The 54764-nt window shown below is 74.5% G+C and carries 55 protein-coding genes and 1 pseudogene (1 of these 56 only partly in view); 20 read left to right on the forward strand and 36 right to left on the reverse strand.

Annotated features, from left to right (window positions below):
• Positions 1 to 126: 126 nt before the first annotated feature.
• Genes adhE through AB0J72_RS42320 form a run of 3 tightly spaced genes read right to left on the reverse strand, consistent with a single transcriptional unit; the run spans position 127 to position 4386 of the window.
• The gene (gene adhE, locus AB0J72_RS42310; RefSeq protein ID WP_363410107.1) at positions 127 to 2826 is read right to left on the reverse strand and encodes a bifunctional acetaldehyde-CoA/alcohol dehydrogenase; all 2700 of its coding nucleotides are present in this window, start codon (positions 2824 to 2826) and stop codon (positions 127 to 129) included.
• A 10-nt stretch (positions 2827 to 2836) separates the two neighbouring features.
• Positions 2837 to 3694, reverse strand: coding sequence for a universal stress protein (locus AB0J72_RS42315; RefSeq protein ID WP_363410110.1), 858 nt, complete (start codon positions 3692 to 3694; stop codon positions 2837 to 2839).
• 5 nt (positions 3695 to 3699) lie between these two features.
• Positions 3700 to 4386, reverse strand: a complete 687-nt coding sequence (locus AB0J72_RS42320) for a CBS domain-containing protein (RefSeq protein ID WP_363410113.1) — start codon at positions 4384 to 4386, stop codon at positions 3700 to 3702.
• A 218-nt stretch (positions 4387 to 4604) separates the two neighbouring features.
• Here AB0J72_RS42320 and AB0J72_RS42325 point away from each other — a divergent pair, with 218 nt between their 5' ends.
• Positions 4605 to 5816: an HDOD domain-containing protein gene (locus AB0J72_RS42325; RefSeq protein ID WP_363410116.1), complete on the forward strand. Its 1212-nt coding sequence runs from the start codon at positions 4605 to 4607 to the stop codon at positions 5814 to 5816.
• 42 nt (positions 5817 to 5858) lie between these two features.
• Positions 5859 to 6359, forward strand: coding sequence for a hemerythrin domain-containing protein (locus AB0J72_RS42330; protein WP_363410119.1), 501 nt, complete (start codon positions 5859 to 5861; stop codon positions 6357 to 6359).
• Here the strand turns inward: AB0J72_RS42330 and AB0J72_RS42335 are convergent.
• The 10 genes from AB0J72_RS42335 to epsC form a co-directional block, all read right to left on the reverse strand.
• On the reverse strand, positions 6322 to 7470 hold the full coding sequence (locus AB0J72_RS42335; protein ID WP_363410122.1) for a hypothetical protein: 1149 nt from the start codon (positions 7468 to 7470) through the stop codon (positions 6322 to 6324). The two genes, AB0J72_RS42330 and AB0J72_RS42335, sit on opposite strands and share 38 nt — an antisense overlap.
• The gene (locus AB0J72_RS42340; RefSeq protein WP_363410125.1) at positions 7457 to 8008 is read right to left on the reverse strand and encodes a SigE family RNA polymerase sigma factor; all 552 of its coding nucleotides are present in this window, start codon (positions 8006 to 8008) and stop codon (positions 7457 to 7459) included. Before AB0J72_RS42340 ends, AB0J72_RS42335 begins: the two co-directional genes overlap by 14 nt.
• A gap of 58 nt (positions 8009 to 8066) precedes the next feature.
• On the reverse strand, positions 8067 to 8399 hold the full coding sequence (locus tag AB0J72_RS42345; RefSeq protein WP_363410128.1) for a LuxR family transcriptional regulator: 333 nt from the start codon (positions 8397 to 8399) through the stop codon (positions 8067 to 8069).
• Positions 8400 to 8411: 12 nt separating this feature from the next.
• On the reverse strand, positions 8412 to 9656 hold the full coding sequence (locus tag AB0J72_RS42350) for an MFS transporter (RefSeq protein ID WP_363410131.1): 1245 nt from the start codon (positions 9654 to 9656) through the stop codon (positions 8412 to 8414).
• A gap of 76 nt (positions 9657 to 9732) precedes the next feature.
• Complete coding sequence (narI, locus tag AB0J72_RS42355) at positions 9733 to 10491, reverse strand: respiratory nitrate reductase subunit gamma (protein ID WP_363410134.1); 759 nt, start codon at positions 10489 to 10491, stop codon at positions 9733 to 9735.
• Positions 10488 to 11099, reverse strand: coding sequence for a nitrate reductase molybdenum cofactor assembly chaperone (gene narJ / locus AB0J72_RS42360; RefSeq protein WP_363410137.1), 612 nt, complete (start codon positions 11097 to 11099; stop codon positions 10488 to 10490). Before narJ ends, narI begins: the two co-directional genes overlap by 4 nt.
• An 82-nt stretch (positions 11100 to 11181) precedes the next feature.
• Positions 11182 to 12828: a nitrate reductase subunit beta gene (gene narH / locus AB0J72_RS42365; RefSeq protein ID WP_363410139.1), complete on the reverse strand. Its 1647-nt coding sequence runs from the start codon at positions 12826 to 12828 to the stop codon at positions 11182 to 11184.
• Positions 12828 to 16490 carry a nitrate reductase subunit alpha gene (locus AB0J72_RS42370; protein WP_363410142.1) on the reverse strand — a complete coding sequence of 1221 codons (3663 nt, stop codon included), beginning with the start codon at positions 16488 to 16490 and terminating at the stop codon, positions 12828 to 12830. Before AB0J72_RS42370 ends, narH begins: the two co-directional genes overlap by 1 nt.
• Positions 16491 to 16724: 234 nt before the next feature.
• Positions 16725 to 17681, reverse strand: coding sequence for a cysteine synthase A (gene cysK, locus AB0J72_RS42375; RefSeq protein WP_363410145.1), 957 nt, complete (start codon positions 17679 to 17681; stop codon positions 16725 to 16727).
• Positions 17678 to 18199, reverse strand: a complete 522-nt coding sequence (gene epsC / locus AB0J72_RS42380; protein WP_363410148.1) for a serine O-acetyltransferase EpsC — start codon at positions 18197 to 18199, stop codon at positions 17678 to 17680. The genes cysK and epsC overlap by 4 nt, the downstream gene beginning before the upstream one ends.
• 355 nt (positions 18200 to 18554) lie before the next feature.
• Between epsC and AB0J72_RS42385 the strand changes: the two genes are divergently transcribed.
• Positions 18555 to 18929: a group 1 truncated hemoglobin gene (locus AB0J72_RS42385; protein ID WP_363410151.1), complete on the forward strand. Its 375-nt coding sequence runs from the start codon at positions 18555 to 18557 to the stop codon at positions 18927 to 18929.
• Between the two features lie 75 nt (positions 18930 to 19004).
• On the opposite strand, the gene AB0J72_RS42390 is transcribed toward AB0J72_RS42385, so the two are convergent.
• Positions 19005 to 19775: a DUF2249 domain-containing protein gene (locus tag AB0J72_RS42390; protein WP_363410154.1), complete on the reverse strand. Its 771-nt coding sequence runs from the start codon at positions 19773 to 19775 to the stop codon at positions 19005 to 19007.
• 50 nt (positions 19776 to 19825) lie between these two features.
• Here AB0J72_RS42390 and AB0J72_RS42395 point away from each other — a divergent pair, with 50 nt between their 5' ends.
• Genes AB0J72_RS42395 through AB0J72_RS42415 form a run of 5 tightly spaced genes read left to right on the forward strand, consistent with a single transcriptional unit; the run spans position 19826 to position 24741 of the window.
• Entirely contained in the window at positions 19826 to 20503 is a 678-nt protein-coding gene (locus AB0J72_RS42395; RefSeq protein WP_363410157.1) for a helix-turn-helix domain-containing protein, read from the forward strand.
• A complete protein-coding gene (locus AB0J72_RS42400; protein WP_363410160.1) occupies positions 20500 to 21588 on the forward strand; it encodes a hypothetical protein in 1089 nt (362 codons plus the stop codon). Before AB0J72_RS42395 ends, AB0J72_RS42400 begins: the two co-directional genes overlap by 4 nt.
• A complete protein-coding gene (locus tag AB0J72_RS42405; protein WP_363410163.1) occupies positions 21585 to 22805 on the forward strand; it encodes a hypothetical protein in 1221 nt (406 codons plus the stop codon). Before AB0J72_RS42400 ends, AB0J72_RS42405 begins: the two co-directional genes overlap by 4 nt.
• A gap of 2 nt (positions 22806 to 22807) precedes the next feature.
• Complete coding sequence (locus AB0J72_RS42410) at positions 22808 to 24055, forward strand: multicopper oxidase domain-containing protein (RefSeq protein WP_363410166.1); 1248 nt, start codon at positions 22808 to 22810, stop codon at positions 24053 to 24055.
• Complete coding sequence (locus tag AB0J72_RS42415; protein ID WP_363410169.1) at positions 24052 to 24741, forward strand: YwiC-like family protein; 690 nt, start codon at positions 24052 to 24054, stop codon at positions 24739 to 24741. The genes AB0J72_RS42410 and AB0J72_RS42415 overlap by 4 nt, the downstream gene beginning before the upstream one ends.
• Before the next feature lie 12 nt (positions 24742 to 24753).
• Here the strand turns inward: AB0J72_RS42415 and AB0J72_RS42420 are convergent, their stop codons facing one another.
• Positions 24754 to 25179, reverse strand: coding sequence for a pyridoxamine 5'-phosphate oxidase family protein (locus tag AB0J72_RS42420; RefSeq protein ID WP_363410172.1), 426 nt, complete (start codon positions 25177 to 25179; stop codon positions 24754 to 24756).
• A 193-nt stretch (positions 25180 to 25372) separates the two neighbouring features.
• On the opposite strand from AB0J72_RS42420, the gene AB0J72_RS42425 reads away from it, so the two are divergent.
• The 3 genes from AB0J72_RS42425 (at position 25373) to AB0J72_RS42435 (ending at position 27334) form a co-directional block, all read left to right on the forward strand.
• Positions 25373 to 26605, forward strand: coding sequence for an acetyl-CoA hydrolase/transferase C-terminal domain-containing protein (locus AB0J72_RS42425; protein ID WP_363410175.1), 1233 nt, complete (start codon positions 25373 to 25375; stop codon positions 26603 to 26605).
• Positions 26606 to 26682: 77 nt separating this feature from the next.
• Entirely contained in the window at positions 26683 to 27012 is a 330-nt protein-coding gene (locus AB0J72_RS42430; RefSeq protein WP_363410178.1) for a universal stress protein, read from the forward strand.
• Between the two features lie 34 nt (positions 27013 to 27046).
• Positions 27047 to 27334, forward strand: coding sequence for a hypothetical protein (locus tag AB0J72_RS42435; protein WP_363410181.1), 288 nt, complete (start codon positions 27047 to 27049; stop codon positions 27332 to 27334).
• 39 nt (positions 27335 to 27373) lie between these two features.
• Here the strand turns inward: AB0J72_RS42435 and AB0J72_RS42440 are convergent, their stop codons facing one another.
• A complete protein-coding gene (locus AB0J72_RS42440; protein WP_363410184.1) occupies positions 27374 to 27823 on the reverse strand; it encodes a hypothetical protein in 450 nt (149 codons plus the stop codon).
• Positions 27824 to 28007: 184 nt separating this feature from the next.
• On the opposite strand from AB0J72_RS42440, the gene AB0J72_RS42445 reads away from it, so the two are divergent.
• The gene (locus tag AB0J72_RS42445) at positions 28008 to 28505 is read left to right on the forward strand and encodes a hypothetical protein (RefSeq protein ID WP_363410187.1); all 498 of its coding nucleotides are present in this window, start codon (positions 28008 to 28010) and stop codon (positions 28503 to 28505) included.
• 35 nt (positions 28506 to 28540) lie between these two features.
• Here the strand turns inward: AB0J72_RS42445 and AB0J72_RS42450 are convergent, their stop codons facing one another.
• The 14 genes from AB0J72_RS42450 to AB0J72_RS42515 all read right to left on the reverse strand — a co-directional run bounded on the left by AB0J72_RS42450 (position 28541) and on the right by AB0J72_RS42515 (position 41840).
• On the reverse strand, positions 28541 to 29446 hold the full coding sequence (locus tag AB0J72_RS42450; RefSeq protein WP_363410190.1) for a hypothetical protein: 906 nt from the start codon (positions 29444 to 29446) through the stop codon (positions 28541 to 28543).
• Positions 29443 to 30228 (reverse strand): caspase family protein, encoded by a 786-nt coding sequence (locus AB0J72_RS42455; RefSeq protein WP_363410192.1) that lies wholly within the window; start codon positions 30226 to 30228, stop codon positions 29443 to 29445. Before AB0J72_RS42455 ends, AB0J72_RS42450 begins: the two co-directional genes overlap by 4 nt.
• Positions 30203 to 30343, reverse strand: a complete 141-nt coding sequence (locus AB0J72_RS42460) for a DUF4419 domain-containing protein (RefSeq protein WP_363410195.1) — start codon at positions 30341 to 30343, stop codon at positions 30203 to 30205. Before AB0J72_RS42460 ends, AB0J72_RS42455 begins: the two co-directional genes overlap by 26 nt.
• Positions 30344 to 30512: 169 nt before the next feature.
• Positions 30513 to 32261 carry a thiol reductant ABC exporter subunit CydC gene (cydC, locus tag AB0J72_RS42465; RefSeq protein ID WP_363410345.1) on the reverse strand — a complete coding sequence of 583 codons (1749 nt, stop codon included), beginning with the start codon at positions 32259 to 32261 and terminating at the stop codon, positions 30513 to 30515.
• A gap of 319 nt (positions 32262 to 32580) precedes the next feature.
• The gene (gene cydD / locus AB0J72_RS42470) at positions 32581 to 34218 is read right to left on the reverse strand and encodes a thiol reductant ABC exporter subunit CydD (RefSeq protein ID WP_363410198.1); all 1638 of its coding nucleotides are present in this window, start codon (positions 34216 to 34218) and stop codon (positions 32581 to 32583) included.
• Complete coding sequence (gene cydB, locus AB0J72_RS42475) at positions 34215 to 35219, reverse strand: cytochrome d ubiquinol oxidase subunit II (RefSeq protein WP_363410201.1); 1005 nt, start codon at positions 35217 to 35219, stop codon at positions 34215 to 34217. The genes cydD and cydB overlap by 4 nt, the downstream gene beginning before the upstream one ends.
• Before the next feature lie 11 nt (positions 35220 to 35230).
• Entirely contained in the window at positions 35231 to 36625 is a 1395-nt protein-coding gene (locus tag AB0J72_RS42480) for a cytochrome ubiquinol oxidase subunit I (RefSeq protein WP_363410204.1), read from the reverse strand.
• Between the two features lie 88 nt (positions 36626 to 36713).
• Positions 36714 to 37976, reverse strand: a complete 1263-nt coding sequence (locus tag AB0J72_RS42485; RefSeq protein ID WP_363410207.1) for a helix-turn-helix domain-containing protein — start codon at positions 37974 to 37976, stop codon at positions 36714 to 36716.
• Positions 37977 to 37984: 8 nt separating this feature from the next.
• On the reverse strand, positions 37985 to 38392 hold the full coding sequence (locus AB0J72_RS42490) for a hypothetical protein (protein ID WP_363410210.1): 408 nt from the start codon (positions 38390 to 38392) through the stop codon (positions 37985 to 37987).
• Positions 38393 to 38465: 73 nt separating this feature from the next.
• Positions 38466 to 38771 (reverse strand): TraR/DksA family transcriptional regulator, encoded by a 306-nt coding sequence (locus tag AB0J72_RS42495; protein WP_363410213.1) that lies wholly within the window; start codon positions 38769 to 38771, stop codon positions 38466 to 38468.
• A 53-nt stretch (positions 38772 to 38824) separates the two neighbouring features.
• On the reverse strand, positions 38825 to 39673 hold the full coding sequence (locus AB0J72_RS42500; RefSeq protein WP_363410216.1) for a rod shape-determining protein: 849 nt from the start codon (positions 39671 to 39673) through the stop codon (positions 38825 to 38827).
• Between the two features lie 527 nt (positions 39674 to 40200).
• Positions 40201 to 40632, reverse strand: coding sequence for a methyl-accepting chemotaxis protein (locus AB0J72_RS42505; protein WP_363410348.1), 432 nt, complete (start codon positions 40630 to 40632; stop codon positions 40201 to 40203).
• A 9-nt stretch (positions 40633 to 40641) separates the two neighbouring features.
• A complete protein-coding gene (locus tag AB0J72_RS42510) occupies positions 40642 to 41424 on the reverse strand; it encodes a sigma 54 modulation/S30EA ribosomal C-terminal domain-containing protein (protein WP_363410219.1) in 783 nt (260 codons plus the stop codon).
• Between the two features lie 98 nt (positions 41425 to 41522).
• Positions 41523 to 41840, reverse strand: coding sequence for an HPF/RaiA family ribosome-associated protein (locus tag AB0J72_RS42515; protein WP_363410222.1), 318 nt, complete (start codon positions 41838 to 41840; stop codon positions 41523 to 41525).
• A 295-nt stretch (positions 41841 to 42135) separates the two neighbouring features.
• On the opposite strand from AB0J72_RS42515, the gene AB0J72_RS42520 reads away from it, so the two are divergent.
• The gene (locus tag AB0J72_RS42520) at positions 42136 to 43137 is read left to right on the forward strand and encodes a nitroreductase (protein ID WP_363410225.1); all 1002 of its coding nucleotides are present in this window, start codon (positions 42136 to 42138) and stop codon (positions 43135 to 43137) included.
• Between the two features lie 95 nt (positions 43138 to 43232).
• On the opposite strand, the gene AB0J72_RS42525 is transcribed toward AB0J72_RS42520, so the two are convergent.
• The 3 genes and pseudogenes from AB0J72_RS42525 to AB0J72_RS42535 form a co-directional block, all read right to left on the reverse strand.
• Positions 43233 to 44306, reverse strand: a complete 1074-nt coding sequence (locus AB0J72_RS42525; protein WP_363410228.1) for a nitroreductase — start codon at positions 44304 to 44306, stop codon at positions 43233 to 43235.
• Between the two features lie 146 nt (positions 44307 to 44452).
• A pseudogene (locus tag AB0J72_RS42530) lies at positions 44453 to 44818 on the reverse strand (CoA-binding protein); the annotation flags it as partial.
• 133 nt (positions 44819 to 44951) lie between these two features.
• Positions 44952 to 45881: a universal stress protein gene (locus tag AB0J72_RS42535; RefSeq protein ID WP_363410231.1), complete on the reverse strand. Its 930-nt coding sequence runs from the start codon at positions 45879 to 45881 to the stop codon at positions 44952 to 44954.
• Positions 45882 to 46365: 484 nt separating this feature from the next.
• Between AB0J72_RS42535 and AB0J72_RS42540 the strand changes: the two genes are divergently transcribed.
• Positions 46366 to 47346: a nitroreductase family protein gene (locus tag AB0J72_RS42540; protein WP_363410234.1), complete on the forward strand. Its 981-nt coding sequence runs from the start codon at positions 46366 to 46368 to the stop codon at positions 47344 to 47346.
• Between the two features lie 64 nt (positions 47347 to 47410).
• Positions 47411 to 47707 carry a PLDc N-terminal domain-containing protein gene (locus AB0J72_RS42545; RefSeq protein WP_363410237.1) on the forward strand — a complete coding sequence of 99 codons (297 nt, stop codon included), beginning with the start codon at positions 47411 to 47413 and terminating at the stop codon, positions 47705 to 47707.
• An 81-nt stretch (positions 47708 to 47788) separates the two neighbouring features.
• Here the strand turns inward: AB0J72_RS42545 and AB0J72_RS42550 are convergent, their stop codons facing one another.
• On the reverse strand, positions 47789 to 48010 hold the full coding sequence (locus AB0J72_RS42550) for a DUF1918 domain-containing protein (RefSeq protein ID WP_363410240.1): 222 nt from the start codon (positions 48008 to 48010) through the stop codon (positions 47789 to 47791).
• Between the two features lie 305 nt (positions 48011 to 48315).
• On the opposite strand from AB0J72_RS42550, the gene AB0J72_RS42555 reads away from it, so the two are divergent.
• Together AB0J72_RS42555 and AB0J72_RS42560 are read left to right on the forward strand one after the other, a co-directional pair.
• Positions 48316 to 49248: a universal stress protein gene (locus AB0J72_RS42555; RefSeq protein WP_363410243.1), complete on the forward strand. Its 933-nt coding sequence runs from the start codon at positions 48316 to 48318 to the stop codon at positions 49246 to 49248.
• 195 nt (positions 49249 to 49443) lie between these two features.
• A complete protein-coding gene (locus tag AB0J72_RS42560) occupies positions 49444 to 50322 on the forward strand; it encodes a universal stress protein (RefSeq protein WP_363410246.1) in 879 nt (292 codons plus the stop codon).
• Positions 50323 to 50349: 27 nt separating this feature from the next.
• Here AB0J72_RS42560 and AB0J72_RS42565 read toward each other — a convergent pair whose 3' ends face one another.
• Positions 50350 to 51354 (reverse strand): zinc-dependent alcohol dehydrogenase family protein, encoded by a 1005-nt coding sequence (locus tag AB0J72_RS42565; RefSeq protein WP_363410248.1) that lies wholly within the window; start codon positions 51352 to 51354, stop codon positions 50350 to 50352.
• A 199-nt stretch (positions 51355 to 51553) separates the two neighbouring features.
• On the opposite strand from AB0J72_RS42565, the gene AB0J72_RS42570 reads away from it, so the two are divergent.
• The 3 genes from AB0J72_RS42570 to AB0J72_RS42580 all read left to right on the forward strand — a co-directional run bounded on the left by AB0J72_RS42570 (position 51554) and on the right by AB0J72_RS42580 (position 54435).
• On the forward strand, positions 51554 to 52450 hold the full coding sequence (locus AB0J72_RS42570) for a universal stress protein (protein ID WP_363410251.1): 897 nt from the start codon (positions 51554 to 51556) through the stop codon (positions 52448 to 52450).
• Between the two features lie 183 nt (positions 52451 to 52633).
• A complete protein-coding gene (locus AB0J72_RS42575; RefSeq protein ID WP_363410254.1) occupies positions 52634 to 53467 on the forward strand; it encodes a universal stress protein in 834 nt (277 codons plus the stop codon).
• 113 nt (positions 53468 to 53580) lie between these two features.
• Positions 53581 to 54435 (forward strand): universal stress protein, encoded by an 855-nt coding sequence (locus tag AB0J72_RS42580; protein ID WP_363410256.1) that lies wholly within the window; start codon positions 53581 to 53583, stop codon positions 54433 to 54435.
• A gap of 48 nt (positions 54436 to 54483) precedes the next feature.
• On the opposite strand, the gene AB0J72_RS42585 is transcribed toward AB0J72_RS42580, so the two are convergent.
• On the reverse strand, positions 54484 to 54764 hold the 3' end of the coding sequence (locus AB0J72_RS42585; protein ID WP_363410259.1) for an EAL domain-containing protein. The gene runs 2137 nt beyond the window's last position; 281 of the gene's 2418 nt are visible here — the last part of the coding sequence; its start codon lies beyond the right edge, outside the window; its stop codon occupies positions 54484 to 54486.

Genomic DNA, 54764 nt, shown 5'->3' on the forward strand with positions numbered 1-54764 from the left:
CTTTTCCGTCTCGCTGCCCTCCAGCATCTCGCCCAGTCCCAGCCTCTCGCGGCGCGCCGCCTCCCCGTCGTCTCCACCCCGGCGCCCCCGCCCCCCCCCCCCCCCCACGGCCGCGGCCCTGACCCGTCACCGTGGTGCGGTGCCGTAGTAGGCGGTCCGCATGATGTCGCGGAGGTCGTCCAGCATCGGCATCCGCGGGTTCGCCGGGGCGCACTGGTCCAGGTAGGCGTTCATCGCCTGCTGCGGCAGCGCGTCCAGGAACGTCTGCTCGTCGACGCCGGCGGCCTGGAACGACGGCTCGATGCCGACCTCGGCGCGGAGGCGCTCCACGGCGGCGGCGTAGGACTCCACGCCCTCCTCGGGGGTGCCGGCCGGCAGCCCGAGCGCCTGGGCGATCTGCTGGAAGCGCTCCGGGGCCACGTACCGCTCGTACTTCGGCCAGGCGGTCAGCTTCGCCGGCACCGTGCCGTTGTGGCGGATGACGTGCGGCAGCAGGATCGCGTTGGTGCGCCCGTGGGCGATGTGGAACGTGGCGCCCAGGGTGTGGGCCAGGGCGTGCACCATGCCGAGGAACGCGTTGCCGAAGGCCATGCCGGCGATCGTCCCGGCGTTGTGCATCTTCTCCCGCGCGGTCGCGTCGGTGCGGCCCTGGTGCACCGCCGCCGGCAGGTACTGGAACACCAGCTTGATCGCGTGCAGGGCGAGGCCGTCGGTGTAGTCGTTGGCGTACACGGACACGAACGCCTCGGTGGCGTGGGTGAGGCAGTCGAAGCCGCTGTCGGCGGTGACGTTCGCCGGCAGGTCGGCCGTCAGCACCGGGTCGATGATCGCGACGCTCGGGGTGAGCGCGTAGTCGGCCAGGGGGTACTTCATGCCGGTCTTCGTGTCGGTGATGACGGCGAACGGGGTGATCTCCGCGCCGGTGCCGGACGTGGTCGGCACGCAGACGAGCCGGGCCAGCCGGCCCAGGGTCGGGAACGTGAACGCCCGCTTGCGGATGTCGAAGAACTTCTCCCGCATGTCGGTGAACTCGGTGCCGGGGTTCTCGTACAGCAGCCACATCACCTTCGCCGCGTCCATCGGCGAGCCGCCGCCGAGCGCGATGATCGTGTCGGGGCGGAACGAGCGCATCAGCTCGGCGCCCCTCTCGACGGTCGCCATCGTCGGCTCCGGCTCGACGTCGTCCAGGATCTGCACGGTGACCGGGTTGGACCTGCCTTGCAGGACGCCGCGGATGCGGTCGACGTAGCCGAGCCGGGTCATCGTCGGGTCGGTGACGATCGTGACCCGGTGGACGTCGGGCAGGTCCGACAGGTACCGGATGGCGTTGGGCTCGAAGTAGATCTTCGGTGGGACCTTGAACCACTGCAGGTTGTTGGTGCGCCGGCCGATCCGCTTGATGTTGAGCAGGTTCACCGCCGAGACGTTGCCGGACACCGAGTTGCGGCCGTAGCTGCCGCAGCCGAGCGTCAGCGACGGCAGGAAGGCGTTGTAGACGTCGCCGATGCCGCCCTGCGACGACGGCGAGTTCCAGATGATCCTGACCGCCTTGACCCGCCGGCCGTAGGCCTCCGCGGTGGCGGCGCCGGCGGTGTGGATGACCGCGCTGTGCCCGAGCCCGTCGAGCTCGACCATCTGCTCGGCGAGGCGGAAGCCCTCCTCCGTCGAGCCGGCGCGCAGCACGGCGAGCACGGGGCACAGCTTCTCCCGGGTCAGCGGCTCGTCGGGGCCGACACCGCCGACCGGCACGAGGATGACCGAGGTGTCCGCCGGCACGTCGAAGCCGGCCCCGGCCGCGATCCACGCCGCGGAGCGGCCCACCACGTCGGGGTTGAGCCTGGCCCCGGCGCAGTTGCCGCCGGCGGCGGCACCGAAGATGAACCGCTCCAGCAGCTCCTTCTCCTGCGGCGTCGCGACGTGCGCGTGCAGCCGCTCGAACTGGGCGAGGGCCTGCTCGGCGATGGCGTCGTCGAGGATGACGGCCTGCTCGGAGGCGCAGATCATGCCGTTGTCGAAGGTCTTGGAGACCACGACGTCGTGCACGGCCCGCACCACGTCGGCGCTGCGTTCGATGTACGCGGGGACGTTGCCGGGCCCGACGCCGAGCGCGGGCTTGCCGGCCGAGTACGCCGCGCGGACCATGGCGCCGCCGCCGGTGGCGAGGATGACGGCCACCCCGGGGTGCTGCATGAGGGTCTGGGTCGCCTCGATGGACGGCGCCTCGATCCACTGGATGCAGTCGCGGGGCGCGCCGGCCGCGACGGCGGCGTCGCGGACCACCCTGGCGGCCTCGGCGCTGCACCGCTGGGCGGCGGGGTGGAACGCGAACACGACGGGGTTGCGGGTCTTCAGCGCGATCAGCGCCTTGAACACCGTCGTCGACGTGGGGTTGGTGACGGGCGTGACGGCGCAGACGACCCCGACCGGCTCGGCGATCTCGACGATGCCGTTGATCTCGTCCCGGGCCACGATCCCGACGCTGCGCAGGCCGGCGAGGCTGTGCGCGATGTGCTCGGAGGCGAAGACGTTCTTGACCGCCTTGTCCTCGAACACGCCGCGCCCGGTCTCCTCGATCGCGAGCTCGGCGAGGCGGCCGTGCTGGCTCAGCGCCGCGACGGAGGCCTTCTTGACGATGTGGTCGATCTGCTCCTGCCCCAGCGCCGCGTACGCGTCGAGCGCCCGCAGCGCCCTGGTCACCAGGCGGTCGACGGCCGGTGCTGTCCCTTCGACGGCCAGGACGGGCACGTCGAGCGGGGCGAGGGTCCCGGTCACCGTCATCACTTCCTTCCCGAGGGCGGCGCGGACCGGCGCGGCCCGCACCTCCATCCTTCGGCGGTCAGGGCGTCGCACCCAGTGCCCGACGTCCCGCGCGGGGATGACCAAGGTCCCGCCCGCGGACGACGGCGACGGGGCACGACGCGTTGCGCAGGAGCGCGCCGGTCCCCTCGCCGGCGCCCACGACGACGAGCGACGCGGCCCTCGCGGCGTCGAGCAGGCGGGCGGCGGGGTCGACGCCGTGCAGGGCGTCCAGCGCGACGGCGACGTCGGGATGCGCGGCACGCCGGTCGGCGATGGCCCGGCTGAGCAGCAGCCGGGTGCCGGCGTCGTCGCGCGGGTCGTCAGGTTCGCTGACGGCGCACACCCTGACCCCTGTGCCGCGGCGCTGCGCCGTCTCGAACGCGTGGTGGATCGCCGCCGCCGACGGCGCGGCCGCGTCGAGCCCCAGCAGGACCGGGCCGCACCCGGTGTCGCCGGCGCTCACGACCACGACGGGGCACGAGGCGTACGCCATCACGTGCGCGGTGACGGCACCGACGTGGATCCGTCCGGCCCCGCCGCGCGCCGGGGGCCGTCCGTGCCCGCGCCGGCCGAGCACGACGATGTCGGCCGAGCGGGCCACCCGTACCAGCGCGGCGGCCGGCGCCCGTTGCACGACCGCCGCCTCGACGTGCACGCCGGGGTGGGCCGCCACCAGCTCGTCGCGGACCGTGTCGAGCAGCCGCCACGCCTCCGTGTGGGCGTCGGCGGTGAGGTCGGGCGGCAGCAGGCCGGCGTACGCGACCCGGTCCAGCTGCGAGTGCACGAGCCGCACGACGCCCCGCCCGGCGGCGGCCTCGGCGGCGGCGTGGCGGGCCGCCGCCCAGCCGTCCGCGGAACCGTCGAACCCGGCGACGACCCTGATCCGTGTCGGCATGGCGGTCACACGTCGAACGTGTGGCCGAGACGGGCCGTCGTGTCGTCGAAGCCCCACTCGAGCTCGTCGTCGGTGACGCCGACGACGCCGTCGAGGCGGCGGATCAGGCGGACGGCGATCTGGGCGCTGCTGCGCCGGTCGATCTTCCCGGCGAGGGTCACGTGGCCGTCCGCGACGACGACGTCGACCTCGACCGGGTCGATCCACATGATGCCGCGCAGCACCGACTCGATGACGTCGGTGCGGATGGCGGCGTCCTCCCGCAGGTACCGCCGCAGCAGGTCCCGGCGGGAGACGATGCCGACCAGGTTTCCGGCGTCGTCGACGACGGGGAGCCGCTTGACGTTGCGGAGCTCCATGAGCCGGGCGGCGTCGGTGAGGGTCGCGGTCGCGGTGACGGTGACCGCGGGTGCCGTCATCAGCGCCTCGGCGTGCTCGCCGGAGGCCTTCTCCTTCGCCAGGCGCTGCCGGCGGCGTTCGAAGAGGCCGGCGTGTGCGCCGGCGCCCCACTCCACCTTGTGCAGCAGGTCCGCCTCCGACACCACACCCAGCACCCGGCGGTTGCCGTCGACGACCGGCACGGCGCTGACCCCGAACTCGACGAGGAGGTCGACGATCTGCTTGTACCCGAGGTCGGGTGCGACGGTGACCACGCCGGTGCTCATCACATCACGTACCAGCAGCGCAGACATCGACCTGCTCCCTTCCGGACGACGGTGGTCTCCCCTCCACCCTCTGCCGGGTCCGGTCCCGGCACATGGGCCGAAAGTCCCCCGGTCACGGGCCCACGGCCCCGACCGGTGGACGCCGGTCGGCGGCGCTGGTGGACGTTCGGCGGTCGCCGTCCGGTAGCAGTACAGGTCACTATCGGTGACGCAGGGTGTTCTGCCGCACACGGATCGGGAATCGCATGTCCAACGTCATACCTGAGGTCGCGGACGTCCACGTGGGCCGCCAGGCCATCTACGACCGGCAGGGCGACGTCGCGGCGTACGAGCTGCTGTTCCGCGACGGGCCCCGGGCCGGCGCCGCGACGGACGGCGGGTCGTTCGCGACGAGCCAGGTCATGGTCGCCGCGTTCACCACCGTCGGCGTCGAGGAGCTGGCCGGCGGGCGGCCCTGCTTCATCAACCTCACCGCCGACTTCCTGCTCGGCGACCTGCCGGTGCCGTTCGCCCCCGGGCACGCCGTCCTGGAGGTGCTCGAGACCGTCGACGTCGACGACCGGCTCGTCGAGGGCGTCGCCGCGCTGGTCGGCCGCGGGTACGTCATCGCCCTCGACGACTTCGTCCCCGGGTCGGGGCACGAGCGGCTCTTCGCCCTCGCGTCCTACGTGAAGGTCGAATTCCTGGGCACGATGGACGCGCAGCGCCGGGCGATCCTCGCCGCCCGGGCCGCGCACCCGCACCTGCGGTTCGTCGCGGAGCGGCTGGAGACCGCCGAGGACGTGGCGGAGGCGAAGGCGCTCGGGTTCGAGCTGTTCCAGGGGTACGCGCTGAGCCGGCCCGCGGTCGTGTCGGCCCGGACGCTGAGCGCCTCCCGGCTGCGCTGCGTGCACCTGCTCGGCCTGCTGATGGCGCCCGACGTGGGGCTGGACCGGGTCGTGTCGATCGTGTCGGGCGACCCGGCGCTGAGCTACCGGATGCTGAAGGCGGTCAACGCCGCCGCGGCCGGCGCCGCGCACCGGGTGTCGTCGGTGCACGAGGCGGTCGTCATGCTCGGCACCGCGCAGATCCGCGACTGGGTGACGCTGATGCTCGTCGGCGACCTCACCGAGGCCGGCGAGGAGCAGACCGCCGACATCCTCGTCCACGCGCAGCTGTGCCGGCTGATCGCGGAGAGCACCGGCGTCGCCGGCGACGAGGCGTTCACGGCGGGCCTGCTCGACGCCGTCGCGAGCCTGCTGGGCCTGCCGATCGAGTCCCTCGCCGGTTCGCTGCCCCTGGCCCCGGCGGTCCGCGACGCGCTGCTGCACGGCGCGGGCCCGCTCGGGGACGTGCTCGCCGCGGTCGGCGCCCACGAGCGGGGCGCCCCCACCCGCGCCGGCGGCAACCTCCTCATCAAGCACCTGGCGGCGCTCGCGTGGGCGACGAGGACGACGCAGGCCGTCCGCTCCACCTGATCCGGGACCAAGGTCCCTGTTCAGGAGGGTGACAGCGGGCGGATGCTCGGAAGCGTGTGCGAATACTGCGGCTGCCAGACCCTGGCGGCGATCGACGAGCTGACCCGCGAGCACGACACGGTGGTGAACCTGATCGGCGAGGTCCGCGCGGCCCGCGCCGCCGCCGACACCGGCGGGATGGCGGACCTGGCCCGGCGGATCGCCGCGGTGCTCGGCCCGCACACCGAGGTCGAGGAGAAGGGGTTGTTCCCGCTGCTGGCGGGCGAGTTCCCGGACCAGGTCGCCGCCCTGGAGGCGGAGCACGACGCGATCGAGGCGGTGCTCGGGCAGGCCGCCACCGGCACGCCCACCGACCCTGCGTGGCCCGACCGGTTCGTGCGGATCCTCGACGTGCTGCGCGACCACATCCTCAAGGAGCAGGACGGCGTGTTCCCGGCCGCGCTGATCAGCCTCAGCGGCGCCGACTGGGACGTCGTCGACGCGGTCCGCGCCCGCGTCGGCTCCCCTACGGGCTCCCCAGCAGGCGGTCCAGCACGGCGTTGAGGGCCGGCGACGGCGGGGCGCCCTCGAAGTCGAAGGTCACCGCCGGGCAGGCGTCGCGGGTGACGCGCACCTCGCGGGTCTCGCCGAGCACGTCGCGCAGCACGAGGACGTCGACCGTCCCCGGCGGCGCCGAGCAGTCCAGGTACGGGATCTCGCCGGCGGTCGTGCCCGCCGCCGCGTTCACGGCCGCGGCCGCGTCGCCGGCGGCGCCCCGGTCGGTGACCTGGCGGGTGCGGTCCCACGCGTCCCCGGCGCCGCGCACGTACCGGCAGGCGGTGACGGCGGCGAGCGGCGCCGGCAGGTAGCGGCGGTCGTCGCCGTAGGTGACGGTCCAGAAGTCGGCGACGGGGTCCGGGCTGAACCTGCCGTCGGCGGGCCCGGTCGTGAGCCGCTGCGCGCAGCCCGCGGCGGGCACGTCACCCGGCCGCGCCGCCGCGAGCTCCTGCGCCACGAACCGGCGGTCGAACGCCTCGACCGCCCGGTCGCCCTGATACCGGGTGACCGCCCCGCGCCGCACGAACCCGCACGCGCCCGCGAACTCGACCGTCGCGCGGCTGCCGTCGCCGTACTCCAGGGTGAGGTACCCGCCGCCAAGGCCGACGGTGAAGCACGGGTCGATGTCCGTGGTCGGGAGGGCGTTCAGCGCGGTGACCAGGCCGCCGACGTCGCGGGTCAGCACGAGCCGCCGCGGCGGGCCGGGCCGCCGCACGTGCAGCTCCGGGACCTCGATGTATCGGCAGAACACGGCACGGACCGCGCCGGCCCGGGCGAGGTCGCCGGCCGCGCTGGACGGCAGGTCCCCGTTGCCCCCGCCGAACCGTGCCGGCGGCGCCGCCGGGCAGTCCCCGGCGCCGGGCCGGCCAGGCAGACCCGTCGCTCGCGTGTCCGGGCCGGCCGGCACGGTGGGACCGGGCCTGGCGGTGGCGACGGCGGCCGCCCCGCCGATCAGCACGGCGGCCACGGCCACCGCGGCCAGCACACCGGTGAGCCGCCGCCGGCGCCGCACCTTCCGGCCGACCGCCGCGAGCCGGCCCGGCGGCGTCGCGAGCTCCGGCACGAGACCGTCGAGGAGCCGGCCGATGGCCCGGCCGTCGCCGTCAGGACGCGTCATGGTGGCCCACTCCCCCGTCGATTCCCTCGTCGATGAGCAGCGCCCGCACCGCATCGTCCTCGCGCAGGGCCCGCAGCGCCCGGAAGGCCAGGGTCTTCACCGTGCCCTCGGTGCAGCCCAGCAGCTCCGCCGTCTCCGCGACGGTGCGGTCCTCCACGTAGCGCAGCACGACCACGGCCCGCTGCCGGCCGGTGAGCCGGGCGAGCGCGCGCCGCACCCCGTCCCGCCCGGCCGACTCGGCGGCGACGTCCTCGCCGCTGGCCCGCTCCGGCGGCGCCGCGCTCGGCAGCTCGCCGCGCCAGCGCCGCTGCCACCAGCTGGAGTAGGTGGTGTAGAGGACCCGCCGCACGTACGCCTCGGGGCTGCCGCCGACCGCGATCCTGTCCCAGTGCTGCCAGCTGCGCGCGAGCGCCGTCTGCAGGAGGTCCTCGGCCCGCCCGGCGTCGCCGGTCAGCAGCCACGCCGCCCGCAGCAGCACGTGCGACCGCGTCGCCACGAACTCGGCGAAGCCTTCCGGTGGTGCGGGTGTTCGCGTCATCCGGCCCTCCCGCCGAGTAAACCGGATGGCCGGCGCCGGCGGTTGACAGCCGGGTGGCTCAGTGCGGCTTGGCGACGGTGAGCAGGACGGCGGCGTCGTCGAGGGCCTCGAGGGTGTGCCGGGCGTCCGGGATGGCGAGCAGGTCGCCGGCGGCGGCGTCGGTGGCGTCGGTGGCGGTGGCGAGCCGGACCCGGCCGTGCAGCACGTGCAGGGTCGCCTCGCCGGGGTTCTCGTGCTCGTCGAGCTTGCGGCCGGCGGCCAGGGCGATGAGCGTCTGGTGCAGCGTGCTGTCGTGACCGCCGTACAGGGTCTGGGCGCTGCGGCCGCTGGAGGCGGTGCGGGCGGTCGCCAGGTGCTGTTCGGCGAGCCCGGGGAGCGATGACGGGGACATGCGGATTCCCTTTCAGGTGGTACGGCGGGCCAGGGTGCTCATCTTGACGGCGGTGTAGACGGCGGCGGCGAGGGCGACGTCCGACAGCAGCATCAGGCCGATGGCGTAGGAGCCTTCCACCCCGTACACCCAGCCCATGACCAGCGGCGGGACGAACCCGCCGAGGCCGCCGGCCGCGCCGACCACGCCGGTGACGGCGCCGACCTTGTCAGCGGGCGCCACCTTGCCGACGAGGGCGAAGACGGCGCCGCTGGCCGCGCCGAGCAGGGCGGCCATGCCGAGGAACGCGATCGTGGCGACCGGCACCAGCGACGGCTGGAAGGCCTGGACGACGGCGAAGAACGCGGTGCCGGTGAAGCACCAGACGAGGACCGGGACGGGGTGGAACCGGTCGGACAGCCACCCGCCGGTGGGCCTGGCGACGACGGCGAGGACGACGAACCCGGCGGTGCGCAGGGCCGCGTCGTTGGCGGTGAGCCCGTAGGCGGTCTTCAGGTAGGCGGGTAGGTACACGCTGAAGGCGACGAACCCGCCGAACCCGACGGCGTACAGGAAGCACAGCTGCCACGTGACGCCGAGCCGGCTCACGTCGAGGACGCGGGAGACCGCCGACCCGGCCGGTCGCTGCCGGCCGGGGGCGTCGCGGATGAGCAGGAACGCGAGCACCGCGTAGACGGCGAGGGCGGCGGCGACGATGAGGAACGGGGTGTCCTCGCCGTAGGCGTCGGCGAGCTTGACGGTGCTGAAGTTGGAGATGGCGGTGCCGCCCATGCCGATGCCGAACACGCCGAGCGCGAAGCCCTTGCGGGCCGGCGGGTACCAGCCGGAGACGAGCGGGACGCCGACGGCGAAGGTGGTGCCGCCGAGGCCGAGGAAGAACCCGGTGACGATGAGCGCCGGGTAGGACGACACGACGGTCAGGGTCAGCACGGGCACGATGGTGGCGAGGCTGACGAGCGGGAACATGACGCGCGCGCCGTACCGGTCGGTGAGGGCGCCGACCGGGATGCGGCCGAGCGAGCCGACGACGACGGGCACGGCGACGAGCAGCGACTGGGCGGCGAAGCTCAGCCCGAGGCGCTCCTTGACGCCGGGCCCGAGCGGGCCGAGCAGTGCCCAGGCCCAGAAGTTCACGGTGAACCCGATCGTCGCCAGGATCAGGTTCCGCCCGGCGCCCGGCCCGGTCACCGCCGGCGCCGCGGGTGCCGGCGCCGGTGGGGCGGCCTTCCTGGTGACGGGTCTGCCGGTTCTCGGCATCTCACACCTCGGCTGTGGTCGGGCCGGCGTTGCCGCCGGCGGCGGGAGCGTCGTTGGTGGCGGGCGGGGCCGGGCGTTACCGCCGGCGGGCGGAAGCGTCGTCGGTGGTGGGCAGCTTCGGCGGGCCTTCCCAGCCGGGGCGGGCGGGGCGCAGCCCGGGCCTGGCGTCGCGGCTGCGGTACACCACGTAGGGGCGGGTGAGGTAGCCGACGGGGGCGCTGAACGCGTGCACCAGCCGGGTGAAGGGCCAGAACGCGAACAGCGCGAACGCCATGATGATGTGGACCTGGAACGACGTCGGCACGCCCGCCATGAGGTCCGGGTCGGGCTGGAAGACGAACAGCGACCGGAACCAGGGGGAGATCGTCTCGCGGTAGTCGTAGCCGTCGCCGGCGATGTTCGCCTTCACGGTCGCGAGCAGGCCGAGGACGATGACGGCGGCGAGCACCAGGTACATGCCCTTGTCGTTCTTCGTGGTGGCGGCGAAGACCGGCCCGGTGAGCCGGCGGCGGGCGATGAGGATCGCCATGCCGATCAGGGTGCAGAGGCCGGCGACGGTACCGATGAACACGGCCGACAGGTGGTAGGCGTGCTCGGTGATCCCGACCGCCTCCGTCCACGCCTTCGGCACCACCAGACCGCCGACGTGCCCGACGAGGACCATCAGGACGCCGAAGTGGAACAGCGGGCTGCCCCAGCGCAGGACTGCGGTCTCGTACAGCTGCGACGAGCGGGTCGTCCAGCCGAACTTGTCGTAGCGGTAGCGCCAGATCAGGCCGCCGACGAGGATCGCGACGGCGACGTATGGGTACACGACCCAGAGCAGGACGTTCATCGGCGGCCTCCGGTGGTGTCGACGAGTCCGAACGGTTCGAGGCCGACCTGCTCGACGGGCGGGCCGGTGCGGGCGAGCCGGACGGCGGCGGCGAGGTCACCGGGCTGGGCCGGTGGCAGCATCGCGCGGACCGCCTCGATCGCGTGCCTGTACACGGAGCCGTCGAGGGCCCCGCTCAGCAGGTCGAGGCCGATCCGGTTCTCCCGCAGCAGCCGCCAGCCGTGGTCGTCGGACGCGGCGGCGAGGTCGAGGACTGCGGGCAGGTAGTCGGGCAGCTCCCCGTCGACCAGCTCCAGGCCGGCGGCCTTGTAGCCGCCTGCGAACAGGACCAGGGCCTCGCCGCGCCGACGGGTGTCGCCGCAGGTGTAGTACGTCAGGTGCAGGCAGCAGCGGCGCCGGAAGTCGAACAGCTCCACGTACTCGGCGGCGAGCCGGCCCGGATCGGTCGAGGCCCGGTGGTCGGCGACGCGTCGCAGTGGCGCGGCGACCGCGGGTGGGAGTCCGTCCAGAGCGGCGGCGATCGTCGGTACCGCCGCCAACACGGATACGTCGGGGTAGCGCAGCAGCAGCGACGCCGCGCGGGCCGCGACGGGACGCCATGCGGTCATGCCGCCACCTCCGCTGCGCTCCGGCGTCGGCCTGAGCCGAACCTGTCACATGATGAGCGGCCCGAGCCGCTTCGCTGGCCGCTCATGCGGCACCGCCGTCGTTCTTCGGCGGGAACAGGCCGTCCGGGGTGCCTTTGCCGTCCCAGTTGAGCAGGTTCACCCGGGTCTCCTTGTCCGAGGGCGCGGCGGCGGTGTCGGCGGTCTGCCGGTTGCGCAGCATGTGGAAGTTCTCGATCGCGATCGGTGCCGGCGTGCCGGACGACTCGCCGAACGGCCCGTCCTCCAGGCTGCATTCGGTGCCGAGCCGTTCGAGCCGGTGCGCGTCGTCGATCAGCTCGGGGTGGGCGGCCGGGATGACGTACCGCTCCTCGTACTTGGCGATCGCCAGCAGGCGGTACATGTCGTCCATCTGCGTGCCGGTCATGCCGACGGTGGCCGCGATCGACTCGTCGCGCTCCTCGCCGAGGTTGATCCGCCGCTGGTAGGCGCGCATCGCGGCGAGCCGGCGCAGCACGGCGGTGACCGGTGCGGGGTCGCCGGCGGTGAACAGCCCGGCGAGGTAGTCGACGGGGATGCGCAGCGCGTCGACGGCGCCGAACAGGTTCCCGACCTCCTCGCCGTCGTGGCCGGTCCCGGTGAGCGCGTCGACGACCGGCGACAGCGGCGGGATGTACCAGACCATCGGCATGGTGCGGTACTCCGGGTGCAGCGGCAGCGCCACCTCGTACTTCATGATGAGGTCCCAGATCGGGGAGCGTTGCGCCGCGGCGATCCAGTCCTCGGGGATGCCGGCGGCGCGGGCCGCGGCGGCGACCTGCGGGTCGTTCGGGTCCAGGAACACCGACCGTTGCGCGGCGTAGAGCTCGCGCTCGTCCTTGACGGCGGCGGCCTTGCCGACCCGGTCCGCGTCGTACAGCATCAGGCCGATGTAGCGCAGCCGCCCGACGCACGTCTCGGAGCAGATGGTCGGCTGGCCGATCTCGATCCGCGGGAAGCAGAACGTGCACTTCTCGGCCTTGCCGGTGCGGTGGTTGAAGTAGACCTTCTTGTACGGGCAGCCGGTGACGCACATCCGCCAGCCGCGGCACCGGTCCTGGTCGACGAGCACGATGCCGTCCTCGGCCCGCTTGTAGATCGCGCCGGACGGGCACGACGCGGCGCACGACGGGTTGAGGCAGTGCTCGCAGATGCGCGGCAGGAAGAACAGGAACGCCTTCTCGTACTCCTGGCGGACCTGGTCGGACAGCTGCGCGAGGATCGGGTCGCCGGCGGCGATCTCGTTGCCGCCGGCGAGGGAGTCGTCCCAGTTCGCCGACCAGGTGACCTTCGTGTCCCGGCCGGTGAGCAGCGACTTGGGGCGGGCGACGGGGGTGTCGTCGCCGGCGGGCGCGGTGAGCAGGTGCTCGTAGTCGTAGGTCCACGGCTCGTAGTAGTCCTGCATGGACGGCAGCTTCGGGTTGGCGAAGATGCTGAGCAGCTTCTTCACCCGGCCGCCGGCGCGCGGCTTGAGCCGCCCGGTCCTGGTGCGGGTCCAGCCGCCTTCCCAGCGCTGCTGGTTCTCGTACGTGCGCGGGTACCCCTGGCCGGGGCGGGACTCGACGTTGTTGAACCACACGTACTCGACGCCGGACCGGTTGGTCCACGCCTGCTTGCAGGTGACGGAGCAGGTGTGGCAGCCGATGCACTTGTCGAGGTTCATCACCATCGCCATCTGGGCCATGATGCGCATCAGTACTCGACCTCCTGGGACCGGCGGCGGATGACGGTGACCTCGTCGCGCTGGTTCCCGGTGGGGCCGAGGTAGTTGAACGCGAACGACAGCTGCGCGTAGCCGCCGATGATGTGGCTCGGTTTGATCAGCAGCCGGGTGAGCGAGTTGTGGATGCCGCCGCGGCGGCCGTTCGTCTCGGCCTTCGGCACGTCGATGACGCGTTCCTGGGCGTGGTACATGTACACGGTGCCCTCGGGCATCTTGTGCGTGACGACGGCACGGCAGACGACGACGCCGTTGCGGTTGACCGCTTCGATCCACTCGTTGTCGGTGACGCCGATCTTCGCGGCGTCGGCCTCCGACATCCACATCGTGGGCCCGCCGCGCGACAGCGTGAGCATGATGAGGTTGTCCTGGTACTCGGAGTGGATCGACCACTTCGAGTGCGGGGTCAGGTAGCGCACGGTCAGCTCCAGCTCCCCGTTGCGCCCGAGCCGCGGCTCGCCGAAGAGCTTGTGCATGTCCAGCGGCGGGCGGAAGACCGGCAGTTCCTCGCCGAGCTCCTGCATCCAGTCGTGGTCGAGGTAGAAGTGCTGCCGGCCGGTGAGCGTGTGCCAGGGTTTGCGGCGTTCGACGTTGATGGTGAAGGGCGAGTAGCGCCGCCCGCCGTGCTCGCTGCCGGACCATTCGGGGCTGGTGATCACCGGTACCGGCCGGGACTGCGCGTCGGCGAACCGGATCTGCTTGCCCTCGTGCTCGCGGGCGAGGTCCGCGAGGCGTTGCCCGGTGCGCCGCTCGAGGAACTCGAACCCTTCGGTGGCGACGCGGCCGTTGGTGGTGCCGGACAGGGCGAGGATCGCCTCGCACGCGCGGATGTCGGTGTCGAGGCGCGGGCGGCCGTCGGCGACGCCGCCACGGACGGTGCCGTTGATCTTCTTCAGGAACTCGATCTCGGGTTTCACGTCGACGGTGACGGCCTTGGTGGTGGTGCCGAGCCGGTCCAGCAGCGGTCCGAGCGAGGCCATCTTGTCGGCGACCGCGCCGTAGTCACGTTCGACGACGATGAACTTCGGCATCGTGCGGCCCGGCACGGCGGCGGTCTCGCCGGCCTTCCAGTCCCGCACGATCCCGCCGGGGGTGGCGAGCGCGTCGGGCGTGTCGTGCTGCAGGGGCGCGGCGACGATGTCCTTGCGGACGCCGAGGTGCGGGCCGGCGAGGTCGGAGAACGCCTTCGCGATGCCGTGGAACGCGGTGAAGTCCGTCCTGGTCTGCCACGGCGGGTTGATCGCCGGCGTGAACGCGTGGATGAACGGGTGCATGTCGGTGGTGTTGAGGTCGTGCTTCTCGTACCAGGTGGCGGCGGGCAGCACGACGTCGGAGAACAGGGTGGTCGACGTCATCCGGAAGTCCAGCGACAGCAGCAGGTCGAGCTTGCCTTCGGGCGCCTCGTCGTGCCAGACGACGTCCCGTGGCCGCTTCTCCGGCGGCGCCTCGGCGGCCCGCAGCGACGCGTCGGTGCCGAGGAGGTGCCGCAGGAAGTACTCGTTGCCCTTCGCCGACGAGCCGAGGAGGTTGGCCCGCCAGACGGTGAGGACGCGGGGCCAGTTCTGCGGCGCGTCGGGGTCGGCACCGGCGAACCCGAGCCGGCCGTCGACGAGCTCCTGGGCGACGTGCGCGGCCGGGTTCTCCGGGTTCGCGGCGAGGGCCTCGTCGGCCACGTCGAGGGGGTTGCGGTCGAAGTTCGGCATCGACGGCATCCAGCCGAGCCGCGCGGACTGGGCGAGGAGGTCGGCGGTGTGCCGGCCGGCGAACGCGCCCTTCGCGAGGGGTGAGGTGAGCACGTCGGCGGTGTACTGGTCGTAGCGCCACTGGTCGGTGTGCAGGTACCAGAACGCGGTGCCGATCATCTGCCGCGGCGGCCGGGACCAGTCCAGGCCGAACGCCAGGTGCGCCCAGCCGGTGACGGGCCGGCACTTCTCCTGCCCGACGTAGTGCGCCCAGCCCCCGCCGTTCACCCCCTGGCAGCCGGTGAGCGTCGTCAGCGTCAGCATCGCCCGGTACGTGGCGTCGGAGTGGAACCAGTGGTTGGTGCCGGCGCCCATGAGGATCATCGACCGGCCGCCGGAGCGTTCGGCGTTGTCGGCGAACTCCCGCGCGATCCTCGCGACCTGCGCGGCCGGCACGCCGGTGATCGGCTCCTGCCACGCCGGGGTGTACGGCTCGGACGGGTCGTCGTAGCCGGCCGGCCACTGCCCGGGCAGTCCGGGGCGGGCCACGCCGTACTGGGCGAGCATCAGGTCGTACACGGTGGTGACGAGCCGGCCGCCGACGGTCGCGGTCGGCACGCCGCGGCGCAGCAGCTCGGGTGTGTCGTTGTCGAAGCGGGGCAGCACGACCTCGACGGCGTCGCCGCCCTCGCAGCTCAGCCTGGGCGTGATCGCGCCGAGGTCGAGGTTCCACCGGCCGACGCCGGCGTCGCTGAACCGGTGGCCGAGCGATCCGTTCGGCACGGCCGGCGCGCCGGTCGTGGTGTCCCACAGCGCCGGGCGGAACGCGGCCTCGGGGTCGGTCTCCCCGAGGTCGGCGGCGGTGACGAACTTCCCGGGCCGGTAACCCTGCTCGCACGGCTCCAGGGCGACCAGGTACGGCAGGTCGGTGTACCGGCTGACGTAGTCGGCGAACCGGGGGACGGTCCGGTCGACGAAGCACTCCTTGAGCACGACGTGCCCCATCGCCATGGCGAGGGCGCCGTCGGTGCCGGGCTGGGCGGGCATCCACTCGTCGGCGAACTTCACGTTGTCCGCGTAGTCCGGGGACACGACGACGACCTTCTGCCCGCGGTAGCGGGCCTCGGCCATCCAGTGCGCGTCGGGGGTGCGGGTGACCGGGACGTTGGAGCCCCACATCATCAGGTAGGACGCGTCCCACCAGTCGCCGGACTCGGGCACGTCGGTCTGGTCGCCGAACATCTGCGGCGACGCGACGGGCAGGTCGGCGTACCAGTCGTAGAACGACAGCATCGTGCCGCCGATCAGCGACAGGAACCGCGCCCCGACCGCGTGCGACACCATCGACATCGCGGGGATCGGGGAGAACCCGGCGACGCGGTCCGGCCCGTACTGCTTGATGGCGTGCACGTGCGCGGCGGCGACGAGCTCCTGCGCCTCGTCCCACGAGACCCGCACGAGCCCGCCCTTGCCGCGCGCCCGCTGGTAGGCGCGGCGGCGCTGCGGGTCGGCCTGGATGTCGGCCCACGCCGCGACCGGGTCGCCGAGGCGGGCCTTCGCCTCCCGGTACATCTCGACCAGGATCCCGCGGGCGTACGGGTAGCGGACCCGGGTCGGCGAGTACGTGTACCAGGAGAACGCGGCGCCGCGCGGGCAGCCGCGGGGCTCGTACTCCGGCCGGTCCGCGCCGACGCTCGGGTAGTCGGTCTGCTGCTGCTCCCAGGTGATGATGCCGTCCTTGACGTACACCTTCCAGGAGCACGAGCCGGTGCAGTTGACGCCGTGCGTGGAGCGGACGACCTTGTCGTAGGACCACCGGTCCCGGTAGAAGCTGTCCGCCTCCCGCCCGCCGATCTGGTGCAGCGTCCGCCCGTCGGTGGAGACCTCCGCCCGGCGCACCAGCCCGCCGACGCCCAGCAGCGCCCTGCCCGCTTTTTCGGTCGCGCTCGTCATCGCACCGTTCCTCCGTATATGACCTTGAGAATCAGATTCGTCCTATTCATGCCGTGAGGCAAGCCGAACGCGTGATCCCGTGCCATCTGATCGCACCGCAATCCCGGGCAACCGTGCCGAAGGTCCCGAGTTGATCGGGACCATCAGACCGAAGCGGGCGCGGGACCGCCGCCCCGGCGGACGGGGCGCTGCCTCCTGCTACCCGGCCGGGTCCGGGCCACACCCGGCGAACGGTCACCGGCCAGGCGCAGCAGCGGCCTGCGCGGGGGCGGCGGCGGCCTCGAACAGCGGCGTGCTCAGGTACCGCTCGCCGGTGTCGGGCAGGATGACCACGACCGTGCCGCCGGCGAGCTCCGGGCGCCGGGCCACCGTGTGCGCCGCGTGCAGCGCGGCGCCGCCGGACACCCCGACCAGCACGCCCTCGGTCCGGGCGAGCCGGCGGGCGGCGGCGCGGGCCCGCTCGACGTCGACCCGCAGCACCTCGTCGTAGACGTCCGGGTCGAGCACGCCGGGCACGAAGCCGGCGCCGATGCCCTGGATCCCGTGCGGCCCCGCGGTCCCGCCGGACAGCACCGGGGACTCGGCCGGCTCCACGGCGACCACCCGCAGCCCGGGGCGCCTGCCCTTGAGCACCTGACCGACGCCGGTGATCGTCCCGCCGGTGCCGACACCGGCGACGACGGCGTCGAGGTCGCCGCCGGTGTCGTCCCAGATCTCCAGCGCGGTGGTGCGGCGGTGCGCCTCGGCGTTCGCGGGGTTGTCGAACTGCCCGGGCAGGAACGCCCGCTGCTCGGCGGCGAGCCGCTCGGCCCGCCGGACGGCGCCGGGCATGCCCTCCGCGGCCGGGGTCAGCACCAGCCGCGCGCCGTAGGCGGCGAGGAGCGTGCGCCGCTCGACGCTCATGCTCTCCGGCATGCACAGCGTCAGCCGGTAGCCCCTGGCGGCGGCGACCACGGCGAGCCCGATCCCCGTGTTTCCGCTGGTCGCTTCGACGATCGACGCGCCGGGTGCCAGTACACCGGCCGCCTCCGCAGCCTCGATCATCGCCACGGCGATGCGGTCCTTGACGCTGCCGCCAGGGTTGGCGGACTCCAGCTTGGCGACCAGCCGGGTCGGCAGTCCTGCGCCGAAACGGGCGAGGTGGACCATCGGCGTGCGGCCGACCAGCGCGGTGACGTCCGGGTAGATCATGGGCTCTCCCGCAGGGGCTCGGAGGTGGGTGATCGCAGCCGGGTGCCCGCGGGCACGTCGCTGACGACCAGGCAGTGGGCGCCGACGCTGACGTCGTCGCCGATACGGACCGGGCCGAGGACGGTGGCGCCGACGCCGAGCACGACCCGGTCGCCGACGCTCGGATGGCGGGCGCTGCCCTTGTCGTCGGCCCACCAGCCGCGGCCGCCGAGCGTGACCCGGTGGAACATCGTCACGTCGTCGCCGACGCGGGCGGTCTCCCCGATGACCACGCCGGCGCCGTGGTCGATGAACAGGCGCCGGCCGATCCGCGCGCCCGGGTGGATCTCCACGCCGGTCAGCAGCCTGGCGAGCTGGGAGATCGCGCGGGGCAGCAGCGGCAGCCCACGGCGGTGCAGCCAGTGGCTCAGCCGGTGCGTCCACACCGCCCACAACCCGGGGTAGAGCAGCACCTCCAGGACCCGGACGCCGTACAGCGCGGGGTCGCGGCGGATCGCCGCACGGATGTCGTCGAGCACGTCGGTCTTCCTTCGCGAACGGCCGGCCAGGGACACCTCAGGCCGGGCGACACCACCCGCGCCACCCGCTCGATCCGCTCATGCCCTGGACGGTACGGCGGAGAATCCGCGCCGTTCAGGGCCGAACGTCCCGGCTGCACCCGGACGCCCGGCCCGGCGCCACGAACGTTCGCCGAGTCCTGACCGCGCTCGGCGCGTGGAAACTCTATCTATGTGATTTGCGGTTTACTTGTGTAGTGTCTGAGCAGCCATTCATAGGTTTCACTACCGTGACTATCCGGTCGCGGGCCGCCATACGGCCGGCCGCGCGATCACCGGCGCCGCCCCGCGCGGCGCCCGGAAGGCTGGAGGCGACATGAGCATCTACGACACCATCGGCGGAGCGGCGGCGGTCCAGGCCGCCGTCGAGCAGTTCTACTCCCGGGTCCTCGCGGATCCCCGCCTCCAGGGCTTCTTCACCGACGTCGACGTCCAGCGGCTCAAGACGCACCAGCGGGCGTTCATCACCGCGGCGCTCGGCGGCCCGCAGATCTTCGCCGGCCGCGACATGGCCGCCGCGCACGCCGGGCTGGGCATCACCGACGCCGACTTCGACGCGGTCGTGGCCCACCTGGCCGGCACGCTGACCGACCTCGGCGTGGCCGACGACCAGGTGGGCCAGATCGGCGCCACGCTGGCCCCGCTGCGTGGGCAGATCGTCACGACGACGGACTCGGCCGTCGCTTCCTAGCGGATCCCGCCGCTCAACCCCCGGGCCGGGTGCCGTGTCGGTGGCAGTCCGGCCCTGATCATGTGCCGAGACCCGTCAGGCGGGGACCGGCGTGCGATGCAGCCGGATCTGCCAGGTGTCCGGACCGGACTGCAGCCACTCGGTGGCGAACCGCCCGGCGTAGCGCTGGTCGATCTCGGCCAGCAGGGGCCGCGGGGCGTGCGGGGCGATCAGGACGAGGGCGCCGTCCTCGGGCAGCGCGTCCAGCGCGTCGAGGACCCGGCCGTGGCGCTCGCCGTGCGGCAGGTCGCGGACGTCGAGGCGCGAGTCGATGGACAGCAGCGGCGCGTCACCGGCGCTGCCGGCGGCATCCCCGCCGCAGCCGCAGCTGCCGCCGCACCCCTGCCCCGCGGTGCCGCCGATCAGGTCGTGCATGCCGTCGAGCAGCCCGGCGAGGTCCACGTCCGGGGCGTTGACCAGCAGCGGCAGGACGAGCTCGTTCTCCTTGGCGAGGTGGCCGGTGAAGACCGCCAGGAGGGCTCGGGCCGCACCGGCCGCGGCGACCGGGGATGCGGCCTCCTCCAGCTCGGCGACCAGGGCCGCGATCGCGCGGTGCTCGCCGAGCATCCCCTCGACCAGCAGGCCGCCGCCGGGCAGTCCGGCGGCCACCGGGTACAGCGACGCCTCCTCGGCGTACGCGTGCGGCAGCAGCTCCGCGTGCAGCCACGCCGCGAGGTCCTCGCGGTGCCGCCCCACCCTGCCGGCCTCGGCCGCCTCCAGCACCTTCGCGACGAGGCCGGTCAGGGTCGCCGCGAGCTCGCCGTGGTGGCTGACGACCGCACGTGCGGCGGCGACGTTCTGTGACATGGAACCCTCCACTGGTTTTGAGGTCGTTTGACGTTATAACGTTAAGCACCATGGAAACCCCTTCGGTAGGGCCTTCCGGCGAGACGATCGACACGCCGCAGCACCGGGCGCTCGGCTCGGCCAGCCGGGTGTCGATCCTGCAGCTGGTCCGCGCCGCCGGCGGCGGCCTCACCGCCGCGGACGTCGTCGCCGAGACCGGCCTGCACCTGTCCACGGTCCGGGCCCACCTCGACCGGCTCGCCGAGACCGGGCTGCTGGTCAAGGCCCGCGCCAGCGGCGGGCAGCCGGGCCGGCCCGCCTGGCGCTACCGGGCCGCGACCGCCGACCCCGCGCCCGCCCCGGCCGCCTACCGGGTCCTCGCCGCCGCGCTGCTGGACCACCTGTCCAAGGCCGGCGGCGACACGCGGGAGGCCGCGGCCCAGGCGGGCGAGGGCTGGGGGCGGCAGCTGGCCGCCGCGGCCCGCGAGCACGCCGACCCGGTCGACACGGTCGTGGAGGTGTTCGACGGCCTCGGGTTCGGGCCGCAACGGGTGCCGGCCGAGCCGGGCACGATCCACCTGCACACCTGCCCGTTCCTGGAGCTCGTCGGGCAGAACCCCGACGCGATGTGCGGCCTGCACCTCGGGGTCGTCCGCGGCATCCTGGAGCAGCGGGGCGGGGCCGGCGGCGGCACGGTGCTGGAGCCGTTCGGCGCGCCCGCGGCCTGCGTCGTGCGCGTGCCGTCGTGAACCCGCGGGTGCCGCTGCTCGCCGCCGGAGGTGGTGCGCTGCTGGCCGGCCTGTACGGCGGGCTGCTCCTGCTCGGCACGCCCGTCCCGGCGTCGGCGCTGCCCCTCGAGGCGGTGCACGGGCCGCTGATGGTCCTCGGCTTCGCCGGCACGCTCATCGCCCTGGAGCGGGCGGTCGCGCTGGGCGCCCGGTGGGCGCTGCTGGCGCCGGCCTGCTCCGGGCTCGGCGGCCTCACGCTGCTCGTGACCGGTCCGGGCCTGGCCGGCAAGGTCCTGCTGATGACCGCCTCGGTGGTCCTGCTCGGCGTGTACCGCGCGCTGTGGCGCCGCCAGCCGGAGCCCGCGCTGCTCGCCCAGGCGGCGGGGGCGTTCGCCTGGTACGCGGCGACCCTGCTGTGGCTGGCCGGCTTCACCGTCGCCGAGATCGTGCCGTGGCTGACCGTGTTCGTCGTCGCGACCATCGCCGGCGAGCGCCTGGAGCTGGCCCGCGTCGCCCTCTTCGAGAACCACGCCGAGCGCTGGTTCCTCGCCGCGCTGGCCGCCCTGTTCGCCGGTGCCACCGCCGCCACGGTCCGGCCCGCCGGCGGCACGCAGCTGTTCGGCGCGGCGCTGCTGGGCGTCGTGGCGTGGCTGCTCGGGTACGACGTGGCCCGCCGCACCGTCCGCGCCACCGGGCTGCCCCGGTTCATCGCCGTGGGGCTGCTCGCCGGCTACGCCTGGCTGGCCGTCGCCGGGGTGCTGTGGGCCGGCGCGGGCGCCACCGGCGGCGGCGCCCGCTACGACGCCACCGTGCACGCCGTGTTCCTCGGCTTCGTCATGTCGATGATCTTCGTGCACGCCCCGGTGATCCTGCCGGCCGTCCTGCGCGTGCCACTGCCGTTCCACCCGCTGCTGTACGCGCCCCTGGCCCTGCTGCACGCCTCGCTGCTGGTCCGCGTCGTCCTCGGCGACGCCTTCGGCGCGGCGGCGGTGTGGCGCTGGTCCGGCGTCGCCAACGTCGCGGCGGTGCTCGGCTTCGCCGCGTGCGCGGCCCTCTCCCGCCGCGCCCACCGCCGGCCGCCGGTCGCCCGAGCGGCACTCACATGACCGCCGTCGCCGTGGGCGCGGACGCCGCACCGACCGGGCGGGCGGCGTGGCACCGCCGGGTGGCGGCGCTGCCGCTGCTCTACCTGGCCGGGATCGCCGTGGTCGGGGTGGTGCACCCGTTCCTGCCGGGCTGGCGCTGGCTGGTCATCCACCTGCTGCTGCTCGGCGCGGTCACCAACGCCGTCGTGGTGTGGAGCGCCCACTTCACCGCCGCGGTCCTGCGCATCCCCGCCCCGCCGCGCCGCCGCGCCGAGGCGGTCCGGCTCGCCGTGCTCAACGCGGGCGTCGTCGCGGTGCTCGCCGGTGGCGTCGCGGACCTGCCGTGGGTCGGCGTCGCCGGGGCCGGGGCCGTCTTCGCCGCGGTCGCCGCGCACCTCGCCTGGCTCGCGCGGCAGGTGCGGACCGCGCTGCCGGCCCGGTTCGCCGTCACCGCCCACTACTACCTCGCCGCGTCCGTCGCCCTGCTCACCGGCATCCCCGCCGGCGCCTGGATGCTGGTGGTCGACGACGGCGCGCGGCCGCGGCTGCTGCTGTTCCACGCGCACGTGAACCTGCTCGGCTGGGTCACGCTGACCGTCCTGGGCACGCTGCTCACGCTGTGGCCGACGGTGCTGCGCACCCGCATGGCCGACGGCGCCGCCCGGGCCGCCCGCACCGCGCTGCCCACGGCGGCGACCGGCCTGGCGCTGCTCGCGGCCGGGGTGCTCGCCTGGTGGCCGGTCCTCGCGGCCGGCGGGCTCGCCGTCTTCGCCGCCGCCGTCCTGATCACCGCCGCCCCCGCGGTACACACCGCCGGGCAGCGCCCACCGGCGTCGTTCGCCACCTGGTCGATCGCCGCCGCGGGCGGATGGCTGCTCGTCGCGCTCGGCGTCGACGCGTGGACCCTGCTGTCGTCCGCCACCCCGGCCGCCGCGGCGGACCGCTTCGGCGCCGTCCTCGTCCCGCTGCTCGCCGGCTTCGCCGCGCAGGTCCTCATCGGCGCGCTGACCTACCTGCTGCCGGTCGTCCTCGGTGGCGGCCCGGCGCTCGTACGGCAGCGGACGGCGCGGCTCGAACGGCACTGGCCGCAGCGGGTCGCCATGGGCAACGCGGCGCTCGCCGTGTTCCTGCTGCCGGTCGGCGCGTACGTCCACATCACCACGTCACTGCTGGTCCTCGTCGCGCTGCTGCAGTTCCTCGGACCGGCGGCACGTGTCCTGCTCACCGCCCGGAGGTAACGATGCCCGCAGAGCACGCCCGCCCGCTCGGTGGCGTCGCCGCCGGCCTGGCGCTGGTCGTCCTCGCCACCCTCGTCGGCGTCGCGGCGCAGCGGGTCGCGGGCGCCGGCACCACGCCCGCGGCGGCCGGCGACGTGACGCCGACCGGGCACACCACCACCGTCACCGTGACCACCGAGGACATGCGCTTCCACCCCGACCACATCTCGGTCCCCGCCGGCGACCGGCTCGTCGTCGAGCTCGCCAACCACGACCGCCGCCGCCACGACCTCGTCCTGGACACCGGCGCGAAGACCGGCACCGTCGCCGCCGGCGGCACCGCCCGCCTCGACGCCGGCGTCATCGGGGGCACCGTCGAGGGATGGTGCTCGCTCCCGGGCCACCGGCAGGCGGGCATGACCCTCACGATCACCGTCGCCGGCACCCACGACCACCCGACCGCCCCCGCGGAGTTCACGGCACGGGATGCCACGGCGCCGCCCGTACCCCCGGAACGCGTCCACAAGGTGGAGCTGCGGGTGCGGGAGGACGCGCGGCAGCACCTGTGGACGTTCAACGGCACCGCCCCGGGACCGACGCTGCGCGGCCGGGTCGGCGACACGTTCGAGATCACGCTCATCAACGACGGCACCATCGACCACGGTGTCGACTTCCACGCCGGCGCGCTCGCCCCGGACGAGCCGATGCGCCCCATCGACCCCGGCGAACGGCTCACCTACACGTTCACCGCGACCCGTGCCGGCATCTGGATGTACCACTGCTCGACGATGCCGATGCTGCTGCACATCGGCAACGGCATGTACGGCGCCGTCATCATCGACCCGCCCGACCTGGCACCGGTCGACCACGAGTTCGTCCTCGTGCAGTCCGAGCTGTACCTCGGCGGCGACCTGGCGAAGATGCAGGCGGACCAGCCGGACGCGGTCGTGTTCAACGGCCACGCCGACCAGTACACCCACCGGCCGCTGCAAACCCGTGCGGGCCAACGGATCCGGGTCTGGGTCCTCGACGCCGGCCCGAGCCGCGGCAGCGCGTTCCACATCGTCGGCGCCCAGTTCGACACCGTCTACCGCGAAGGGCAGTGGCTGCTGCGGCCCGGCGACCCCGGCGGCGCGCAGGTCCTGGACCTGTCCCCGGCGGCCGGCGGCTTCGTCGAGACCACCCTCGCCGCGGCCGGCCACTACCCGTTCGTCACGCACGCCATGGTCGACGCCGAACGCGGCGCCCGCGGCATCATCGAGGTCTCGTGAGCAGGAACCGGTTCGTGCCGCCGCAGCACGGCGCGTGGGCGATGCTCCTGCTCCCCTGGCTCGCCGGTGTGCTCACGGCAGGCTTCCGCTGGCCGCACCTGCCGCTGCTGGTGGCGTGGCTGGCCGCCTACCTGTTCAGCTACTACTTCCTGCAGGCGGTCAAGACCCGCCGCCTCGCCCGGGTCCGCGCGCAGCTGCTTCTCTACGGCCCGGTCGCGGCCGGGTCCGGTGCGCTCGTGCTGCTCGTGCGGCCGCAGCTGCTCTGGTACGGGCCGGCGTTCGCCGCCCTGTTCGCGGTCAACGTCGCCTACGCCCGCCGCCGTGACGAACGCGCGCTCGTCAACGACCTCGCGTCGGTCGTGCAGAGCTGCCTGATGGTCTTCGTCTGCGCCACCGTCGCCGGCCGTCCCCTGGCGGATGCCGTGCCGGTGTTCGCGGCCGTGACCGCCTACTTCACCGGCACGGTGCTCTACGTCAAGACGATGATCCGCGAACGCGACAGCGTCGGCTACTACCGCGCGTCGGTGCTGTTCCACGTCGCCGCGCTCGGGGCGGCCTGGTGGGTCGGCGTGCCGGTGCTGGTCGTGTTCGCCCTTCTGCTGGCCCGCCTGACCCCGAAGCAGGTCGGCCTGATCGAGATCGCCGCCACCGTCCTGCTGCTGGTCGTCGTGCCGGTCGCGGGGTGAACCGCTCGCGGCTCAGGCTCCCGCGCCGGCCGGCACCTCGTCGTGGAGCTCGTAGCCGGTGACGAGGTCGCAGTCGATGGCGATGACGCAGTTCATCTCCTCGTCCACCCAGGGGTGCAGGAGCCGCTCGTAGCGGGCCTGGCGGGCCGGGTCGAGGACGAGCCTGGCGGTGCCGGTGACGACCACCGTCCAGCCGGTGTGGGTGTCCGGGTCGAGGACGTCCGCCTCGTACGCCACGACGACCCCACCGCCCTGGGTGGCCGCGGAGGCCAGGGCACCGCCCAGGTTGCTGCGGATCAGGACGGAGTCGCCGTCGACGAGGTGGTTGACCGGCCGGATCGCCGGGAGCGCACGCATGCTGAAGACCACCCGGCCGACCGGCACCGACGCCAGCAGCTCCAGGCAGCGGTCACGGCCCAGGGCCCGCATCGACACCATCCCTGAACTGTTCCCCTGCCGTCCCGCCCCGGCCAGGGCCGTTGGACCCGTGCCCGGCGGGACCTTCTCCCCTGTGCGTCACCGCCCGCCGGCCCTGCTGCACACCCCCGGCCCGCGCCTAGCGTGATCCGCGGAGCCCACGTGACCCGCTCTCAGTTCACGTGCTCCGCGGAGCGACACAGAGGAGCACGGCATGCGAACAGTGACCGAACCGGAGCTCGCACGGATCCTGGGCGCGCTGCCGGGCATCCCGCGGATCGTCGCCAGCGGCAACTACGCCGCCCCGCGCCGCCTGCTGTCCGTCGCCGACGCGGCCCTCGCGGAGTTCCGGCTGTTCATGCTCAACGCCCAGCCCGGCCTGCCGGACCGCGACGGCGTCGTCTACGAGTCCGCGTTCGTCGGGCCGGGGATGCGCGCCCACCCCCGGCTGCACTACTTCCCGTGCCGGCTGTCGCTGGTGCCGCACCTGTTCCGGCAGCGGCTCGCGCCCGACGTGGTGCTGCTGCACACCTCACTGCCGGTCGGCGGTGCGGTCAGCCTCGGCGTCGAGGTCAACGTCCTGCCGGCCGCGATCGAGTCCGCCCGCGCCCGCGGCGGCATCGTCGTCGCGCAGGCGAACCCCGCGATGCCCTTCACCCACGGCGACGCGCTCGTGCCCCTCGACGCGGTGGACTACCTCCTCGAGGTCGACGAGCCGCTCGCCACGCACGCGGTCGTGGCGCCCGACGCGGTGTCGGCGGCCATCGGGGAGCGGGTGGCCGCGCTCGTGCCGGCGGACGCGACGCTGCAGCTCGGCATCGGCGCCATCCCGGACGCGACGCTCGACGCCCTGCTCGGCCGGCGCGGGCTGCGGATCTGGTCGGAGATGTTCAGCGACGGCGCCCTCGCCCTGGAGAAGGCGGGCTGCCTCGACCGGGACACGCCGATCACCGCCTCCTTCTGCTTCGGTTCGGCCGAGTTGTACGACTGGGTCGACGCCAACCCACGTATCCGCATGCTGCGCACCGAGAAGACGAACAACCCGGGCACGATCGCCGCGCACCCCAACCTCATGAGCGTCAACAGCGCGCTGCAGGTCGACCTGTTCGCGCAGGCCAACGCCACCCGGGTCGGCAACCGTACGCACTCCGGCTTCGGCGGCCAGACCGACTTCATCGTCGGCGCCATGCACTCCCCCGGCGGCCACGCCGTCATCGCGCTGCGCTCCTGGCACCCGAAGGCCGACGTGTCCTCGGTGGTGCCGCTGGTGTCCGGCCCGGTCACCTCGTTCCAGCACAGCTACATCGTCACCGAGCAGGGCACCGCCACGATCTGGGGGCGCGACTCGGTCGAGCAGGCCCAGGAGATCGTCGACCGGGCCGCGCACCCGTCCATCCGCGACGAGCTCCGCGCCGCCGGCCGGACGTTCGGGCTACCCCTTCGCTGACGAACGGGACCAACGGCCCGCACCCGCCGACCCACATGCCTCTGCCACGTCCACACGCCCCGGTCGACGCTGATCTCATGGACACCACACTCACGGGCACCGCGAGCATCGTGGTCGGCCACGACGGTTCGCAGGCGTCACGGCAGGCGGTGGACTGGGCCGCCGACGAGGCGGAGCGCACCGGCGCGTCGCTGCGGATCGTCCACGCCTACCAGCTCGGCTGGCCGGCGGGCACCTCCTACCGCCCGACGGCCCAGGAGGCGGACGAGGCCCGGGGCCGCGCCGAGGAGCTCGTGGTCGGCAGCCGCGGCCACGGCGGCTTCACGGGCCTCCTGCTGGGCTCCGTCGGCCAGCAGCTCATGCACCACGCCGGGTGCCCGGTCCTCATCGCCCACCGGCCCGCCTGAACCGACGTACACCTGAATGGAAGGGATGAGTCCGGTGGTGGCAGTCATGCTCGTGGCCACGTTCATCGCCGCCGTCTACATCGCGCTGATCGCCCTGCACGTCCAGGCCATCCACGGCGACCCGCCGGGCACCGACCGGCGCCGGCCACGGATCGCGACCTGGCTCGCCACCCGTGAGGAACGCCGCCGCGGCCGCGCCGAGAGCGACGCGGCCCAGGGCCTGATGTCCGGCTCGCTGGACCGGGCTTCGTACCGGGCGGCCATGGCAGCCATGGCGGCCCAGGACGCGGCCGAGCACCCCGTCGAGATACCGAACCCCTGACGCGACGGCCGCCCGCTCAACGACCGGATCCGTCCCGGATCACGGCCCCGGCGACGGCGGTGGCGCCGATGGCGCCGGGCCGGGTTCCATGGACGACCGGACCGCACGGAGGTTCGTGCAGATTACGACGCTGAGCATGAACACGCCGCACACGGCCTGCTCGACACGCAGCCAGGTCGGGAACGCGTTCGGCCAGGCGACGACGCCGGCGATGGCCGCCAGCACCACGATTGAGATGATGCGCAGCCGGCGGAACGAGCCCCGATCGCCGGCGGCCGCGCGGCGGGCCAGGAAGAGCAGCACCGCCGCGCTCGCCGCGACCAGCGGCGTACGGATCCAGACGGCCGAGGTGACGAGCGCCGGGTTGTGTCGCATCACCACCGCGGCGACGACGGTGGACAGGCTGATCGTCAGGAAGGCGGCCAGCGCGGCCACCGCCGATCCCGGATTCGGGCTGGCCGGGAAGCGGCTGATCGTGGTGCTGGCCACCGCCGTGTTCGTGACCGGGGTGTGCCGTGCCGTGCGACTTCGCGGTGTCCGGGGAGCCGCACTCGCTGAAACCGGAGGCCCGGCTGGCCCTCTATCGGGTGGCGCAGGAGGCGCTGACCAACGTGACCAGGCCGTCACCTACGCCCTCCACCACGCCTGAGCGAGTCGTGATCGGATTGGTCTTATGAACGAGATCGAGACGGCGTTCGTGAAGCCCTTCTACCGGAGGATGGCGGGCTTCGGCGCATTGCGCTGGGCCGATGAGATGTGGGCAGACCTGACCGCTGCCGGCCGCCACGTGACGCAAGCTGACGTCAGCTGGATGCTCCGGACCGGACACTGGCGACCCGAAGTGATGGGAGCATGGTTCAGTCTCGCGGTGCCCGCCGAGTCGATCACCGCCGACCTCCTGCCGGCCATGGCCGGGTCGCGGGGCTCGCTGACAGCCGGCCCCCTGGCCGTCGCGGCGGCGCTGGTGGCCGGGCCCGACGCGGTGACCGCGATGACGGACTACCTGACCTTCATCCTCAATCGGCCCGACGGGTCGCAATTCGTTGTTGCCGCCGCCGTCGAGCACCTGGGTTCGGATCCCGTGATCGATCCGACCGCTGCCGGCCGCCGCCAGTTCCAAAATCTCCACGAGTTCGCCGTACGGCTGCGCGAAGCGTTCCAGCCAACGTGAACGGCGCGCGCAGCCGGGACGGGCGCCGCCGCATGTCACGCCTCCGTCGGACTGCTCGCGTCGATCCTGCCGAACTGTTCGTCGTCGCTCACGGACTCCACCTGGTAGACGCCCGGCCGCAGCTGACGGGACCGTTCCCGGACCGGTGCGGCGAGCGCAGGCGGCCAGGTCGTCTCGTCGTTCCAGATCACCCCGACGAGCACCGCCAGGTTGTCCGGGTCGACGTCGCCCAGGTCCGACAGGTCGAGCCCAGAGGCGTCCAAGTGGACCGCGGCGAGTTCCGTGCGGACCTTGTCGACGTGCGTCTGCGCGAGTGCCCGCGCCGTGGCCAGGGCGAGATTGCGCAGGCTCGGGCTGGTGAGCACGTCGGCCAGGTCCGCCGCCCGCCCGCTGGCCCGCCGCAGTGCCGCGTCCCGGCCAGCGTCGAGCCGATCGGCCGTGGCCAGCGTCAGCGCCAGCTCACCGGCGATGCCGCGAGCGCGGTCCAGGGTCCGGTCACGGTCGCGGATGAAGCCGTCGGCGACACCCTGCGCGCCCCGGCCCGCCACGGCGCGCGTCGAGTCCACGACCCCGTCCCGGACCTTGTGGAACGCCCTTGCGAGGCGCCCGTCCTTGTCCCGTTCCCGGGCCAGCTCCCGGCCGAGGCTCTCTGCCTGGGCGCGCGCCGCAGCAGCAGCCACCGCGCTGCTCACCGCGTGCAGCAGTGCGCTGATCAACGCGATCAACAGCCGCCGCGCGGAGACGACGGCGGCGACAGCCTGCGGGTCGGTGCCCTTGACCGCGAGCGCCGCATTGCGCGTGAACGGATGGTAGGGCGCCATGTCCGTGCCGCGTTGGTCCGGTCGCGGCAGACCGAGCCGGGCGAGCCGGTCCGAGAGCACAGGATAGATGTCGCCGAGGGTGAGCCAGGCGGGCCGGTTCGCAATGCCCTCCCGGATCACGTCGCAAATACGCCGGTGAAGGAGGTCGGGACGGTGTCGTCCGCGCCCACGGGGGTGCGCGCCGGACTGTTACGCGTCGTCGCGGTCAGCGTGTAGGCACCCTGGACGTGGGTCAGATCGGCGATGTCCGCCCCGCCGGCGAGCGTCTCCGTCGCCCGCCCTGCGTAGCAGCAGTCGAGGATCACAACGCGGATCGCGGCCGGGCAGTTGCGTACCACGTCGGCGAGCATGGGCCACGGCAAGGCCGTGAACGGGAGGCGGGTGGGCCGGCTCTGCTTCGTCGTGAGGAACAGCTCGCCGCGCTCCCCGAGCATGCCGTGCCCGGCGAAGTACAGCAGCAACTCGCCGCTGGTCTCCTCAGCAAGGTCGGCAACACGCGCGCCGAGGTCGGCGGCCGACACCGGATCGGCGATGACCGTGACGCGGTCGGCCGGCCAGCCGCACAACGCCGGGTCGGTGAGCATGCGCTCCATGGCACGCAGGCTGGCACGGACCGCCGGAAGCTGGGTCAGGTCGGCGTGGTCGTATGCGGCCACCCCGATCAGGATCGCCCGGGACGCCGCGAATGAGTCCTTCTCCCCCATCACCGTCGACCCGGCCTCCTCCTGCCCCGCTCCAGGCTGGCACGAACCGGGCCGCACGAAGGCGGCCCGGTTCTCATCCGGTGAATGTACTCCGCGACCTGGCGATGGGCGACGGCCTCCGCGAGACGTGCCGTGTTGCCGCGACGCAACGACTTTCCGGCACCCGTCTATGTCATGTTGCTCGATACGAACGGGCATTGTGGTTCGCCGCCCGACACGGTGAACTCGGGCGCAACTGCTCGGCGTGCAGCCGGACGTGCTGGGCGACACCGTGCGCGATGCTCAGCCACACCGCGTCGGGCGACAGCACCATCTGCCGCAGACAACGCGCGCCGGGTTCATGTGCCGCCGACGTGGATGGACCGCCCGTGTCCGGGAGTAGCCGCACCGTACGGCCTCACCGGACCGTCGAACGGGTCAGCCGGGCCGTGCCCCGGGTTGCCGTGGAGCTCGACCTTCCTTCCCGCCGCTGGCTGGTGTGCTCAGCCTCGCTTGCTGCCCGGCTGAAGCGGACGGTGGGGCTCAACGCCCTTGCTGCCTGGCAGTTGGGCATCGGCGCGGTGGGGCTGGACCAGGTTGATGACCTCGTCGACCTCGGTGAGGAGGTCCGTGCGGTGGGTGATGAGCAGGACCGCCCGGTCGCCCGTGGCGGTCAGCAGGTCGTGGGTCAGGGCGGCGGCGGTGGCCTCGTCGAGGTGTTCGGTGGGCTCGTCGAGGATCAGGACGGGGAAGTCGGCCAGCAGCGCGCGGGCGAGGGCGAGCCGGCGACGCTGGCCGCCGGACAGCGTGACGCCGTGCTCGCCGACGGGGGTGTCGAGGCCGGCGGGCAGGGTCCTGACCCAGTCGAGCAGCCGCGCGGCCGTCAGGGCCGTCTCGAGCTCGGCCTGGGTCGCGCCGGGACGGCCGATGCGCAGGTTGGCCTCGATGGTCGTGTCGAACAGGTACGCGTCGTCGCCCAGGTACCCGACGACCCGGCGCACATCGTCGCCGCGCAGGTCGCGCACGTCGACGTCGTTGAGCGTCACCCGGCCGGCGACCGGGTCGAGCCACCGCAGCAGCAGCGCCGCGACCGTGCTCTTGCCGGCGCCGCTCGGGCCGACGAGCGCGACCCGGCGGCCCGGGCGCAGCGTGAGCGACACGTCGCGGACCACCACCTGGCCGGGCGTCCAGCCGGCGGACACGCCCTCGAGGCGGACGGTCGGCGGGCCGGCCGGCAACGGTGCGGGCTCGATCGGGTCCGGGGCCGGGTCGGCGGCGGCGGCGATCTCGGCGAGCCGGCCGAGGGCGGCGCGGGCCGCGGCGAGGCGCTGCGCGGCGGCAGGGATCGTGCCGACGGTCTCGAACACGGCGAGCGGGGTGAGCACGACGACGGCCAGCAGCTCACCCGGGAGGGTGCCGGCCCGGACCGCGACGGCGCCGGCGGCCAGGCCTGCGAGGACGCTCAGGCCCGTGCACAGCGCGGTGACCGCGGCCGACAGGCCCGCGGCGGCGCTGGAGCGGCGGGCGGCGGTGAGCAGCTGCCGGTCGGTGCGGTCCAGCGCGGCGAGCGCGTCACCGGCGGCGCCGTGCGCGATGAGCTCGGGCATCCCTTCCATCAGGTCGACGGTGCCCGCGGCCAGCGCGCCGCGCAGGGGCGCGAGCCGGGCGTCGGCGCGACGGACCGCCGCCGACTGCAGCACCGGCACCCCGACCGCGACGACGAGCAGCCCGGCCGCGAGGACCGCACCGGCGACCGGCAGCAGGCCGCCGACGAGCAGCACGGTGGCCGCACCGGTGACGGCGGCGACCGCGATGGGCAGCAGCACGCGGGCGATCACGTCGAGCACGGACTCGACGTCGTCGACGAGGCGCGCGACCAGGTCACCACGGCGGAACTCGGCGATGCCGGCGGGCGCGAGCCGCTCCAGCGTCCGGTACGCCTGCACCCTCAACCCGCCCAGCACCCGAAACGCGGCGTCGTGGCCGGTGACCCGCTCGACATACCGCAGCACGCCCCGCCCGATGCCGAACGCCCGCACGGCGACGATCGCCACCATCAGGTGCAGCACCGGCGGATGCTGAGCGGCGCGCGAGATGAGCCACGCCGACGTCGCCATCAGCCCGACCCCGGCTCCGGCCGCGCCGACCCCGGCGATCAAAGCCAGTGCGAGCTGACCCGCCGCCGGCCGGCACAACCGCAGCACACCACGGACAACGCCGACGCCACGACCACCCACGCCACGGCTGCCCACGCCCCGCTCCAGGGCCGGCTGACCGGCCGCGCAAGCAAGGTCGTCGCGCGGTGGAGTGGCGGCGTGGTCGGGGCGGTCGTGCGTTCGGGTTGACTCGGCCGATGCGCCGTGGTCGGGCCTCGTGTCGCCGTTCTTCGCGGGCGGGGAGGAGGGGGCGCCTGGGCGGGCCGCGTGGTCGGTGACGCTCATGCCGGCACCACCGAACGGCCGACCCGGATCGCACGGTCGGCGAGAGCGATGAGCGCGGGGCAGCGAGTAGTCACGATGACCGTCCAGCCAGTGGAGGGGGCACCACGGCGGGCCGCGTGGTCGGTGACGCTCATGCCGGCACCGCCGAGCGGCCGACCCGGATCGCACGGTCGGCGAGGGCGATGAGCGCGGGACGGTGGGCGGTCATGATGACCGTCCGGCCGGTGGCGTGGGCGCGGATCGCGGCGAGGATGCCCGCCTCCGTCGCGGCGTCGAGGTTGGCGGTCGGCTCGTCGAGCAGGACCAGCGGGGCGTCGCGCAGGAACACGCGGGCCAGTGCGATGCGCTGCCGCTGGCCGGCGGACAGGCCCGCGCCGTCGTCGCCGAGCCTGGTCGACATGCCGTCCGGCAGGGCGTCGATGAACTCCAGCGCGCCGGCCAGGTCCGCGGCGCGGCGCAGCGACTCCTCGGTGGCGGCGGGCGCGCCCAGGCGGATGTTGTCGGCGATGGTGCCGGCGCTGAGCCAGGGCCGCTGCGGCAGCCACGCGACCAGCCGCCGCCACGCGTCGGGGTCGACGGCCGTCAGGTCCTGGCCGTCGACGGTGACGGTGCCGGCCGCCGGTGCGGCGAAGCCGAGCAGCACGGCCAGGGCCGTGGACTTGCCGCAGCCGCTGGGGCCGGTCAGGGCCACCAGCTCGCCGGGGCGGATCTCGGCGGTGAACGGCGGCAGCGACGCCTCGGACCGCCCTTCGTGACGGACGACGACGTCCTCGAAGCGCACGATGCCGGCCGGTGCCGGTGCCGTGCCGTGCGGTGGCGCCGGCCGGTCGAGGATCTCGAACACGGACGTGGCGGCGGCGAGCCCTTCGGCGCTGGCGTGATAGTTGGCGCCGACCTGGCGCAGCGGCAGGTAGGCCTCCGGGGCGAGGATCAGCACGAGCAGCGCGGTGGCGAGGCCGAGGCTGCCGTCGACGAGGCGCAGGCCGATGCCGACCGCGACGAGCGCCACCGACAGCGTCGCGAGCAGCTCCAGCACGAGCGAGGACAGGAACGCGACCCGCAGCGTGCGCATGGTGGTGGTGCGCTGCTCGGCGCTGATCCGGGCGATGACGCCGGCCTGCCGCTTCGCGCGGCCGAAGACCCGCAGGGTCGGCAGGCCGGCGACGACGTCGAGGAAGTGGTGCGACAGCCGGGCGAGGAGCCGGAACTGGCGCCGGTTCGCCGACTCGGTGTGCAGCCCGACGAGGGCCATGAACACCGGGATGAGCGGCAGGGTGAGGGCGATCGTGCCCGCGGCGACCAGGTCCGCGGGCGCGATGCGGGCGAGCACGATGACCGGCACCAGCGCGGCGAGGACCAGCTGCGGCAGGTACCGCGCGAAGTAGGCGTCCAGGGCGTCCAGCCCGCGGGTGGCGAGGACGGCGACCTTGCCGCTGTCGCCGGCGGCGCCCGGGCCGAGCGCCGCGACGTGGGCGAGCAGCCGCGACCGCAGCTGCCGCTTCACGGCCGCGGACGAGCGGGCCGCGGCGACCTCCTGCGCCCAGGCGACCGCCGCCCGCAGCGCGACGACGGCGGCCAGCCAGCCGAGGGCCGGCGCGATCCGGGCCACGTCGGCGCCGTGCAGGTACACGGCGGTGATGCCGTCGGCGAGCAGCGTGGCCTGGGCCACGACGAGCGCGGCGAGGGCGACGCCGAGGGCGACGGACAGCACGAGGTAGCCGCGGGTCGCCCGGGCGTGCCGCAGCAGGCGCGGGTCCAGGGGCTTCACGGGTGGGCCGCCGGGATGTGCTCGACCCGCAGCCGCCGGCGGAACACCCAGTAGGTCCACGACTGGTAGCCCAGCACGATCGGGGTGAAACAGACCGCGACCCAGGTCATGACCTTCAACGTGTACGGCGTGGACGACGCGTTGGTCACGGTGAGGCTGTCGCCGCCGGCGAGGGTGGTCGGCATGACGTCGGGGAAGAGCGTGACGAACAGGGCGGCGACGGCGAGGACCAGGGTCGCCCCGGTGGCGAGGAACGCCCAGCCTTCGCGGCGGGCCCGCGCGGCCAGCACCGCGCCGATCAGGGCCGCGGCGGCCGCGCCCGACAGCGCCCAGCCCCAGGCGTCGTCGTGGGTCAGCTGGGTCCACAGCAGGAACGACGCGGCGAGGAGCACGGCGGGCAGGCTGAGCCGGAACGCGAGGCGCCCCGCCCTGACCCGGACGTCGCCGTCGGTCTTCAACGCCAGGAACACCGCGCCGTGCAACGCGAACAACGACAGGGTCGTGAGCCCGCCGAGCAGCGCGTAGGGGTTGAGAAGGGTGAAGAACGTGCCGGCGTACTCGTGCTCGGCGGTGATCGGCACGCCGCGGACGATGTTGCCGAACGCGACGCCCCACAGCAGCGCCGGGACGAAGCTCCCGGCGATGATGCACAGGTCCCAGCGGCGCCTCCACTGTGGACTGTCGAGCTTGCCGCGGTACTCGAAGGCGAGCCCACGCACGATGAGCGCCACGAGGATGATCAGCAGCGGCAGGTAGAAGCCGGAGAAGAGCGTGGCATACCACTCCGGGAAGGCGGCGAACGTCGCGCCGCCGGCGACGAGGAGCCAGACCTCGTTGCCGTCCCAGACCGGGCCGATGGTGTTGATGAGCAGGCGCCGCTCCCGCTCGCCGCGGGCGAGGACCGGCAGCAGCATGCCGACGCCGAAGTCGAAGCCTTCCAGGAGGAAGTAGCCGGCCCAGAGCACGGCGATGAGCGCAAACCAGACGGTGGTGAGTTCCATGTCGTTTCCCTCTAGTACGCGAACGCCAGCGGACGGTCTTCGTCATCTTCGTCGTGGGGTACGACGATTTCGGGTGCTCCGGCCCGGGCGTAGCGCAGCATCAGCATCAGTTCGACGACGGCGAGCGCGCCGTACAGGAGCGTGAAGACGACGAGCGAGGTCGCGACGGTGCTCGCGGAAACCGACGGCGAGACGCTCTGCGAGGTCTTGAAGATGCCGAAGACGGTCCACGGCTGGCGGCCGACCTCGGTGAAGATCCAGCCGAACGAGTTGGCCAGCAGCGGCATGGCGACCGTGGCCACGGCGGCCGTCCACAGCCAGCGTCCCGCGGGCAGCCGGCCCTTCCGGGTGCGCCACAGCGCGACCGCGGCGACGGCCATGGCGAGGACGCCGAAGCCGATCATGAGGCGGAACGACCAGTAGGTGACCGGCACGTAGGGCACGTAGTCGCCTTCGCCGTACCGCTGCGAATACAGCTGCTGGAGGTCGTTGATGCCTTCGACGGAGCCGCTGGGGCTGCCGGTCGCCATGAAGGACAGCAGCGACGGGATGCGCACGCTGGCGACCTCCTCGCGCCCGTCGAGCGAGCCGATGGTGAAGATGGAGAACGAGGCGGGTTCGGACGTCTGGTACAGCGCCTCCGCGGCGGCCATCTTCATCGGCTGCTGCTCGGTCATCACCCGCGCCTGCAGGTCGCCGGTGACGAGCACGCCGACGCCGGCGGCGAGCACGACCCAGGCGCCGAGGCGCAGCGCCGGCCGGAACACGTCGACCTGGTTGCGGCGGCGCAGGTGCCAGGCGCTCACGGCGAGCATGAACGCGCCGCCGGTAAGGAAGCACGCGGTGATGGTGTGCGGGAAGGTCACGAGGGTCGTCGAGTTCGTCAGGACCGCGACGATGTCGGTGAGCTCCGCGCGGCCGCGTTCGGCGTTCACGGTGTACCCGACGGGGTGCTGCATCCAGGAGTTGGCGGCGAGGATGAAGTACGCCGACAGCATGGTGCCGATCGACGCGAGCCAGATCGCCGCCAGGTGGACGCGCTTCGGCAGCCGGTCCCAGCCGAAGATCCACAGCCCGAGGAACGTCGACTCGAGGAAGAACGCGAGGAGCCCCTCGATGGCCAGGGGCGCGCCGAAGATGTCACCGACGAAGCGTGAGTACGCGCTCCAGTTCATGCCGAACTGGAACTCCTGCACGATGCCGGTGACGACCCCCATCGCGAAGTTGATGAGGAACAACTTCCCCCAGAACTTCGTCGCTCGCAGGTACTCCTGGCGCCCGGTCCGGAACCAGGCGGTCTGCAGCCCGGCGACGAGCGCCGACAGGCCGATGGTGATCGGCACGAAGATGTAGTGGTAGACGGTGGTGATCGCGAACTGCCACCGCGCAAGGTCCAGCGCGTCCATGGCCCGATTCTCGGGACCCGGCGCGGGCGGCATCAGGGCCGAACGGCACGTCCGTCCGGGACTGTCGGGCCCTCCTGCGTGAGGACGGTCACGCGGTGCCCGGGCGCGCGTCGGCCGGCCAGTTGAGGACCTTGGCGCCGAGGACCGCGGCCTGGAGGGTGAACCGGTGGGTCGGGTCGGCCGCGTCGTAGCCGGTGAGGGCCTTGATGCGCTCCAGCCGGTACGTCACGGTGCGCACCGACACCCGCAGCCGCTTCGCCGACTCGGTGGCCACCCCACCGGTGGCGAAGTAGACGTCCAGGGTGTCCAGCAGCGGCCGGGCGCCGCCACGGGCCTGCAGCAGCGGGCTGAGCACGGCGGAGACGAGGTCGACGATGGCGGGCTGGTCGCGCAGCAGGACGCGGTAGACGAGCAGGTCGTGCGCGGTGATGACGGACTTGTCCGCGTGCAGGCGCCCCGCCATGGTCAGTGCCTCGCGGGCCTCCTCGTAGGAGCGGGCGATGCCGTACAGGCCAGGGTGCGGGCGGCCGACCGCGACCCGCCACGGCCGTCCGTGCCGGAGCCGGTTGAGCTCGCCGTGCACCAGCTCACCCAGGTCGCTGTCGCGGCCGGCGGGCGCGGTCGTGCCGGCCACGGCGGGCTCCGCCGGGGCGAGGACGACGAGGAGGTTGTCCTTGGTGGCGACGAGGACGTCACGGTCGCCGAGCCGGTCGAAGATGACCGCCTCGAGGGCGCTGATCGCCGTGTCGGTGTCGGGCAGCCGCCGGCCCGGGGCCGCGAGCGCCACCTGGTGCACCCGGGCGAGGTCGAGCCCGAACGGTTCGGCCCGCTCGACCACGCTGCCGAGGTCGGAGTCGCCGCGCAGCAGGTCGTCGACGAGCTCCCGGCGCAGCGCCTCCTCCCGGCGGACGAGGTCCCGGCGGGCGACCGCGTACCCCTCGGCGAGGGTCGCGACGGCGTCGTCGATGACGTGCAGCACCGCGGCCGCGGCGGCACGGACGACCTCGCTGTCCCGGGAGCGCACCACCATCGGCAGGTCCTGCCACAGCCGCCGGGCCGCCGACAGGTACAGCTGCACCACCCGTCCGGCGGAGATGCCCTGCTCGGCGGCCTGCCGGCCGAGCAGCGCCACGGCGTCGAGCTCGGCGCGTCTGGGTCGGCGGCCGCTGACCGCCGCGTCGGCGAGCATCGGCAGGTAGTCGCCGAGCAGCAGCACCGGCACGTCACCGGCGTCGCGGGCGGCGGCGGTGGCGACCTCGGCCAGCCATGCCTGCTGCGCCTTCCGCGGCTGCGCAGCCTTGGACGCGCCGGCAGACGCTCCGGTCGGGGCCCGCCGGCTGCGGTCGGCCATCGCAGTGCTCACCTCCCGCCGGCGTCCGGCCGCCGGGTCTCCGGCGCGGCGGTGCGTTCCCGTCGTGGCCGGTCACCGGCAGTGTAGACCGGGCTCCGCAGGCCCGGCTCCGGTTCCCGCCGCGAGCAGCCGGGGCAGCGGCTGGCCGCCGGTTGCCGGATCAGCTGGTCGATACGGATGTCCGCCCCGCATCCGGTACACCTGCCGTAACGGCCACGGTCGAGCGCGTGCAGCGCGTGTTCGACGTCGTCGAGCCGGCGCCAGGTGAACTCGGCCAGCGCCGGCTGCTCGGTGCTGCCGGCGCCGTCCTGCCGCGGCTGGTTGAGCAGGCGCAGCTGGGTGCGGTACCGGTCGCGGTGCTCGTGCAGCAGCACCCGCAGCATGTCGAGATCCCGCTGCCTGCCGCGTGTGTCCATCGTGAAGCTCCTGGTTCGTGACCGTCGGAGGCGCCGGCCGTGGGGGCCGGCGCCTCCGGGCGGCCGGGGACGGTCAGCGCCCGCGGGCCTGGCAGGGCACGCAGAACCGCGCGTGCGGCAGGATCTCCAGCCGGGCGGCGGGGATCGGGGCGGTGCAGCGTTCGCAGCTGCCGTAGCTGCCCGCCGTGAGCCGGGACAGCGCGGCGGAGATCTCCTCGATCGCCTGGCGGGCGGCGGCCGTGCGCGCACCGATGGTGTCCGGGTCCTCACCGGCGCTGCCCGGCTCGGTGCCGGCCGCGGCGAGGACCGCGAGCTCCTCGGTGTGCTGTCGCAGCTGCGTCTGCAGCGTGTGCTGCAGCGAGCCGGTGTCGACGCTCATGCTGGTCTCCCATCAACCTGTCAGAACATTGCGGTGGAGCACACGTGTGCCGGTCAGGGCCGCACGGCGCCGCGGCGCAGCGCGGCGAGCGCGGCCAGGCCTGCGCCGCGCACCGCGGCCAGATGCGGCGCGGCCGGGCGGCGCACCGGGGTGCCCGCGGCACCCGCGATGCGCGCCGCCAGCCGGGGCCGGGCCGCGCCGCCCCCGACGAGGAGCAGACCCCCGCGGACCGCGGCGGCGACGACCTGGCGGCGGTGGCCGGTCTGCCGGCGCACCCGGCCGACGAGGTCTGCGATCGCGGCGACGACCGCCGCGTCGAGGTCCGGCCCGGCGACGCCGTCGTGCAGCCCGACGTCGCGCCGGTGGGCCGCGACGATCACGCCACCCTCGAGCACGGCGACCTCGGTCAGGTGCGCGCCGACGTCGGCGACCAGCAACGGGCCCGGCGCCGCGCCGGCACCGATCGCCGCCGCGCGCACGGAGTCGATGAACAGCAGCCGTGCCGGTTCGAACACCTTCGTCAACAGCCCACGCACGGCCGGCTCCGCCCGCGGGTCGGTGCCCACGGGCCGGCACGCCACGACCACGGCACCGGCGGGCAGCGGCCGACGCCGCTCCCAGGAGAGGCCGGACAGCAGGGTCCGCATCGCGTCCAGGTCGGTGATCCGGCCCCGGGCGACGGGACCGGACCACGGCGCGGTCACCGTCTCCGGGTAGCTGAGCTGCAGCACCCCGCGGCCCGACGCCCAGATCCTGGCGCCGGCGCCGCCGAGGTCGAGCCCCACGGCGGCGGGCTCGTGCGCGGGGCTCGCCGCGCCGGCACGGAGCCGGGGGTCGCCCGGCCGTTCTTGGCGTTCCAGGCGTTCCAGGGCGGCGGCGCTGCCGGTCGGTTGGGTGAACATGGCTCTCCTCTCGGACACCTGTACGCGGTCCGTGACGGTGGCGGGGTTGTGCGGGATGCGGCCCCGGAGGCGACCGGGACGGGCCGTGGCGGTGCCACGGGCGGGTGGTGTCAGGCGCGTCCGGCGTCGATCGCCGCGGACGCTGTGGCCGGGCCTGCGGTCAGCCGGTGAAGGCCGGCACGCCGTAGCGGCCGGGCGACGACTGCCGGCGGAAGCGCTCGAGCCCGATGCGTCCCCGCGCCACACGTGGCCAGGCTGGGGTCGCACCGGGCGAGCCGGCCGGCGCGGGGCAGGCGGCGACCTGGACGAGGGGCCGCTCAGGGCACAACACGCCAGTCACCACGATCACCACCCCTGCGAGCCGTACCGAAGGAATCTCCAGCATCGGCGATCAGCGCACGGCACACACCAGCATCGGTCGGCAACCTTGCCGGCGCCCTGCTTGCCGATCATCGGCAATCTGGCCGTCGGCGGGCGCCGGGCCACCGCATGGCGCCCGGTCCCACGCGGGCAGGGCCCGGTGGTCCTCAGGTCCTTCGCACCGTGGTGACCAGCGCGAGCCCGGACTGCTTGCCGTCGACGAGCGAGCTCATCTCGCGGAGGTTCTGGGTCACCGACTCCAGCACCGCGATCGCCGACCTGGCCGCGGCCTGCATGTTGTCCACGTGGGCCACGATCTCGTCGCTGGACGCCGCCGTCTCGGTGGCGAGGGTCTTGACCTCGGTGGCGACGACGTTGAAGCCGAGACCCGCCTCACCCGCGCGGGTGGCCTCGATGGTGGCGTTGAGCGCGACCAGCCGGGTCTGCGCGGCAACCCGGGTGATGAGCTCGACCGCACGTGCGCCGGCACCCAGTAGTGCGCACCGTCGCGGGCCAGGTTGACGACGTAGGCGAAGAGCTCGTCGCCGCGACCGACGCGGTGTCCCACAGCAGCTTGAAGACGCACCGCGGCATGTCAGGGTGGCGGATCACGTTGTGCGGGCTGCGGGAAAACGCGTGGCGTCGCCCGGGGTCAGCAGGCCGACGCCGCCGTCGTAGCGGCGGTAGGCCAGGGCGCCGCGGTCGTTGGCGGCGTCGGTGAAGAACAGGAACGGCAGCCAGCCCTCGGCGAGGCGGGTGGCGGCCGCGGCCGGGCTGAGGACCGGCGTCCGGCGCGAGTTGACCGTCGGCGTGGGCGTGCCGTTGGCGGTGACCGGGCGCATGGTGTGCTGCCGGGCGACGCGTAGGCCGGTGGGGCCGGCGCGGTACACGATGGCGTCCTCGCCCGTGTCCAGCTCGGTGAACAGGCACACGTCGTAGTCCATCGCGGCCAGCATCGAGCCTGCCTGGCAGGCCCGGCGCGGCCGCAGCGGCACCGTCTTGCGGCGGGTGATCCGGGCCGGGCCGGGCACGGCGAGCGTGCGCCGCTGCGGGTCCGGCCACGGCCACGGCTCCCACCCGGTCTCCAGCCGGGTGATCTGGCGCTCCAGCCGGTCCGTGGCGGCCGCGACGGCGGCCGGCAGGGTCGGGCCGTCGACCTGGATCCGGGCGGGTGCCCCGCCGACGCGCAGGTTCACCTGGATCACCGCCGGGCAGCCCGGGTGGGGTCCGCAGGTGAGGCGCAGCCGGGCCGCGCCCGCCGAGCGGTGCCGTGCGACCACGGCCGCGACGGCAGCCCGCGCGCTCTCCCGGTCGTCCGGGTCGACCGGCCCGCGGCTGCGCACGTCGACGTCACCCGCGGGGCCGATCACTGACACGTCGAGCTCCGGCACCGGTACACCTCCTGGATCGGCAACGGCGTCAGTGTCGCCGCCCGTCGCGGGGGCCGACAGTGCCGAAGGTCCCGTCCCCGCCGTCCCGGTCCGGGTGCCTACCGGTGGCCGGCCTTCTCGTGCTCGAGCCGGGCCAGCAGCCGGTCCTGGAGGAGGTCCACGGCCTCGTACGGGCCGTCCGCGGTCGCCTCGGCGTGCAGGACCCGGCCGTTCAGGTCGATCTCGGCGCGGGCGGTGACGGGCCGGGTGGCGGCCGGGTTCGTGATCCGGTCGAGCCGCACCTTGGCGTAGAGGATCGGGCGTCCCGTGTGCCCGAGCACCGCGGTGACCTTCTCCCGGGCGTACCCCTGCAGTCGAGGCTCCATCCCGGCCTGCAGCTGGACCTGGACCTCGACCTCGTCGTGCGTGCGGGACATCGTCTCGTCCTTCCCTCGTCCAAGGGGCGGGGTTCCGACCGCCTGAGATCATTTGATCTCCCCGATACGGGACGCCTCCAGGGTCTTTGGTCCCGTCACACCGCGGCGGCGCGGGCCGGCCGGGATCATTCCCCGATGCCTCCCGTAGCCAGGTGTAGCGGCCGGCACTGCGGGCAGGTGCGCTGCGACCACGCCGCCCCTGCCGCTGCCACGGACGGTCCGGCACCGCCTGCGGGCTCGAGGCGCCGTGGGGGCGGCAGGCACTGAGGCACTTCGCGGGAAGCGGGGCCGACGGATGGACATCAGCACACGCAACAACGGGCGGACGGTGCAGGAGCTGCTGCGCTGCGCCGCCGAGGAGGCCACGCGGGCACCGTCCGTGCTGAACACGCAGCCGTGGCGGTGGCACGTCGGCGAGGACGGGCTCGACCTGCACGCCGACCGGACCCGCCAGCTGCACGCCATCGACCCGGCAGGCCGGCTGCTGATCCTGAGCTGCGGCGCGGCGCTGCACCACGCCCGGGTCGCGCTGGCGGCGTCCGGGATCAACCCGTCGGTGCGGCGCTATCCCGACGCGGCCGACCCGGACCTGCTCGCCCGGGTGCGGTCCGGCGGGATCCAACCGGTGCGGGCGGAGGACGCCGCCGCCGCGGACGCCATGCGGCAGCGGCGGACGGACCGGCGGCCGTTCCTGGCGTCCGGGCCGGCGACCGGCGAAACGCTGGACGCGCTGCACGCGGCGGCGACGGCCGAGGACACCACGCTGCACCGCATCGACGGCGACCAGATCGCGTACCTGCGGGCGGCCGAGCACGGCGCGCAGATCATCGAGGCCAAGGACGAGCGGCGCCGTGAGGAGCTGCGGGAGTGGACGGGGCGGCCAGCGGAGAAGGGCGACGGTGTGCCGCCGGAGACCGTCGCGGGACCGACGCCCCGGCCGGTGCCGCTGCGCGGCTTCGGGCTCGGCGACCGGGCCGCCCTGACCCCGGGCACCGGCGACGACCGGTCCGCCGGGTACCTGCTGCTCGCCACGCGCACCGACGAGCCGGCCGCCTGGCTGCGGGCGGGTGAGGCGGTCAGCGCGGTCTGGCTCACCGCGATCAGTCTCGGGCTGGCGGTCTCGCCGATGAGCGACGCCGTCGAGGTGCCCGGCGCGCGCGCCCTGCTGCGGAGCCTCCTGCCGCACGGCGGCAATCCGCAGCTCGTGCTGCGCGTCGGCGCCGATCCCGGGTCGCCGCCACCGGCGAGCCCCCGCCGGCCGACCGGTGACGTCATCGGCGACGAGACCGGACCGTGACTCCCCGCCGTGGAGCACACCGATGAAGGCGAATGGACTCCCGCCACGCACGCCAAGGACATCATGAGCCGGGCACGGCCGGCCGGTCGGCTCGATCAGCGGGCGCGACCCGCTCCGCCGGTCCACCACGCCGGCGGCAGGTCCACCATCAGCTCGCCGACGACCTCCACGGTCTCGGCGGCGGGCCGCCTCGGCGAGTGCGGCGGAAGGGCTCCCGGGCCGGGGACGCCGATCCGGACGCCGATGACGGGATGGGCGACGTCGCCGAGCATGCGGCGCAGCAGCTCCCGGGCGCTGCGGACCTCCACGAGGTCGCTCATCGCGGAGGTGGACAGGCGTTCGGCGGTCGCGGTGAGCAGCACGGCAGACAGCGCCTCGCCCGCGATGAGCCAGGCCGCCGGCTCGTCCACGTCGGTGACGATCACGCCGTACGAGGCGGCGCGGTCCACGAGTTCGGCACCGCTGTAGATGCTCGGGCCCTCCTCGACACCGGTGAAGTCGCGGATCGGCACCGGCCGCGCGCCCACCGCCGCGGTGGTGTCCTGCGGCACCCCGTCGCCGGCGAGACGCGCCCCGGTCCACCTGGCGAGCTCGGCCCGGTACGCCGGGTCGGCCCGCTCGGCGGCGGCGGCGTGACCGGCGGCGACGGCCACCGCGGTGAGATCCCGCGACCGGACGATGTGCATGTCGGCGCCGGCGTGGCGGGCCGCGGCGCGCAGCCGGTCGGCGATGTGCTCGGGCACCGGGCGGACGTCGAACGGCCGCCGGTCGGTCCGCCGGGCGTGGATCGCATGCCGGAGCAGTTGTGCGGTCGACGACGGGTGCAGGCGGCCGGCGTACCGCAGCGTCGCCAGCAGATCCGGGTCGTCGTCGCGGGGCAGCCGGTCGACGACCACCGCCGCGCCCTCGGCCGCCAGCGCGACGCACGCGTGGTGCAGCGCGGCCCCGCAGCTGACCGTCAGCAGCCGGCCCTCCGGATCGATGGGGTCCAGCTGCCGGCGCCGGTCCGCGCGGAGCACGGCGACGTCGTGCTCGATGCGCCAGCGCCACGGCTGGGTGTTCCAGATGGACGGTGCGCGCAGTGCGGTCACGGCCGCGCGCGCCAGGATCCGGCTGACCGCCTCCACGCGGATCGCCGCGTCGGTCTCGGTGTGTCGTACCGCTACCATGACGAACTCCTTCCCGGCTCGGGCGACGTTCACTGCGCGTCGGCCGGCTCCGGCGACGACTCCGGCACGGGCACGATGCCGTGGTACACGGGGCACTCCGGCTCGCATCCGCCGTGCACCATGTCGGCCAGCGCGCGCTCCGCCCCCATGCACGTGTCATCGACGTAGTCCAGCGCGACCTCGCCGGCGAGCTGCCGCGCCTTCGGGCTGGCGATGCCCTCCTGCAGCCAGATCGCCCCGGCACCGGCCGCGGCCGCCTCCCGGACCAGACCCTCGGCCTCCGCCGCCGGCCGGAACACCTGCACCACGTCGATGTGCTCCGGGACGTCGGCGAGGCGTGCGTACGCGTGCTCGCCGAACAGTTCCGTGGCGTGCGGATTGACCGGGACGATGTGCCAGCCCTGCTCCTGCAGCATCTTCGGCACCCAGTGCCCGGGCTTCTGCGGGTCGCGGGACGCTCCCACCACCGCGATCGTGTGCGCGCCGGCAAGTATCTGCCGTGGTGTACGCATCGTGATCAGCTCCTCGCTGTGACGATGACCGGCGACACCTCCACTGTGCCACCGGCACGGGACGCTGTCCGGTGCCGAACGACCTGTTCCTTGCGACCGTCGGCCCGGCCGGGCGCGAGGAGCAGGGCGGCCGTCATGCTGACGCCGAGTGCACGGCGTCCGGCACGGGTGCGGCCTGCTCCTGGACGGTGCCGTGCGCGATGAGCGCGGGGCAGGCCATGGTGCGCAGCACCCGGTGCATCACCGAAGGGCTCGACGGCCCGGCGGGATCCGCGGGGCCACGGGTGCCGAACACCATGAGCATCGCCCACTGCGAGGCGAGGGTCAGCGCCTCGACCGGGTCGCCGGGCTCGCTGCGCAGCTCCATCTCGACGAGCGGGTGCCGCGCGCGCCACGGCTCGGCGGCCGCCACGAGCGCCTCGTGGACGGCCGACTCGCTACTGCTCAGGCACGGCCCGTGGTGCCGGCCTTCCCCGTGGTGCCGGCCATGCAGCCACAGCTCGGGATGCTGCCAGACCTGGATGACGACGAGCCGCTGGCCGCGGTCGGCGGCCTCCTCGAACGCGAGGCGGAGCGCGCGGCGGGCCGGGTCCGACCCGTCGAAGCCGGCCACCACCGGGCCCGTCTGCGGCAGGACCGTGAACGGATCGGCCCAGCGTCGCGCCGCGTGGACCGCGAGCACCGGGCACTCCGCCCCCAGGCAGAGCTCGTCACACACCGAGCCGAGCGGGTCGGCCATGTTGCCGCCGCCGCCGTGGCTCGCCACGACGAGCAGCCGGGCCTGCCGCGTGTGGCTGCGCAGCACCTCGACCGGGGGGCCGACCGCCGTCACCCCGGTCGCGCAGACGCCGGGTCGCCATCGCACCGCCTCCTCCGCCGCCCGGACGGCGATGTCGGCGCTGCCCGGCGGCACGTCACCGGCGTGCAGGGCCGGGTCGATCGCGTGGACGACGAGCAGCTCCCGATTGTGCCGGCAGGCCTCGTCCGCCGCCCAATGCAGCGCGCCGAGACTGTCGGCCGAACCGTCGACGCCGGCCACCACGGGTCCGTACCGGTAGCCCAATGTCGGCCTCCCTCCACGTCCCCCGAAACGTCCCCCGCACATGTGCGTCCAGAGCCGGGCGGACCGCCGGCCGTGCCCGGCCCCGCGACGACGGGCGGCGATGCGGTGCCGCCCACCACGTCGTTCGGTGACCTGCCGCGCCGCCTGGACCGGCCCTGCCGGGGTGCCGATGCCGCAGTCACGTCCGCCTGCACCCGCACCACGTGCGGCGCTCGGGTCCAGCATGGTCTCACCGCGGCGGTCTGTGCCAGCACGCCGGACCCGAATCATCCGCATCAGGTGATCTCCGCCGCGACGGCCGTCGATCTGGCATGGCAGGTGGCGCTGCGGCTCCCGCCGACGGGCCGACCTGCCCGGCTCGACAGGACCAACGCCCCGTGCGGCCCGCGGCCACGGCGACGAGGCTGGACGCCGGGGCCACGACAACACGGCGGCACGGCGGCCAGGCAGCGGCCGGTGCGGCGACGATCGGAGATGACCGGCGATGCGCTGGCGACTCGACGCGGGGACGACGGAGACCCTGCTGCGCGCGGCCGTCGCCGCGCCCTCGATCCACAACACCCAGCCGTGGCGGTTCCACATCCACGACGGCGTGGTCGACGTGCGCACCGACCCGGCGCGCCGGCTGCGGGTCGTCGACCGCGACCATCGCTCGCTGCTGCTCAGCGTCGGCGCCGCCGTGTTCAACCTCCGCCTGGCCATGGCGCTGGACGGGTGGCTGCCGGTGCTGCGGCCGTTTCCCGCCGACGGGCTGACCGTGGCCCGGATCGAGCCGGGCCGGCCCGGCACCCCCGGGCCCGGCCTGCGCGCGCTCGGCACGGCGCTCTTCCGGCGGCACACGAACCGCGGACCGTACGCCCGGGCCGTCGTCCCGGCACGCGTCATCGACGAGCTGCGGGCGGCGGCCGCCGCGGAGGGTGCCGAGCTGACCGTGCTGGACCGGGTGCGGCGCGAGGCGCTGCTGACGCTCATCGCGGCGGCCGACGCCGCCCAGCGCCGCGACCCCGCGTACCGCCGGGAGCTGGCCGCCTGGACGGCCGGCGGTCCCGGCCGCCGCGACGGCATACCGGCGGAGCTCGCCGGCCCGCGGGACGTGCACGGCTGGCTGCCGGCACGCGACTTCGGGCTGCTGTCGGCGGACCCCGGCCGCCCGGCCGCCGTGTTCGAGCCCCACCCGCAGCTCGTCGTGCTCAGCAGCCGCGCCGATGGCCGCACCGCACGCGTGCGGGCCGGCCAGGCCATGCAGCGGGTCCTGCTCAGCGCCACGGTGCGCGGCCTCGCCGCCCAGCCGATGACCCAGGCGCTGGAGATCCCCCGGCTGCGCCGCGCGCTCGCGGACCCCGCCGACCCGTGGGCCCCGCAGATGATCCTGCGCATCGGCTACGGCATGCCGGTCCCCGCAAGTCCGCGCCGGGATCTGGCCGAGGTCGTCGCGGTGGCGGGCACGCCCACCACCGCGGTGTGACGCCGCTGGCGCCGGTGCCTGCGTACGGTGGCCTTACCGGCCTACAGCACCGTGGAGGCATGCGATGACACTGGCAACTGTGGCCCGGGCGATCGGCCGCGAATCCGTGCACCACTCCCGATGGAGCGACCTGTCCACCCGCGACCGGGCGGCGCTCGTGGTGGGGACGGCCGCGGAGATCACGCTCACCGCGATCGCCGCCGCCGACCTGTACCGGCGCCCCGCGTCACAGGTTCAGGGGCTGAAGGCACTGTGGTGGCCCGCGCTCGCGATCCAGCCGGCGGGCCCGCTGCTGTACCTCCTCGCCGGGAGGCGGCCGGACGAGCCCGACACGCGCCGCGGCCGGTCCCGGCGAACCTGACACAGGGCCCGCCGGGCAAGACCCCGAGGCCGGGCCCTGACCGGGCCCTGACACGGGCCCGCCGGACAACCGCCCCCGGTGTCAGGACGCCGGGCCGCCGACCGGCTCGTCGTCCGCGGCGGGAGGCCGCACCCGGGCGTCAGGGCCCGGGAAGACCAGCGCCTCGTGACCCGTGTCGAGCCAGCGCACCCGGTACGGCGGCGTGTGATCGGCGTGGCCGACCTCGGTGATGACACCGATCCGCCGGCTGTCGCCCAGGTGGGTGCCCTCGACGATCAGCCGGTCTCCGATGTTCGCCTGCATGATCCGTTCCTCCTCCGCTCGTCCCGCGAGCGGCCCCGCGGGGTCGGGGACTCCCCCTCGATCAACCGTGCGCCGCGCGCCACGCCGTTGCCAGGGTCTTCATGCTCTTCCGGTCGCCGCGAGCGGCACGGCCGCCGCACGGTGCCCGGCCGGCCGCGGATCAGGCCGTTCGAACCCGGTCCTGCTGGACCGAACGGCCTGCGACCGGTGCCCGCCGGCGTGCTGTGCTGGAAGAGGAGGGCCACCATGCCGGCGGCCCGCCCGTACCGGCGACGGCGGCGCGACCGGAGCAGGGAGGACCAGTCATGGACACCGCAGCGCACCCGGGGACCGGGCGGATCGGGGTCGGCGTGGCGGACACCCCGGGAGGTCTCGCCGCGCTGTCGTGGGCGGTCGAGGAGACGGCGGCACGCGGCGGGACGCTGGCCATCTGCCACGTGCGGCGCGACGGCGACCCGGACAGGGCGGCGACCGGCCTCGCCGCGCTGGAGCTGACCGAGCCGGACCTGGCGCGGCACATCAGGGCCGCGCGGCAACGCCTCGACCGCCGCACCGCCGTGGCGCTGCCGGCCGGTGACCCGGTGGGCGCGCTGCTGGAGCTGTCCGGCGAGCTGGACCTGCTCGTCGTCGGCGGCCACGAGGGCGGCGACCCGCTGCACCACTCGGTGCCGACCAGGCTCGCCGCCCGGGCCCCCTGCCCGGTGGTCGTCGTGCGCCCGGTGTCCGGGCACGGACCGTTCGCCGGTCACGTCGTCGTCGGCACCGACGGCTCCGCGGCGGCCGCGGCGGCGCTGCGGGCCGGGTTCGCCCACGCCGAGCTGCACGCCGTGCCGCTGGCCGTGGTCGAGGTCGACGTCCGCCACACCGGCGACGACTACTGGTTCGACGACCGGTTCCTGGAGACGCACTTCACCGCCGTGCCGGCGCCGCTCGTGACGCTGGCCGAGCAGGTGGAGCCGCTCGTGGCGCGGCACCCGTCGGTCGCCGTGAAGCGCGCCGTGTACGGCGGGGACCCGGTGCACGGGCTGCGCCGCGCCGCCGCCGGAGCCGCGCTGCTGGTCCTCGGGCGGCACGGGCGGCCGATGCCGGCAGTGCTCCGCCTCGGCTCGGTGAGCCGGGCCTTCGCCGAGCACGGCGACGGCGTCGTGCAGATCGTCCCCGAGCGCGTGGCGGTCCGGGCCGCGCGGACCCCGGCGGGCGGGACCTTCTCCCGTGCCGTCGACCGCCCGCCGCGGTAAGGATTGAGGTACGACACCCGCTGTCGGGCACGAGCCACGACGAGCGGAATGCCCAGGACGGCGACGAGGGCCGCCAGGTTCGCCATCACCAAGATGGTCACCGCGCCGGGCTGCCCAACAGCGGGTGTCGGTTCGCGCCGGCCACCCGGACGTCCAGCACGAAGCGCCCGGCGCGCCCGTGGAAGGAGACGCGTGATGGAGCACAAGCATGACGTCGTCGTCGGTGTCGACGGCTCACCGGAGAGCCTGGCGGCCGTGGACTGGGCCGCCTGGGACGCCGCGCGCCGGGGCCGCCGGCTGCACATCGTCCACGCGTACGCGTGGCCCGTCGTCCACCCGCCGCTCGGCGCCCGCCGGACACCCGAGCTGGACGAGCTCGTCCGGCACGCCGCCGACACCATCGTCGCCGCCGCCGTGGCCCGCGCCCGCGCCGTCTCGTCCCAGTTGCCGATCACCACCGAGACGCCGTGCGAGCCGGCCGGCGCCGCGCTGGTCCACGCCTCCGCGTGGGCCGGCACCGTCGTCGTCGGCAGCCGCGGCCTGGGCGGATTCGGCGGCCTGCTGCTCGGATCCGTCGGCGCGCAGGTGGCCGCGCACGCCGCCGGCCCGGTCGTCGTGGTCCGCCGGGGCGAGCCCGCCGACGCCGTCGAGGCGGGCCGGGTGGTCGTCGGCATCGACGGGTCCCACGACGCCGAGCACGCGCTGCGGTTCGCGTTCGAGCAGGCCTCGTTCCGCGGGGTCGGGCTGACCACGGTGCACACGTACCGCTGGCCCGAGTCCACCGGCCCCGGCGACATGCTGCCGCTCGTCTACGACACCGAGGACCTGCTCGACGACGAGCGGCGGGCCCTGGCGGAGTCGGTCTGCGGCTGGGCCGACAAGTACCCGGACGTCGACGTGCGCCGACGCACGGTGCGCGGAGCCCCCGCGCCGATCCTCAGGCGGCTGTCCCACGGCGCGGAGCTGATGGTCGTCGGCTCGCGCGGCTGCGGCGGCTTCACGGGGCTGCTGCTGGGCTCGGTCAGCCAGGCGTTGATCCACCACGCCGCCTGCCCGGTCGCGGTGGTGCGGTAGCCGGCCGGACCCGGTCAGGTGGCCCAGTCAGGTGGGCGGGACCAGGACGGCGGCGCCGTTGACCCGGTCGGCGGCGAGGTCGGCGAGGGCGTCGTCCGCCGCCCCCAGGGGGTACTCCGTGATGCTCACCCGCAGCGGGTGCTCCTGCGCGAACGCCAGGAAGTCGCGGCCGTCCTGGCGGGTGTTGGCGGTGACGCTGCGCAGCGTCCGCTCCTGGAACAGGTGGTCGGCGTACCGCAGGACCGGGATGTCGGTGAGGTGGATGCCGGCCACCGCGAGCGTGCCACCGCGGTCCAGCGCCGACAGCGCGACCGGCACCAGGTCGCCCACGGGCGCGAACAGGATCGCGGCGTCCAGCGGCTCCGGCGGCCGGTCGGCGGCGTCGCCCGCGGACGCGGCGCCGAGGTCCAGGGCCAGCTGCTGCGCCTGCGCCGAGCGGGTCAGCACGTGGACCCTCGCGCCCTGCGCGAGGGCGACCTGCGCCGCCAGGTGCGCCGACGCGCCGAACCCGTACAGGCCCAGGCGTCCGCCCGGGGGAAGCTCCGCCCGGCGCAGCGCGCGGAAGCCGATGATCCCGGCGCACAGCAGCGGGGCGGCGTGGGCGTCGTCGTAGCTCGGCGGCAGCCGGTAGACGAACGCCGCCGGCGCCACGCAGTGCTCGGCGAAGCCCCCGTCGGCGTGCCAGCCGGTGTACCGCGAGAACGGGCACAGGTTCTCCGCCCCGGCGCGGCAGTAGGCGCAGGCGCCGCAGGTGTGGCGCAGCCACGCCACCCCCACCCGCTCACCCACCCGGAGGTCGCCGGCGTCCGGCCCCAACCGCTCGACCTCGCCGACGACCTCGTGGCCGGGCACCACCCCGGGCCGCACCGGCGGGAGGTCGCCTTCGGCCAGGTGCAGGTCGGTGCGGCAGACCGCGCACGCGCGGACCCGCACGAGGACCTCGCCCGGCCCCGGCTCCGGTACCGGCGCCGAATCCATCCGCAGGGGACGCTGCTGGATGGGGCCCGGCCGCTCGACCCGCCACGCGGTCATCCGTCGCACCCGGCCTTCCTGCCCGCCCGGACGCCCACCATGCACGCACCGCGGTCCCGGTCGTCCGGTGCCGCCAGGCCCTGGCCGGCCACGCACCCGGCGCGGATGGTTGGTGGTGGGGCGACGGTGGCGGTGCGCGCCGCCCGTCGCCCCGATGACGGCACAGAAGCAACTCGGGAAGCTGTCAGGAGGGTCCGCGATGACGAAGCGCGCTCTGGTCTGTTACGACGGTTCCGCCGCCGCGAACGCCGCGCTGCGGGCCGGCACGCAACTGCTGCCGGACGCGCACGCCTGGATCGCGTACCTGTGGACGCCACCTTTCGCCGAGGAGGGCCTCCGCCGGCGGTTGTGGGCCGGCCAGGAGCACATCGAGGAGTTCGTCGAGGCGCTGCTCGAAGAAGGGGCGTGGCGGGCCGAACAGGTCGTCGCCACCGGGGTCACGATCGCCGGGACCGCGGGCTGGCGCGCCGAGCCCCTCGCCCGGCCCACCGAGGGCGGCGAGGGGTTCGAGCTGGCCAAGACCGCCGCCGCCCTGGAGCCCGACGTGGTCATCGTCGGCTCCCGCGGCCTCGGCGGGGTCCGCGCGGTCCTCGGCAGCGTCTCCGACGTCCTCGTGCACTACAGCCCGAAGCCGGTGCTGGTCGTGCCGCATCCCATGCTCATGCGGGACGCCGCGGCGATCCCGGCCGGGCCGGTCGTCGTCGGCTGGGACGGCTCCCCGGGCGCCTCGGCCGCGGTCGTGGCCGCCGACCGGCTGCTGCCGGAGCGGGAGGTGGTGCTCGTGTCGGTGCACGACAGGGCCGAGGAGTGGCCGTCGACCCCGCCTCCGGACGGGAGCCCGTCCGTCAACCCGGTCGTGGTCCGGCCGGGGAGCGGGGCGCCGGGCCACGCCATCGCCGACGCCCTCGGCGGGTACGCGGCGGACCGGTCCGCGGCGCTGGTGGTCGTCGGCTCGCGGGGGCGCTCGGCGGCGCAGGAGATCATGCTCGGCAGCGTGGCGATGGCCACCCTGCACCACGCCCACCGGCCGGTGCTGGTCGTCCCGCGGGCCCATGGTGCGCCCGCCGGTGCACCGGCGGGGCGCGGCGCCGCCTGAGGCACCGCGCCCGTCCGCCGGGTGGCGCGGCCAGGATCGGGTACCAGGTCTGCGGGCGGTCAGGGCCGGTCGGCGCATGCGCCGGTGTCGCCGCCGTCGGTGGACGGGACCATCGGCCCTTCCGGCCGGCACGGCGGTGGACGACCGTTGAAGGACACCGCCGCACATCGTGAGGAGGCCGTCATGACCATCATCCAACGGCCGGTGATCGTCGGCGTCGACGGCTCGCCGGCCGCGTTCGGCGCGGTCCGCTGGGCCGCCGACGAGGCGGTCCGGCTCCGCCTGCCGCTGCGCATCACGCACGCCCTCGGCGTCCCCGGCCCTCCGGAGGAGATCACCGACGAGCAGGGCCTGGTTCTGAACGCCGCGGTCGAGGCCCGCCAATGGTTTCCGAGCCTGCACGTGACGACGTCGACGTGGTACGGGCAGCCCGCGCACACACTGCGCGAGCAGTCCCGGCACGCCGAGCTGGTCGTCGTCGGCAGCCGCGGGCACGGCGGCTTCCACTCGCTGCTGGTCGGCTCCGTCGGCGTGCAGCTCGCCGGCTACGCGTACTGCCCGGTCCTCGTGGTGCACCACGCCGAGCGCTGGTCCGGGCCGGAGGCGCAGCTGCCGTCCCACGGGCCGGTCGTCGTCGGCACCGACGGGTCCGCCGACGGTCTGCTGGCGCTGGAGACGGCGTTCGGCGAGGCGTCGGCACGCCGGGTGCCGCTGGTCGCGGTGCGGGTGTGGCAGCCGCCGGCCAGCCGCCTGGCCCGCCGCCCCGACCCGGACAAGCTGGCCGCCGAGCTCGACGCCGACCTGGAGCGGCTGCGGGCGAAGGACCCCGCCGTCGAGGCCGAGGCGCGGGTCCGGCAGGGCGTGCCGGTGCCGGTGCTGCTGGACGAGGCGCGGGACGCGCTGATGATCGTGCTCGGGGCACGGGGGCACGGCGGCTTCACCGGCCTGCACCTCGGTGCGGTCGCCCAGCACGTGCTCGAGCACGCGGACTCGCCGGTCCTCATCGCCCGGCACTGACGGCACCACGCGCCGCCGGGCGGGCCGGAGGTCCCGCCGGCGAGGAGACCCCGGCCCTGTCCGGCCGGCGCGGACCGCCGCACCCGGCCGGACCGTCACGAAGGAGGACTGCGATGGACGCACAGCGGATCGTCGTCGGATTCGACGGGTCGGGCGAGTCCCGGGCCGCCGTCGACTGGGCCGTGACCGAGGCCGAGCGGACCGGGTCGGGCCTGCACATCGTGTACGCCTACCAGCTCGCCTGGCCCGGCGGGGAGTACGCGGGACCGGCCGGGGAGATGGCCGCCGAGGCGCAGGAGCGCGGCGACGCGTTGATCGCCGAGATCGTGGAGCATCTCCGCCGGCGCGGCACCGGCGTCAGCATCGACGGCACGGCGGTCCACGCCGCGCCGTCACCGACCCTGATCGAGCTCGGTGCCGCGGGCGCCCGCCTGATCGTGGTCGGCAACCGTGGCGGCGGCGGGCTCACCCACCTGCTGCTCGGGTCGGTCAGCCAGCAGGTCGCCACGCACGCGCGCGTCCCGGTCGTCGTGGTGCGCGGCCGTGCCGCGACCGGCGGCCCGGTGGTGGCCGGCGTCGACGGCTCCCCCAGCTCCGACGCCGCGCTGGGCGTCGCGTTCGAGGCGGCGCGGCTGCGCGGCACCGGCGTGCTCGCCGTCCGTGCCTACCTGCCACCCATGGTCACCTCCCTGCCGTACGCCATGATCGAGGCGACGGAACAGCAGCTGCTGGAGACGGCGGTGGCGGGCTGGCGGGAGAAGTACCCGGCCGTCGAGCTGGAGACCCGGCTCGTCAACGGCCGGACGGCGCAGGCGCTGCTGGACGCCTCCGGCGCTGCCCAGCTGGTCGCCGTCGGCAGCCGCGGGCACGGCGGGTTCGCCGGCCTGCTCCTCGGCTCCGTCGGCCAGCACCTGATGCACCACGCCGCGTGCCCGGTGCTGATCGTCCACGCGCCGGCCGCCCCCTGACCCACCGGCGGCACACCGGCGGCGCCGCAGCGTGCGGCCCGGACCGGGTCAGCCGCGGACGAGCTCGGCGGCGGTGCGCAGCTGCCCGACCGGCGCCGGGCGGGCCAGGTGGTACCCCTGCGCGTACCGGCAACCGAGGCCGACGAGCTCGGCGAGCTGCGCGGCGTCCTCGACGCCCTCGGCCACGACCCGCAGGCCGAGGGTGTGCCCGAGCTGTACGACGGCGGCGAGCAGGCCACGGTGGCGGTCGCTGCCGACGAGCCCCTCGAGGAACGACCGGTCGACCTTCAGCACGTCGGCGGGGATGTCCCGGAGGTAGCCCAGGGACG

Source organism: Dactylosporangium sp. NPDC049742 (assembly GCF_040674675.1).
Classification (GTDB): Bacteria; Actinomycetota; Actinomycetes; order Mycobacteriales; family Micromonosporaceae; genus Dactylosporangium; species Dactylosporangium maewongense.

Bases quoted from the DNA above. Each gene is read 5' to 3' on its own strand.
- adhE (WP_363410107.1), bottom strand. From the start codon at position 2,826: ATGGAGGTGCGGGCCGCGCCGGTCCGCGCCGCCCTCGGGAAGGAAGTG.
- AB0J72_RS42315 (WP_363410110.1), bottom strand. From the start codon at position 3,694: ATGCCGACACGGATCAGGGTCGTCGCCGGGTTCGACGGTTCCGCGGAC.
- AB0J72_RS42320 (WP_363410113.1), bottom strand. From the start codon at position 4,386: ATGTCTGCGCTGCTGGTACGTGATGTGATGAGCACCGGCGTGGTCACC.
- AB0J72_RS42325 (WP_363410116.1), top strand. From the start codon at position 4,605: ATGTCCAACGTCATACCTGAGGTCGCGGACGTCCACGTGGGCCGCCAG.
- AB0J72_RS42330 (WP_363410119.1), top strand. From the start codon at position 5,859: ATGCTCGGAAGCGTGTGCGAATACTGCGGCTGCCAGACCCTGGCGGCG.
- AB0J72_RS42335 (WP_363410122.1), bottom strand. From the start codon at position 7,470: ATGACGCGTCCTGACGGCGACGGCCGGGCCATCGGCCGGCTCCTCGAC.
- AB0J72_RS42340 (WP_363410125.1), bottom strand. From the start codon at position 8,008: ATGACGCGAACACCCGCACCACCGGAAGGCTTCGCCGAGTTCGTGGCG.
- AB0J72_RS42345 (WP_363410128.1), bottom strand. From the start codon at position 8,399: ATGTCCCCGTCATCGCTCCCCGGGCTCGCCGAACAGCACCTGGCGACC.
- AB0J72_RS42350 (WP_363410131.1), bottom strand. From the start codon at position 9,656: ATGCCGAGAACCGGCAGACCCGTCACCAGGAAGGCCGCCCCACCGGCG.
- narI (WP_363410134.1), bottom strand. From the start codon at position 10,491: ATGAACGTCCTGCTCTGGGTCGTGTACCCATACGTCGCCGTCGCGATC.
- narJ (WP_363410137.1), bottom strand. From the start codon at position 11,099: ATGACCGCATGGCGTCCCGTCGCGGCCCGCGCGGCGTCGCTGCTGCTG.
- narH (WP_363410139.1), bottom strand. From the start codon at position 12,828: ATGCGCATCATGGCCCAGATGGCGATGGTGATGAACCTCGACAAGTGC.
- AB0J72_RS42370 (WP_363410142.1), bottom strand. From the start codon at position 16,490: ATGACGAGCGCGACCGAAAAAGCGGGCAGGGCGCTGCTGGGCGTCGGC.
- cysK (WP_363410145.1), bottom strand. From the start codon at position 17,681: ATGATCTACCCGGACGTCACCGCGCTGGTCGGCCGCACGCCGATGGTC.
- AB0J72_RS42385 (WP_363410151.1), top strand. From the start codon at position 18,555: ATGAGCATCTACGACACCATCGGCGGAGCGGCGGCGGTCCAGGCCGCC.
- AB0J72_RS42390 (WP_363410154.1), bottom strand. From the start codon at position 19,775: ATGTCACAGAACGTCGCCGCCGCACGTGCGGTCGTCAGCCACCACGGC.
- AB0J72_RS42395 (WP_363410157.1), top strand. From the start codon at position 19,826: ATGGAAACCCCTTCGGTAGGGCCTTCCGGCGAGACGATCGACACGCCG.
- AB0J72_RS42405 (WP_363410163.1), top strand. From the start codon at position 21,585: ATGACCGCCGTCGCCGTGGGCGCGGACGCCGCACCGACCGGGCGGGCG.
- AB0J72_RS42410 (WP_363410166.1), top strand. From the start codon at position 22,808: ATGCCCGCAGAGCACGCCCGCCCGCTCGGTGGCGTCGCCGCCGGCCTG.
- AB0J72_RS42420 (WP_363410172.1), bottom strand. From the start codon at position 25,179: ATGGTGTCGATGCGGGCCCTGGGCCGTGACCGCTGCCTGGAGCTGCTG.
- AB0J72_RS42425 (WP_363410175.1), top strand. From the start codon at position 25,373: ATGCGAACAGTGACCGAACCGGAGCTCGCACGGATCCTGGGCGCGCTG.
- AB0J72_RS42430 (WP_363410178.1), top strand. From the start codon at position 26,683: ATGGACACCACACTCACGGGCACCGCGAGCATCGTGGTCGGCCACGAC.
- AB0J72_RS42445 (WP_363410187.1), top strand. From the start codon at position 28,008: ATGAACGAGATCGAGACGGCGTTCGTGAAGCCCTTCTACCGGAGGATG.
- AB0J72_RS42455 (WP_363410192.1), bottom strand. From the start codon at position 30,228: ATGCCCGTTCGTATCGAGCAACATGACATAGACGGGTGCCGGAAAGTC.
- AB0J72_RS42460 (WP_363410195.1), bottom strand. From the start codon at position 30,343: ATGGTGCTGTCGCCCGACGCGGTGTGGCTGAGCATCGCGCACGGTGTC.
- cydB (WP_363410201.1), bottom strand. From the start codon at position 35,219: ATGGAACTCACCACCGTCTGGTTTGCGCTCATCGCCGTGCTCTGGGCC.
- AB0J72_RS42480 (WP_363410204.1), bottom strand. From the start codon at position 36,625: ATGGACGCGCTGGACCTTGCGCGGTGGCAGTTCGCGATCACCACCGTC.
- AB0J72_RS42485 (WP_363410207.1), bottom strand. From the start codon at position 37,976: ATGGCCGACCGCAGCCGGCGGGCCCCGACCGGAGCGTCTGCCGGCGCG.
- AB0J72_RS42490 (WP_363410210.1), bottom strand. From the start codon at position 38,392: ATGGACACACGCGGCAGGCAGCGGGATCTCGACATGCTGCGGGTGCTG.
- AB0J72_RS42495 (WP_363410213.1), bottom strand. From the start codon at position 38,771: ATGAGCGTCGACACCGGCTCGCTGCAGCACACGCTGCAGACGCAGCTG.
- AB0J72_RS42500 (WP_363410216.1), bottom strand. From the start codon at position 39,673: ATGTTCACCCAACCGACCGGCAGCGCCGCCGCCCTGGAACGCCTGGAA.
- AB0J72_RS42515 (WP_363410222.1), bottom strand. From the start codon at position 41,840: ATGTCCCGCACGCACGACGAGGTCGAGGTCCAGGTCCAGCTGCAGGCC.
- AB0J72_RS42520 (WP_363410225.1), top strand. From the start codon at position 42,136: ATGGACATCAGCACACGCAACAACGGGCGGACGGTGCAGGAGCTGCTG.
- AB0J72_RS42525 (WP_363410228.1), bottom strand. From the start codon at position 44,306: ATGGTAGCGGTACGACACACCGAGACCGACGCGGCGATCCGCGTGGAG.
- AB0J72_RS42540 (WP_363410234.1), top strand. From the start codon at position 46,366: ATGCGCTGGCGACTCGACGCGGGGACGACGGAGACCCTGCTGCGCGCG.
- AB0J72_RS42545 (WP_363410237.1), top strand. From the start codon at position 47,411: ATGACACTGGCAACTGTGGCCCGGGCGATCGGCCGCGAATCCGTGCAC.
- AB0J72_RS42550 (WP_363410240.1), bottom strand. From the start codon at position 48,010: ATGCAGGCGAACATCGGAGACCGGCTGATCGTCGAGGGCACCCACCTG.
- AB0J72_RS42555 (WP_363410243.1), top strand. From the start codon at position 48,316: ATGGACACCGCAGCGCACCCGGGGACCGGGCGGATCGGGGTCGGCGTG.
- AB0J72_RS42560 (WP_363410246.1), top strand. From the start codon at position 49,444: ATGGAGCACAAGCATGACGTCGTCGTCGGTGTCGACGGCTCACCGGAG.
- AB0J72_RS42565 (WP_363410248.1), bottom strand. From the start codon at position 51,354: ATGACCGCGTGGCGGGTCGAGCGGCCGGGCCCCATCCAGCAGCGTCCC.
- AB0J72_RS42570 (WP_363410251.1), top strand. From the start codon at position 51,554: ATGACGAAGCGCGCTCTGGTCTGTTACGACGGTTCCGCCGCCGCGAAC.
- AB0J72_RS42575 (WP_363410254.1), top strand. From the start codon at position 52,634: ATGACCATCATCCAACGGCCGGTGATCGTCGGCGTCGACGGCTCGCCG.
- AB0J72_RS42580 (WP_363410256.1), top strand. From the start codon at position 53,581: ATGGACGCACAGCGGATCGTCGTCGGATTCGACGGGTCGGGCGAGTCC.